Genomic DNA, 57349 nt, shown 5'->3' with positions numbered 1-57349 from the left:
CACGCGCTGAACCTGATGGAACTGGCCCAGTTCGACACCATCTATCACGAACACTTCCAGTACTACACGGTGCTCTCGGCCCAGCGTGCACTGGCAACGGCCGGATTGACCGTGGTGGATGTCGAACTGCTTGCCACACACGGCGGTTCGATCCGCCTGTGGGCCCGCCCGGAGGCGGTCGCGGATGCGCCGAGCCCCCGGGTGCACGAGGTGCTGCGGCGCGAGCAGGCCGCGGGCCTGCACCGGGTCGAGGGCTACCAGCATTTGGAGTCCAGCGCCCGGCATGTGCGTCAGGAGCTGCTGCGTTTTCTGCTCGACGCACAGGCCCAGGGCAAACGGGTGGTCGGCTACGGCGCGCCCGGCAAGGGCAACACACTGCTCAACTATTGCGGGATCCGTACGGACTTACTGCACTACGTGGTAGATAGAAATCCCTATAAGCACGGGCGATTCACCCCGGGCACCCGGATCCCGATCTATCCGACCGCACGCATCGATCTCGATCGACCCGATGTGGTGCTGGTCCTGCCGTGGAACCTCGAAGCCGAGATCTCCGCACAACTGCGCCATATCGCCGAGTGGGGCGGCGAACTGGTCTATCCACTACCAACTCTGCACAGCGCGGTGCTCGGGGAATCGAATAACGCTGAAACGAGGGGAAGGCACGCACGATGAAGGTTGTGCTGTTCTGCGGCGGCTATGGGATGCGCATGCGCGACGGCTCCGACATGCTCCCGAAACCGATGCAACTGGTCGGTCCGCGGCCACTGCTCTGGCATGTGATGCGCTACTACGCGCACTACGGCCACAAGGATTTCATCCTGTGCCTCGGCTACGGCGCCGAGCACATCAAAGACTTCTTCCTGACCTATCAGGAGTCGGTCTCCAACGACTTCGTCATCCGCGATGGCTCGGTGGAGCTGCTGCGCACCGATATCAGCGACTGGTCGATCACCTTCGTCGACACCGGCCTGGACTCGGCCATCGGCGAGCGGCTGCGCCGGGTGCGCCCGCATCTCGAGGGCGAGCAGACCTTCCTGGCCAACTACGCCGACGTGCTCACCGACGCACCGCTGGACGAGATGATCGAGCGCTTCACCGCCTCCGGCGCGGCCGCCTCGATGATGGTGGTACCGCCGCAGCAGTCGTTCCACTGCGTCGATATCAAGCCCAATGGCGAGGTCAAGGAGATCCGCCCGGTCTCGTCGATGCCGCTGTGGGAGAACGGCGGATACTTCGTGCTCAGCCATGAGGTGCTCGATCTGCTGCCGCCCAGCGGCGATCTGGTGGCCGACGCGTGCGGCAGGCTCGCCGGGCAGGGACGGCTCTACGGCTATCAGCATCTCGGCTTCTGGAAGCCCGCCGACACCTTCAAGGAACGCGCCGAACTCGACGCCGCGTACCGGTCCGGCATCCGGCCGTGGATGGTCTGGGAGAAGCAGTTCGCATGATCGCCCTGACCACCGGGCCATTGCACGAAATCGCGATACTCGGCGCGCACTGCGACGATATCGCGATCGGAATGGGCGCGACGCTGCGCACGCTGACGCACCGGTACCGCGGACTTCGGGTGCGCGCGCTGGTGCTCTCCGGCGCGGGCACGGTGCGTGAGGACGAGGAACGCGCCGCACTGGCCGCCTTCTGTCCCGGCGCCGAACTCGAGGTGACGGTGCTCGATCTGCCCGATGGTCGCGCCCCGGCGCACTGGGATCGGATCAAACAGGCGCTGTCCACCTTTCGCGCGGGTACCGAGCCGGATCTGGTCTTCGCACCGCAGCGCGGTGACGCGCATCAGGACCATCGGCTCCTCGCCGAACTCGTGCCCACCGAATTCCGCGACCATCTGGTGCTCGGCTACGAGATCCTCAAATGGGAGACCGATACGCCACACCCGACCGTATTCGTTCCGATATCAACGGAATTCGCCGAGGAAAAGGCGCGGCTGCTACAGAAGCACTACCCTTCACAAGTGGGGCGGGACTGGTTCGACGGGCAGTCGTTCACCGGTCTGTCCCGGCTGCGTGGGGTGCAATGCCGGGCTCAGCATGCCGAAGCATTCATTGTCGACAAAGTTGTCGTCGGTTTCGAGCTGTCATGAAAACTGGAGACACGGCATGCGCGTTCTGCTCACCGGACATCAGGGTTATCTCGGCACGGTCATGGCTCCGGTGCTACGCGCCGCGGGGCATGAGGTGGTCGGACTCGATACGGGATTCTTCGCCGACTGCGTACTCGGTCGACTGCCGGATGATCCGCCCGGGCTCGCGGTCGATCTGCGCGATGTGACCGTCGAGCAGCTCACCGGATTCGATGCGGTGATCCATCTCGCGGCGCTGTCCAATGATCCGCTCGGCGCAGTCGATCCCGAAATCACCTATGCCATCAATCATCACGCGTCGGTCCGACTGGCCCGACTCGCGAAAGACGCTGGGGTGCAGCGGTTTCTGTACGCCTCGACCTGTTCGGTGTACGGCGCGGCGGGCGACGAACTCGTCACCGAGGACGCACCGCTGCGCCCGATCACGCCCTATGCCGAGAGCAAGGTGCGCGTCGAGGACAATGTCGCCGCACTCGCGGATGACGACTTCACACCGGTATTCCTGCGCAACGCAACGGCATTCGGCTTCTCGCCGCGGCTGCGCGCGGATATCGTGCTCAATAATCTGGTCGGGTACGCGGTACTCACCGGCGAGGTCAAGGTGCTCTCCGATGGGACACCGTGGCGGCCGCTGGTGCATGCCGCCGATATCGCCGACGCCTTCGCGGCCTGTCTGACCGCGCCGGTGGCCGCGATCAACTGTCGGGCATTCAATATCGGCACCGAGGCGAACAATCTCACCGTCGCCGATATCGCCAAGGCCGTGGTGGACGCGGTGCCGGGTTCCCGGCTGTCCATCACCGGTGAAAGCGGCGCGGACCCGAGGTCCTACCGCGTCGATTTCTCCGCTGCCCGTTCGGCTCTCGGCTACCACGCGACATGGACGGTGGCCGCCGGAGCCGAGCAGCTGTCTCGCGAATACACCGCCAGGGGACTGACCAGTGACGACTTCTTCCGCCGGTTCACCCGGCTGCCGCATCTGGAGAAATTGCGACAGACCGGGGTGCTCGATGCGTCGATGCGTCGGATCAGCGCCCCTCCGGCAGAGCTGCCCGCACCTTCGTGAACAACTGTCGCCAGCTGCCCGCGGCCCGGTCGCGGGCGGAGACGACGGTGACCGGCAGCGGCCATGCGATGGCCAGATCCGGATCGTCGTAGGCGACGCCGATATCCTCGGCCGGATCGTGCGGGCGATCGATGCGGTAGCAGACGTCGGCGGTGGCGGTCAGCGCCTGGAAGCCGTGCAGGAAGCCCGGCGGCACATACAGGTGCCGGAATTCGGTGTCGTCCAGCCGAAACGCCTGCTGGCGTCCGAAGGTCGGCGAGGTGGGCCGGATATCGACGAGGACGTCGTGCACCGCGCCATGCGCGCAGCGCACCAGCTTCGCCTCACCCCGCCCCGATCGCCCGTGCATGCCCCGGATCACCCCGCGCGCCGAACGGGATTGCGAATCCTGCACGAACGCGGCCGCGATTCCGGGTGCGCCGAGGTGGACATCGAATTCGGTGGCGTCGAAGGTACGGGTGAACAGGCCGCGCTCGTCCCGGAACGGTTCGGGCACCAGCACCAGGACATCGGCGAGATCGGTCTGTTCGATGCGCACCAGGCCATCGTGACATGAACGGCACGGTCATGGGTCGCGGTTGCCGGGGCTGCCGCGGTACCGAACTCACCCCGGTGCTCGATCTCGGCAAGGTCCCCGCCGCCGACCACTTCCCGCTCGCCGGGAGCGCGATCGACGCCGCGGAGATCGCACATCCGCTGCGCATGGATGTGTGCGGTGCCTGCGGGCTGGCGCAATTGGCCGAGGACGACACCCGCACCGAGGAGCCGCGCGGTATCGAACCGCAGGCGCTGCGCGATCAGGCCGCCGACGCCGTGGCGCGGGTCGCGCGCGCCGGATTGTTGCGCGGGCACACCGTGCGCGAATTCGGCAGTCCGCACGGTGGGACCTGGCTGCCATTACTCGTCGAACGCGGATTCGCGGACGTCGACGGCGTCGCCGATGTGGTGCTGGACTGCTTCGGCATCATGCACGAACCCGATCAGCGGGCCGCCTTCGCGCAGCGGGCCGCCGCCACCGCGCCGACCGGCGTGCTGCTGCTCCAGTACCACTCGCTGGCCACCATTGTCGCGGCCGGTCAGTGGAATGCGTTGCGGCACGGGCATTTCGCGTACTACTCGCTGGAGGCGCTGCAGCGGCTACTGAAGGCCGTGGGAATGAGCGTGGCGATGGCGTGGCAGTTCGATCTGTACGGCGGCACGGTGCTCATCGGCGCGGTGCACGGTGCGGCGGAACCGGATGATGCTGTGCGCGCCGTTCGCGCCGCGGAGTCGGAGCACACCGATCTCGGTGCGCTGCAGGGCCTGCAGCGCACGACCGACCAGCATGCCCGGCTCTTGCGACACTGGCTCGACGCGATGGCGGCGCGTCGCAGGCGGGTCTACGCCTATGGCGCGGCCTCTCGTGCGGTCGCGCTCTTCAGCCTCGCCGGGGTACACCGCGGGCTCATCGCCGCGGTCGCCGATGCCTCGCCTGCGAAACAGGGCCGCCGGATGCCCGGTACCGATATACCGATCATCTCCCCCGCCGAACTCGTCCGCGCCCAACCGGATTTCGTGCTGTTGACCTTGCGCGATCTGCTCCCGGAGGTCGGTGCCAGGTTTCCCGAACTCGACGGCCGCTGGGTCGTCGATGACCCGGCTGGTCCTTCGGAAGGGCGGTGACAAATGCTGTGAATTCGCTGCGCCGCAGTGGGGTTCGTCGTCGGCGCCGCGCGTTTTGCTGTCAAGACATCTGTTATTGGGGAACAAGGGGAAATACCTGATGAGGGAGAACACGCTCCGTAGTCGGAGTCTGCGCGCGTTCGTTTCGGCCTCGGTAATGGCCTTGTTGCTGGCCTTTACCACGGGCGCCGCATCCGCGGCAATCGACAGCAGCAGTCAGATAGTCGACCGGCAGGATCGCACGGTCGAGGCGATCCAATCCGATACCCGGATCGATTTCGTGCCACCGTTGGACGGCAACCCGCTGACCCGCGAGTGGTTTCACAACGGCGAGGCCGCCTACCGCGTCACCGGGGCGAACGCCCAGGACTGGTCGGGCCACATCACCATAGGCTATCAGGTCGGATATCCGGCCACGGTGAACGGGCGGATCAGATTCCAGTGGTACACACCGGATGTCGGCGTCGATCTCGGCGGCGCCGACGGCGCGGTGCTCAAGCTGGGCGGTCTGATCCCGCGCGCGGGCGTCGAACTCGAGGTCGGCTTCGGTCCGGGAATCCAGACCTTCGAGTGCACGGGCGGTGATGTCTTCGGCGCGGAAGGCTTCATTCGGATGTCGGGCTTCCACGGCACCATTTCCGGCGTCCTCGGGCAAACCACGATTCGTCCGTTCGTGCGGGTGATCAGCGCCAATGGTGATGCGATCTACACCTACGGCAGGCTCTGGACGATCTGATCAGGCGACGAAACGCGTTGTGGCGCCTGAGGTTCGGGCGCCACAATGCCTTTGCCGACCATCGATCAGCGGAACTCGTCGCCGATTTCGGCGAACAGCACGCGGGCATCGGCGCCGAAGGTGATGGCGGCGGAATACAGTGTTGCAATCGCCGCGGCCAATGGGTCGGGATCGGTGGCGTGTTCAATGGCGCCGAGCGCGAAGGAAGGTCGATGCACGGGCCCGATATCGAAGGGATTCGACTCCGACCGCACCGGTTGACCGATCGTCGCGACGAACTGGCGCGATTCGTCCTCGACCGCGCCGAACTCCTCGTCGTGCAGTCGGTCGAAGGCGGTCTGCATGTCATCGAACGGCGCGGGTAGCGGCCGTCCGTCCCGCAATGCCGCCAATGCCGGTGCCACCCAGGATCTTTCGGCGATCGCGGCCAGTTCGCAGGCCTTGACGGCGCACCTATGAGCCAGCCGCCGCAAGGTCGGCTCGTCCATGGCGGCGATCGCCTCGACCAGCGGGCGATCGAAACCAGCCAGCTCTGGAGCCGAAAAGTATTCGCGCAGTTTTGGTATCGGATCGCCACCCCATTCCGCGCGCTCGGCCGCCACCCGCTCCGCCGCCAGCTCACCGACGGTCAGATATCGCGTGCCTTCGGAGTCCATAACGGCGACCCATTGCGACTCCGGGTCCTCCTCGGTATCGGTTCGCTCCGGTATCGGCACATTTTCGGGAATGCCATACCCGGGCATATCCCACTGTTGGTGCGGCAGGAGGTCGCCACCGTCATCGGGCCATAGCCGAATCCGCCAGACATCGCCGGGCGTGGTCGAACCCGGCCATCCGTAATTCACGAATCCGCGACCACTGACCTCGATCAGATAGTCCCCCGGCGGAACCGGACACTGGTCCGCCCAACCATCGGGCGGTGACGAGATATTCAGTGCCCCATCGGAATCCACCCGCAACCGACCTTCACATACCTGTTGCCACTGCTCGCGATCATCCGGCGGCCTGCCGGTCCACACCTGCACCGCGATGGACATCTCGAAATTGTTCTGATGCGGGCTCAATACCACCAGCATGGCGCCGTCCCCTGCGCACGGTTGCGCGGCTTGCGCCTGCTCGAGCAGGGGCAGTTCGGAATCCGGATCACCGAAGCCACCGTCCAGGCAGAACTGGCCGTAATCCATCATCAGCTCGACCGTATGCTCGGCAATCCGGCTCACCCCGTTGGTCATTCGGCCATCCTGGCATACGGCGGCCGATCCGCGAACCGCCTATCCGGCCAACCGTTCCGCCGCGATCGCGAGATCCTTATCGCCACGCCCGGACAGGCCGAGCACAACGATCGAGTCGGCCGGAAGCTCGCCCTGTTCGGCCAGTTCGAGCAGATAGCCGACAGCGTGGGCGGATTCGAGGGCGGGAATGATGCCTTCGGTGCGGGTAAGGGCATGCAGGCCGCGCAGGGCCACGGCATCGGTGGCCGCGCGGTAGGCGACGCGACCGGTGTGCTTGAGGTAGCTGAGTTCGGGGCCGACGCCGGGATAGTCCAAGCCCGCCGCGATGCTGTGCGTCGGCGTGACCTGGCCGTCGTCGTCCTGGAGGAGATAGCTGTAGGCGCCGTCCATCTCGCCCGGACTGCCCATATTGAGCGTGGCGGCATGCTGACCCGTTTCGACACCGAGGCCCGCGGCCTCGACGCCGATCAACCGGACCGCCGGATCGTCGACAAAGGGGTGGAACAGGCCGATGGCATTGCTGCCGCCGCCGACACAGGCCACCAGGTAATCCGGCAGTCGGCCTTCGGATTTCAGGATCTGGGTCCTGGTTTCCTTGCCGATCACCGTTTGCAGATCGCGCACGATCATCGGATAGGGCGCGGGTCCGGCCGATGTGCCGAACAGGTAGTGGGTGGTACCGAGGTTCGAAACCCAGTCGCGCACCGATTCGCTGATCGCTTCCTTGAGTCTGCGGCTGCCGGTCTCCACGGGACGCACTTCGGCGCCGAGCAGGGTCATTCGCATGACATTGGAGGCCTGTCGCCGCATATCGTGGGCGCCCATATAGATGACGCACGTCAGTCCGAGCATCGCGCATACGGTCGCGACCGCCACACCGTGCTGACCGGCACCGGTCTCGGCGATGATCCGTGTCTTACCCATCCGCTTGGCCAGCAAACCCTGTCCCAGCGCGTTATTGATCTTGTGCGCACCGGTATGCGTCATATCCTCGCGCTTCAGATACACCCGCACCCCCGGCACCGCCAGCGATCGCGCAAAGCGCGGTACCTGGTGCAGCAGCGTCGGACGACCCACCCGGGTGCGCAGCAATTCGCCGAGCTCATCACGGAATCCGGAATCGGTGCGCGCCAGCGCATACGCCTCTTCCAGCTCCAGCAGCGCGACCATCAGGCCTTCGGGCACATATCTGCCGCCGAATTCACCGAAACGCCCCCGCTCATCCGGGAGTCGGCCCGATAGCAGGGTGCCATGCGATACATGATCAATAACCATCCACATCAACGCTTCCTGCCGCGAGACCCCGCCCCTTGTTCTACTTCGTCTCGCCGGATCGCGCGCAGCCGCAACGGATTAGTTAACGGTTTCTTTAGGTAGTGGATACGTCATACACCGCGCCGCCACGCGAAGTTCGATATCAGACCAGCAGGTCCGGGCGCTTGCGGACGGTGGCCACCGTGCGGACCCGCAGGCGGTGCAGCGCCGCCCTGGCCAGCCGGGCGTCACCGGCCAGTACGTCGCCGCGGTGGACCAGATCCGGATAGTCGTTGGCGATGCGGTGGTGGAAGCGGTACATATCGGTCAGCTTGCTGACCGTGGAGGTTTGGCTGCACAGGTTGAAGGATGAGTTGCGCCAGGCCGCCAGGATTTCGGTCATGCCGAAGAAGACGCCGAAGGACGAGACCCGCGCGAACAGGTCGACGTCCATGGGAAACACCAGATCACCGCGCAACCCGCCGACACGGTCGTAGTGCTCGCGATAGAACATGGCCGCGGCGGTCGGGCCGAAATCCGCGGGACCGCGGCGGACGATGGTCCGGGCCAATGTGCGCGGGGTCTGCCTGCCGAGCAGACCGGCCAAGCCGAGGCCGGTCTCCAGCACGGCCCCCGCCTCGTCGATCACCTCGAAGCGACTGGAGGAGATGGCGATCGATGGATCCGCCATCACCGCGAGCTGTGTGGTGACGGCATCCGGTCGCAGCACATCGTCCGCGCAGACGACCTTGACCAGTTCGCCGGTACAGGCGCGGATCGCCTTATCCCAGTTGTCGCCGATATTCAGCACGATGTCATTGCGCAATAACCGGATTCGTGGATCGTCGAAGGACTTCGCTACCTCCGAGGTGTCATCGGAGCTCGCATTGTCCAGGACGACCAGTTCGAATTCCGCGTCCTGATCGAGAATCGAACGCAGGGTAGTCGCGAGCGTCCGGCCGGAGTTGTAGGCGGGCACACATACCGACAGCGTTGTCACGACAGTCTATCCCCCTGATCGTTGCACCGGCCGGACCGGTCCGTTTTCCACCAATCCGAAAACTCGTTCCAATCCGCTCCGGCCCGCATCGATCTGGTCGACGGCCCGCTGTTGCAGCGGATCCCGGAGCGCAGGTGCATCGTCCCACAGCTCGTCCAGCGCCATGGTCAGTTCTTGTTCCAGTTTGGGATCATTCAGGTGCACCACCCGCAGACCGGTCCCGAACATCTGCGCCAGCCCGTGGAATTTATCGTCGTAATACTCCGAGGCCGTGATGCCGACGGCCGGAATGCCCTGCGCCAGTGCGAAGACCGCCAGATGGTAGGCGCTGGTCACCAGCACCCGACACCGCCCGACCTGCCGGGCCACATCGGCTGGGGTGCCGCCGCGACCGACCGGCGGCAGCGGCTTGGCCGCGCCCACCAGCAGCGGCAGCGTCGAGAGCCGATCCTCGGAGGCGTATTCGGAGATGATCAGCGGCACCAGTCCGGCATCCAATTCCGCGGCGCGGGTGCGCACCACCTGCCCGACAATTCCCTGCGCCTCCAGGCTGACCTGCGCGTAGTCCGCGACGCGCAGACATACTCCGATATCGGCGCCGATCCTGGCATCGCGGCTGCGATAGGCGAATTCCACCGCGTCATCGCCGGTGACCAATATCCGGTCCGACGCGACACCGAATTTGCCGAGCAGTTCCGGGCCGCGCCGCCCCTCACGCAAGGCCACGAAGTCGACCTTCGGCAGCACCTCGGCAGCTCGCCGTACCAGATATGGGTCACGCACGGGCCCCATGCCCTGCCCGATCAGCGCCGTCGGAATGCCGAGCGCAGATGCGTATTCCAGCAGATTCAGGGTGCGATGGGCCTGGTAGCGGTCGACATCGGTCAGATAGCCGCCGCCGTTCGCGAGCACCAGCGACGCCTGTTCGACCGCCGCGGGGATCTCCACCGGAAATTCGAGTTCCGGTGCCACCGAATCCTCCTGCGGGTCCGCGGTGTCGCCGCGTCCGCGCGCGCGGATCGCCCGCAGTCGGTCCTTGGGTCCGTCGGTGTTCGCCCGCCACCACAGCGCCGCCGGTCCGACCAATTTCGTTCCGGCCGTGCGATTCAACAATCCGTGCCAGCCGTCGGAACCCCAACTCCACTCGGGGCCGCAGATCGGCTCGGCCTCCGGTACCAAAGCCCGCAATACGCCGGGCTGATGGGTCAGCACGCCGATGCGCGCCCGCGGCCACCGCGCGCGGATGCGCTCGACGGTGATGACCATCATCGCGATATCGCCGCGATTGCGTAGCCAGTATTCGCCGTTCTCGACCAGCACCCGTATCTCGCGCTCGGCGATATCATTGCGCTCAGCCACAGACCCCGTGGTCCCCACTGTCCTAGTCCCTCCCGCTGGTCCCCCGCGGGTCGGTCCGTGCCGGGCACGAACTCGATGTGGAATCTACCGCACCCGAGAGATGTCGGCCACTCGCTAATCCGTTGGGCGCTTGGATATCTGGCCCTGGTAGACCGCACGCAAAGATGCCGCGGCGAAGTCGGCGCAATAGTCGATGAGATCGTCGATCGGCACGTCGAGGCGACCCCCCTGTTTCTCGACGATCACCCGCTCCAACATGCCGACCACCGAGAGCGCAAAGATATCGATGATCTCCGCGGGCGGCCGATCATCCGGACGCGCCTGGGTGGCCGTGGCCGCGACCAAACGGGCGAAGCGCCACAACGCTTCTCGCATCCGAGGTTCGGCCCCGGCCGCGGCCGGTTCGACGAAGACGATGCGCAGCTTGCGCGGATCCTGTACCAGCGCAGTGAGATACGTGCCGATACCGGCGCGCAGCTTGCGGCTGCCGCGTGCCGGTGTGGCCTCGACCGCGGCGGCCACCGCCGCGAACAACTCGTCGATGACCTGGTCGAAGACCGCGGCGAACAGTTCCTTATTTCCGGCGAACGATTCATAGAAGTACCGGTCGGTCAGCCCGGCCGCCCGGCACAGATCCTTCACCCCGGTCGCCGCGTACCCGCGCGTGCCGAACAGTTCCAGTCCGGCTTCGAGGAGTTTGCCGCGCCGCGCCGCGACTCGATCCTCGGCACCCACACCGCCGTAGGTCCGCACCGGGCGTCGCTGCATTGTCATCTTCGCATTGTCTCCCATGCGGAACCGCTGATCTGATAAATATGACGATCGAGATCGTCAGTTTTAGGGGGCGCGCAGTGCCAACTCGAGATCGGGACAACCAGGTCAGCAGGCGCACACTGCTGCGCGGCGCGGCCATGGCGGCGGGCACCGCGGGATGGGCGGCATCGACCGCGAGCGCGCCGGCACAATCAGCGCCGCGCCGCCGAAACGGCCCGGCGCGCAATACCGTCGCGGTGCTCGGCGCTGGCATCGGCGGTCTGACCGCGGCTCACGAACTGGTCGAGCGCGGCTTCGCGGTGACTGTCTTCGATCGCAAGGAACTCGGGGGCAAATCCCGCACGATCCCGCTGCCCGGCACCGGCGTCGGCGGTCGGGCGCCGCTACCGGGCGAACACGGTGCACGCGGATTCACCTCGTTCTACCACCACGTGCACGATACGATGCGCCGCATTCCACTGCCGGGAACCCGGAAGTCGGTGTACGACAACCTGATTCCGTTCTCGGTGAGCGATCCGCGCTATCCGCGCTCGGGCGATCTGCCCGATGGCTTCCCGCTCATGTTCGGGTTCTATTTCGATCCCGCGCAGGCACTTACACCGGAGGGATTGCAGCGCATCCTGGTCGAGGTGTTCATGAAGAACGATCTCGTTCCACTGCCCGAGGCGATATATATGGCCGGGCGCGTCGTCACTTATCTGACCTCTAGTGAGGAGCGCCGCTTCGGCCAGTGGGAGCACGTCAGCTGGTGGGACTATGTGGGCGCGGCACAGCGATCCGCACAGTTCCAGGCATTGGCCGCCACCGGTCTGACCCGCGCGCTGGTGGCCGCCAAGGAGTACGTGGCCAGCACCAGGACCATGGGCAACATGATGGAGGGCTTCTTCATCGCACTGCTGCAAGAACTGACCGGTGGCCCGAAGGTCTACGAGGTGCTCAACGGCCCGACCAATGCGGCCTGGCTCGATCCGTGGATCGCGCTACTGGAAAGCCTTGGCGTGCAATTCCGGCCCGGACACGCACTCGAGGAATTCGTGGTGTCCGACGGCCGCATCGGCGGCGCGCGCATCCGCCGCCCGAATGGTGCGACCGAGCTGTTCGACGCGGATTGGTATGTGTGCGCGGTGCCGACCGATCGGGCGCGGCGGCTGTGGTCACCGGAGATCCGCGCCTTGGATCCGGGACTCGGCCGCATGGACGCGCTCACCGTCGACTGGATGAACGGCCTGCAGATGTTCGTCACCGAGAAGCTGGACCTCGGCAAGGGCTACAACATCTACCTCGACGCACCGTGGCGGCTGACCTCCTATACCCAGCGCGCGTTCTGGAATGTCGATTACGCGGCGAAATACGGCGACGGTTCGATCGTCGACGGCCTCACCATCGATATCGCCGACTGGGATACTCCGGGCATCCTGTTCGGCAAGACGGCCAAACAGTGCACCCGGGCGGAGATCTACCAGGAAACCTGGGCCCAAATGACCGCGGCGCTCAACGACGACGGCAGAATTCAGCTGCCGGAGGGAATCGTTCGCGAGTGGATGCTCGATCCCGGTATCACCTGGGCGGACGGCCGGAATGTCAATGATGAACCGCTGCTGGTGAATACGATCGGCTCCTGGGCCGATCGGCCGACCGCGCAGACGCGGATCCCGAACCTCTTCCTGGCCGCCGATTACGTTCGGACCAACTTCGATCTGGCCACTATGGAGGGCGCCAACGAGGCGGGCCGGACCGCGGTGAACGCACTGCTGGACGCATCCGGCTCCGGCGCGGCCCACGCCCAGTTATTCACCCGCGATTCGATTCCGGCCTTCGAACCGTTCCGGCAACAGGATGCCGCGCGCTACCGGGCCGGGCAGCCGAATCTATTCGATCTCGGCCAGTGACTGCGGCCGGTCGGTCGGAGGGCGGCCGACCGGCAGCAAACTGGTCATTCGCCCTGATCGCAGATGATCTCTACGCCCGACCGGGCGCACCGAACTCCCCTACACTGTTGCGCGGGAAGCGAGTTCAGGTGGCGGACTCGCCCCAGCATCGCCAGGAGTAGGGGGCCGCGGTGACGGCAGCAACCGGGGCACTGCGTGTGCATATGACGGGTTCAGAATGGTTCTCAACGGCCCCCGGCGGACTCAATCGATACTTCACCGAACTGTTCCATGCACTCGCGCGGCAACCGGAAGTAGCGATGTCGGCGTCCGCGTTCGGTGCGGTCGGCCCCGACGATCCGCCCGGCGCGCGGTCATGGGGGTCAACCGGCGGTTCGACCATCGCCCGGGCCCGCACCGCATTTCTGGAGCGGGCCGAACTGCACCGCGCGGATGTGCTGGATCGACACTTCGCGCTCTACGGTCCCGCGGCCCGCACCCGCGCCGGGCGGGTGCCGCTGGTGGTGCACTTCCACGGACCATGGGCCGCCGAGAGCAGACTCACCGGACAAGGTGAACTCGGCGCACGAGCGAAGTATCTGCTCGAGCGGATCCGCTACGCGGGCGCGGACCGATTCGTGGTGCTGTCCAACCATTTTCGCGACGTACTCGGCCTCGACTATCGCGTGCCCGCCGATCGGATCCGGGTCATCCCGCCCGGTGTCGATCTGCTGCGTTTCCGCGCCTCGCCGATACCGGCCGGCCCCCACCGGACCGTCCTGTGTGTGCGCAGACTCGAGCACCGCATGGGCATCGATACCCTTTTGCGCTGCTGGCCGGGCGTGGTCGCCGAACATCCGGATGCCCGCCTGGTCCTGGTCGGAACCGGTGGCGCCGAAGCCGAATTGCGTGCCCAGGCCGCGGGCACCGGACTGGGCGAATCGATCACCTTCGCGGGCAATGTCGATGACCAACAGCTCACCGAGCACTACGAACAGGCCGAATTCACCGTTGTCCCGACCACCGCCCTGGAAGGATTCGGGCTCATCGCCCTGGAATCCCTGGCCGCGGGGCGGGCCCCGATCGTCACCGACTGTGGCGGACTGCCGGATTCGGTACGCGGACTGGATTCTTCACTGATCGTGCCCGCCCGCGACGCCGACGCACTCGGCGCGCGAATTGTGGCCGCACTCAACGGCACGCTGCCCACACCCGAGCAATGTCGCTCGCACGCAGAAACTTTCTCATGGGATGTCACAGCGCAGCGCCATCTCACGATGTATGAGGAATTAAGGCGATGACCCCATCGAGGACGACCAAGGCCCTCTTCCTAGCGCATACCGCGGCGCCTTCCGGTGCGGAACTGGCGACGCTGCGGTTGCTGGCCGCACTGCGCGCGATGCGGCTCATCGACGTGGCACAGATCTATACGGAGGACGGTCCGATGGTCGAACGCATGCGGGCACGCGGGGTCGATACCCGCGTGCTGCGTGGCGGATTCGACAGCCGCGCCATGACCATCGGGTCCGGTCCGCTGCGCCTGCTCGCCGGATTCGCGGCACTGCTGCGGCTGGGCTGGACCCTCGGCGCGACCGCCCGCGAACTCGGTGCCGATGTGCTCGTCGCCGAGAGCACCAAGGCGTTGGTGATGGGGTCGGTGGCGGCGCGGCGCGCGGGCATTCCGCTGGTATGGCAGGTACACGACCGGATCGCGGTGGACTACTTCGGCCGACTGCCGACCGTAGTTATCCAGCTGCTCGGCAGATTGATAGCGCGCGGATATATCGCCAATAGCCGAACCACATTGCGCACCTTGCGGATCGGGCGCCGCCCCGCCGTAGTGGCGTACCCGGGTCTGGAATTCGGCGACGACACCGAGCGCGCGCCACAACGCGCACCGACCGAAACGGTGCTCGCTGCCGTCGGGAGGCTGACGCCGTGGAAGGGCCAGGATGTGCTGCTGCGCGCGATCGCGGCAGCGAAAGTGCCACCGCGGCACGTTTTCATCATCGGCGGCACCTTCTTCGATGAGGAGCCCTACCGCGCCGAACTCGAACGGATGGCAACCGAACTCGGGCTACCGGTGACCTTCACCGGACACGTCGAGGACCCCGGCCGCCATCTGTGCGCCGCCGATATTCTGGTGCACTCCTCGGTGCTCGCCGAACCGTTCGGACAGGTCGTGGTCGAGGGCATGCACGCGGGCTGCGCGGTCATCGCCTCTGGTCCCGGCGGACCCGCTGAAATCGTCGAATCCGGCGTCAACGGATTGCTCGTCGACGGCGGCGACCAGCACCAACTCACCACCGCACTCGACACCCTCATCGGCGACCCGGCTCTGCGCACCCGCCTCGCCACGGCGGGCCGCATCCGAGCCAGAGATTTCGACATCGAGGAATCGGCGCGCACAGTCGCAGAATTTCTCGACACCGTCACCACTCAACGCAACGGCGCTGAATTGAATCGGCGGCGCTCGCGGGGCCCTACGTGGTTACGCTCCGCTACCGCCTCCGGAACCGTCGCTCCCGTCGCTGTGTCGAATCCGCGGCGCTCACGGGGCTCTACATGGTTACGCTCCGCTACCTCCTCCGGACCCGTCGCTCCCGCCGCAGAGGGCCAGCAGAATCCGCAGGAACGGACTCCGCATGTCTGAACACGAACACGTCGCGGACCAGCCGTCGCCCACCACTCCGCCGACACCGACCGCCACCGGCGGCGCCCACCGCAGGGCAGACCACGGCGCACCCGGCGGCGGCCTGCACCGATCGCACGGTTTCGCCGCGGTACTGCGCGATATCGGCTACGTCACCTTCGGCAAGTACGGGCAGTACGTCATCACCATCGTCACCGTTCCGCTGATCGCGCGGGTGCTCGGCGCCAACGGACTCGGCCTGCTGGCGATCGGCATGTCCTCGTATTTCATCGGCTCGCTGCTGGTGGATCTCGGCATCACCTCGTTTCTGGCCGCGCGCGTACACGATTCGCGGGAACGCGATGGCGACAGCGCGCGGCTGCGCGGCATCAATCAGCTGCGCGGCGACTATCTGGCCATCCGCACGACCACCCTCGGCGTCATCGGGATCGCGTTGCTGCTGAGCCTGGCCGCGAGCGCGCCGGTTCAGGTGGACATGATTCTGCTGGGTCTGTTCGCGGGCGGATTCTGGTCCGTCTCGGAGGATTGGCTGCTGATCGGGCAGGGCCGGTTCGGGGCCAGCACCGCTTACCAAGCGGTCGGACGAGTCGGTTATCTGATCTTGCTCGTCGGGCTGCTCCCCCGCATGCCGAGCGCTCAGCTCGCGCTGCTGTGCCTGCTGATCTCTTCGGTGCCGACCGTGGCGCTGACTTGGTGGGATTCGTTGCGCACCTTCGGGCTACCCGCCCGTCCGCGGCATTACAAGAGCGTATTGCGCACGGGCGCACCGGTTCTCGCCTCGCGAGTGCTGGTGACCACCTATGGTCAGGGCGCGGCGGCGGTGTACTCCGCTGTGCTGGACACGGTTTCGCTCGGCCTCTACTCGGCGGGCGATCGGCTCGTGCGCGCCATCCAATCCACCTTGGACCCCATCGGTTTCGCGCTGCTGCCCCGAATGGCGCGGCGCAGTACCGATCACCGGTTCTGGCGGCATGCGCTCATGGCGTTGGCCGCGTGCGTCTGTGTCGCGACGGTCGCGGCCGTGGCGGTGTGGCTGGCCGCGCCGCTGCTGATCCGACTGGTCTTCGGCGACGAATTCACCGGGGCCGTCGGGTTGTTGCGGGTCGAGATCTTCATGCTGCCCGCGACCACGATCACCTCGTTCGTCACCACGGCACTGCTGCCGGTGCGCCAGGACACCACCGGCGTGCTGATCGGCGCGGTTCTCGGCACCTGCGTGGCGGGAATCGCGCTGTTCATCGCGTTTCGCACGCATTCGGTGTGGACGCTGGTCTACGGGAGTGTGCTGGTCGAATTCAGCACGGCGATCTGGTATCTCGTCCGGGTTCGGACCCTCATCGTGCGCGAACGCACGGCATCGGTGTCCGTGGAACCGGCGGTGGTACTGATGCGCGAGGAGGGGACCTCTTGAAGATCCTGTTCATCGGGGACGACTGGGTCGGCAGCAATGCGCGCTCGCTCGCCGATGGCTTCCGGCAGGCGGGACACGAGGTGGTCGTGATCGACTCCACGTCGGTCACCCTGCCGACGCGGCTCTCGCCACCATGGGTCTACGCCAAGTTCGCGCGGCGCCGCGCACCCTGGACCGTCACCGAGCTGCACGGCGAAATCGACCGTGCCGCAACGCAATTTCGTCCGGATATGGTCTTCGCCTTCAAGGCCGTTCATCTGAACCAGCGCAGACTCTTGGATATTCCGGCACGGCTGCATGTGCACTACAGCCCGGACGATGTCGCCAATCCTGACAACATCAGCTCGGAATATCTTGCGCACGAACCGGATTGGGATCTGATCGTCACCACCAAGCGGCACAATGTGCCCGAACTGCTGGAACGCGGCGCAAAGGCGGTCGGTTTCGTCCGCAGTGCCTACGATCCGGCGTGGCATTACCCGGCGGCGCGCGGGCGGACGCCGCGATACCTGGTCGGCTTCATCGGCGTCTGCCGCGCCGATCGCCGCGCCGAAATGGTCGCACTGGCCCGCGATTACGGTGACCGAGCGCTGGTGCGTGGTCCGGGCTGGCGGCGGGTTCCGGAACTGCGCACCACCCGGGCGGCGGTGGGCGGTCCGGTGTACGGGTCGCGATATTCGGCGGTGGTCGCCGATATCACCGCGAATCTGGTGCTGCTCAACTCCGATAATCGCGACACCCATACCTGCCGCACCTTCGAAGTGCCCGCCGCGGGTGGACTTTTCGTCGGCGAGCGCACCGACGAGCACGCCGAACTGCTGCGCGATACCGTCGAATGCTTCCTGTTCACCGAGCCGGCCGAATTGCGCGAGATCCTGGACTGGTGCGCGCGGCATCCGGAGCAGGCGGATGCGATGGCCGAGGCCGGATACCGGCGGATCGCCGACGGCGGGCACCGCTATGTCGATCGTGCGCGCGAGATCATGGACGCGTTGGGGGCGGCGCGGTCATGACCGCCTACACCGAAATCATCGCCATCGCATGCGCGCTGGTCACCGTGGCAGTGGCCGCGGCGTGGGCGCCCAGTGTCGCACGGGTTTTCATCATCGCGCAGGCCGCGTTCTGGTCGCTGTCCTACCTCGCGCGTCCCCTGGTGCTGCTGGCGGTGCAACCCGAACCGCACTACGGCGACAATGTACCCGATCCGCGACTCGCCGAACTCGGCTACGACCGCGGCATCGCCCTCGTCCTGCACCATGTCGTCTTCGGGCTGTGGGTATACGCGATACTGATTGTGGGATATGCGATCTGGTCGCGACACCATCCGATCCCGGCGGCGCCCGCAATGAGCGTGAACCCGGACTTCGTGCCCGCGCTCGCCACCATCTATGCCATCGGCCTGCTCGGGCGCGGCGCGTCCTATGCCACCGGATCCATCGGTCACGCCGGTGATGTCGACAGTGCCAATCCGATACTCAACTTCGTCGGCATCCTCGCGACCGTCGCTGCGCTCGGGCTGATCATCTTCATCCGGCCGACCCGGCCGCGGACCACCGCACTGCTGATCGGCGCGCTGCTGGCCGGTGAGTTGATATGGACGGTGGTCGTCGAATCGAAGACCCCGATCCTCGGTGCCGCGCTCGCGGTGGCGGTCCGCTTCGCGATTCTGGGCTGGACCAAGGCCAAGGTCGTCGGTGTGCTGGCGATTGCGGTGCTCGGTATCGGCGGCTTCGGCTGGTTGCAGTCGTTCAAGACCACCGAATCCGGCAAGGCCGAGGCGGTCATGATCAGCTCGGCCTATCCGCCGACGGTGCGACCGTTCCTGAGCATTCTGCGGCGCTTCGATCTGCTCGAGGCCGCGACCGATGCCTACTACCACGGGACCGGATACTGGCTCACACCCGCCGAGGAGTTCCGGCACGCGGCGCTGAGTCTGATCCCCACGCAGTTGCTGGGCGCTCCGAAATTCCAATCCGGCACCGCATGGGCCAATGACATTCGGGGCGCGTCGGTGGATATGACCCGGGTGCAGGTGTCGCTGGCCGAGGGAAATGTCAACGAGGGCTACGTCGTCGGCGGCTACACCGGCATCGTCGTCAGCGTCGGATTCACTTTCCTGCTACTGCTCGCCTGGGCCAAAGCCCTCTATTCCCGCTACTTCCCGGTGGTGGTGCTGGCACTTGCGCTGACCGGAGCCTCCTCGCTGTTCGAGCGCGGAATTCTGGGCAGCATGGAGGCGCTCGGCAAATTCTTGCAGGCAGCCGTGCTGGCGACGCTGATCTATCTGGTGGTCGAGGAGTATCGGCGCCGCGCGAAACCTCGCGCGCCGAAGGCTCCGGCGCCGAATCCGCGAGCACCGGCGCAGCCGCCGCAACAGCCATTGGTCGTCATCGGGAAAAAAGGATCCGAATCATGGGATTGATCGATTACTGGCATATCGTGCGCCGCCGCTGGCTGCTGATCCTCGCTGTCATGGTGCTGTGCCTGGTCGCGGCGGTCGGCTATACCCGCAACCAGCCGAAAAACTATGTGGCCACGAGCAGTGTGTACGTCTCGATGGCGACCGGAACCTCGGTGAACGATTCGTATCAGGGTGGACTTGCCGCCCAGCAGCGCGTGCGTTCCTATCTCGATCTTGCCACCAGTGCCAATGTGGCCAAGCGCACCATCGATGACCTCAGCCTGAAGATGTCGGTGGACGAACTGCGCGGCAAGATCACCGCGGCCTCGCCGCCCGCCACCACACTGATCGTGTTCTCGGTCAAGGACAGTACCGCCGAACGCGCTCGTGATATCGCGAATACCGTTGTCGCGCAATTTCGTCAGTTGATCGCCGAACTCGAATCCATCGAGAAGGACGCCGCACCCGCGGCCAGGGCCGAGGTCGTCGACCGCGCCGAGCTGCCATCGGGTCCCAGCGGCCCGCAGTCGACCCGGCTGCTCGCACTCGGCCTGCTGGCCGGACTCGCACTCGGCGGGCTCGCCGCCTTCGTCCGCGATCGCACCGACCGCAAGTTGCGCACATCCAATGATCTGGAAGCGGTACTGGCCACCCCGATTCCGGGTTTGTCACGTTCCGGTGCGCCGGTGCCGATCCTCGGCATCATCGATATCGGCCGTCCCGGTGCCGTCAACGAAACTCGAAGGCTGCGAACGCGTTTGCAACGCAATGGCGAGGCAACCACGGTACTGCTGTCCAGTCTGTCGGCGCGATCGGAACCGGAGATCGCGATGGCACTGGCGAAATCGTTCGCCGATACCGGCCACCACGTCGTCTACATCGACGCCGACACCTCCGGTCACGGCGGATCGCAACAGGTCGTCGCCGGGGCGGTGCCCGGACTGGCTGGCGTGCTGCGCGGGTCGATACCGGTCACCGACGCACTGACCGGCTGGCCAGAGGCCGGAATGACGGTGCTGCCGCTGGGCGAGGTCGATCTACACACCGTGGATCTACTGGCCTCCGACCGCTTCGCGGCCGTGGTCGCCAAGCTGCGCACCGATTACGACCATGTGGTGATCCAGGCCGCGCCGGTCGCACATGCCGCCGACGCGATCGCACTGGCCCCGCTGTGCGAGCACACCGTAGCGGTGGTCGAACTCGGTACGAGCACGGCACCGCAAATACGTGGCGCGCTGGCCACATTCGGGGACAGCCCGCTCACCGGAGCGGTCGCGTACAGCAAACCGGGTACGGGATTACAGCGGCTGGTGGGGAGGCTGCGCATATGAGTTCTGCATCGCGAAGCGATTCGGTGGGGGGTGGCGGTCGGGTGACGGGTGGGCGTTCTGCATCGCGAAGCGATTCGGTGGGGGGTGGCGGCCGCGAGACGGATGGACGTTCGGCATTGTCAATCGGTTCGATGGGGGGTGGCGGTCGGGCGGCGAGTGGGCGTTACGAGGCCGTGGGTCGACGACGACTGCTGGCCGCATCGCTCGGTGCCGCGGCCGCGCTACCACTGGCGGCGGCCTGTACCTCCGACGACTCCCCCGGCATCGAATTCCGGTCACCGCATGTCACCGACGCCCCCGCGGCGCGCAATGTCCGTGACTTCGGTGCCGTTGGGGACGGCGTCGCCGATGACACCGCGGCGATCCGCTCGGCGGCCGCCGTCGGGGACGCGCCGCTCGTGCTGTATCTGCCCGCGGGCCGATACCGGGTGAGTTCCTGGCCCGACTTGCCCGACTACGCAACGGTTCTCGGCGACGGCGGCGATGTCACGCTGGTCACCTGCGATGCCGACGTCACGCTCATCACCCTGCGCAAGCGCAACCGCGTGCGGTTCTCCCGCATCGGCTTCTTCCTGACCGGCCCCCGCGCGACGGCCGTACAGCTGTCGGAGTCGTTCCGCTGCTCCTTCGACGGGGTGGTGATCCGCGGCAACCACCTCAGCGAGAATCATCCCCGCTTTCTGCAGCAGCGCGGCGTCGTACTCGATAACAACACCGGCGGAACGGCCTTCGTCAACTGCGATATCAACAACTTCGGCTACGGGATCATCACCTCCTGCATCCAGAACTACGTCACCTCGTCCAAACTCACCAGCAACTACGTCGGGGTGCTCGGCACCGGCAACGACCACAATGCCGGACTGTCGCTGACCAATGTCGAATTCGTCTCCGACGAGAATCCGCGCACCACCGACCGACACATCACCATCGACGGCGCGGCCAATGACTGGTGGCTGACCAATGTCTGGTTCGAGGGCGCCGATACCGCACTGTCGGTTGGTCAGCGCGATCGCGGCGGACCCGCCCAGTTCGGGATGATCAACTGCAAGGTCGCCGCCCGCACCGTCGGCCTCGACCTCATCTACTGTCGTCAGCCGTATCTGGCCAATGTGCAGTTCGACAAGGATTCCGAACAGCCGCCGATCGAACTGCGCATCGATGCGAAGGGCTGTCCGGAGGGCACCGCGATCAATCTGATATCCAGTGCCGCAGACGATCTCGCGCCCGGCATGTTCCCGGAAAAGTGGCAGGTGATGGGCCGCGAGGGCATGCACGCGCCGCAGTACAGCGGCACCATGGTCGGACGTGCCGGACACAGCGATGCCGATATCTTCCAGGCCCAGGCCGCCGACGGCACCGTGCGATCGGCCATATTGTCCAGCGGCGCATGGCTTTCCGATCGTCCAGAGAGCGGAATGGTGCTGAAGGACGCGGCGGGTGGCTATTGGCGCCTGTCGGTCGGCACGGACGGCGCGGTCAAAACGACCTCGCTCGGTCGCCAGCGGCCCCGGGAGTGAACATGTCGAGCGGTTCGCTATCCGGTATCCAGCTCGGGCCGATGACGCTGCACACCACGACGGTCCTGTTGCGCCCGCCGCGGGTCGACGATTACGCGCAATGGCGGCGGATCCGGTTGCGCGATCAGCGCTGTATCGAACCGTTCTGGTCCAGTTCGCCGCTGGACTGGACGGCGCGGCACACCGGGAAACTGTGGGTCCGGGAATGTCTCGGCGTGCGCGCCGAGGCGCGGGCGGGCCGCATGCTGTCATTGGTCATCGAGGTTGATGGGCGATTCGCTGGCCAGATCGAACTCGTCTCCATCGAGGCCGAAACCGGTTCCGCCGAAATGGGAGTCTGGGTGGACGCGGAGGTGGCGCGCCACGGTATCGGCGGCCTGGCCTCCTCGCTGATGCTGGACTTCGGATTCGGACCGGCCGGACTGCAGCGCATCACCGCCCCGATCTCACCGGCCAATATCGCCACCGCCCGGGGCGCCGCCCTGATCGGCTTCCAGCGCGAAGCAATGATGACAAGGTATTTCGACGTCGGCGGGGCCCGGCGCGACCACGAGCTGTGGGCGATCACCAAGGCGGCGATTCCGCCGGACGGTTTCGCGCGGGCCTGGATCGACAACCACTCGACCCAGCATCCGGATACCGCCCGGCCCGCCAAAGCCGACACCAGATCCGACACCGCGCTGCGCCGGGCCACGGTACTGGTCGCCACGGCCAGGTACTACGCGGGCCGGGCACTGCATCTGATCGATCCGCTGCGCTCGCCGCCCACCGTCCGGCTCACCGATCCGGACGATCCGGCGGTGATGCTGCGCAGTCGGCGACTGCTGGACTGGTCGCGGTGGCGCGCGGCCCGCGTCCGGACGCGCGACGCGCTGGATCCGAATCCGAACGCACCCGCCGCGACGTGGCAGCGCAAGCACGGGCGATTGCCCTGGTTGCGCGAATTCCTGTGCGCCCGTCCGGGCTTGCGCTCGGCGCACGGGCTGACGCTGGCCATCGAGGTGGACGGCCACTACGCGGGTGAATGCCGATTATTCGATCTGGACATGTTCGATCGCAATGCGCGGATGTTCGTGTGGACCGATCCCGCCATCGGCGGTGAGCGCGTCCGGATCACGGCCACCCGACTGCTGCTCGACCACGCGTTCAGCATGCTCGGCCTGTGCCGGGTGGCGACCGCCATCGAACCCGGCGATATCGATTCCGCCGATATCGCCGCGCGCGTCGGCATGGTGCGCGAGGGGCGGATGCGCTGCTTCGTCGGCGCCACCGGACGTAGGGCCGATCACGACCTGTGGGCGGTTACTGCCCCTATCGACCGGGCGTGACGGAGTTGCGCGGACACGACGGCCCACCCGACGTACAGTGAACCGGAGAACCCATCGCGCGCAAGCAGATTCGTGCCGGGGGCGCTGTGTGTGCATGCCTCATCACTGCCCAGGAACTCATGATGGACCACATTGATCGCGACGGCCCGGTGGCCCGCCGCAACCGTTTCGCCCGCAGTAATGAACTGCAAGCACGGCTGCACGATCTGGTACCCGGTGGCGCGCATACCTATGCCCGCGGCCCCGACCAATATCCGGAGTTCATGGCCCCGATCCTGGTGCGCGGGGAGGGTTGCCGGGTCTGGGACGCCGACGGCAATTGCTATATCGAGTACGGCATGGGGCTGCGTTCGGTCACCCTCGGCCACGGGTACCGCCCGGTCTTGGAGGCGGTGACCAGGGCCATGGCCGACGGCGTCAGCTTCAGTCGGCCGACCGAACTGGAATTGCTCGCCGCACAGGATTTCCTGTCGCTGGTGCCCGGCGCCGATATGGTCAAATTCGCCAAAAACGGCTCCGATGCGACCACCGCCGCGGTGCGGCTGGCCAGGGCCGTCACCGGGCGCACCGTCGTCGCGGTCTGCGACCAACCGTTCTTCTCGGTGGACGACTGGTTCATCGGCACCACCCCGATGGCCAGTGGCATCCCGGCCGAGGCCACCGCGGGCACCATGAAGTTCCGCTACAACGATCTGCCCGCACTGGCGGCCGTGCTGAGCACCGGCGCGGTCGCCGCCGTCGTCATGGAGGCGGCCACCGCACTGCACGAACCCGAACCCGGCTTTCTGCAGGGTGTGCGCGAGCTCTGCGACCGGCACCGCAGCCTGCTCATCTTCGATGAGATGATCACCGGATTCCGCTGGTCGGTCGGCGGGGCGCAGGCCGTCTACGAGGTCACCCCGGACCTGTCGTGCTGGGGCAAGGCCATGGGCAATGGCTTTCCGATCTCGGCACTGGCTGGCAAGCGCGAATTCATGGAACTCGGCGGGTTGCGCACCGACCGCGATCGCGTCTTCCTGCTCTCCACCACGCACGGCCCGGAGTCCGCCTCGCTGGCCGCATTTCGCGCCGTCGCGCACGAGTACACCACCGGCGATCCGATCGCGCGGATGGAGCAGGCCGGTCGTCTGCTCGCCGATGGGGTGAACGCGCTCGCCGCCGATCTCGGCATCGCCGACTACCTCGAGGTCCTCGGCCGCCCCTCCTGCCTGATCTTCGTGACCCGCGATCCGAACGGCCAGCCCTCCCAAGAGTTCCGCACCCTGTTCCTGCAGGAACTGCTGGACCGCGGCGTCCTCGGTCAGTCCTTTGTCACCTCGGCCGCGCATACCGAATCCGATATCGCGCAGACCATTGCTGCCTGTCGCGAGGCGGCGAGCGTGTACCGCAAGGCAATTGAGCAGGGCAGCGTGGACGGACTGCTCGAGGGCCGCCCGGTGGCACCGGCCATCCGACGCACGGCAGCGCCGCGCCGCATCGACTCGGTGCCCGAATGACCCTGTCACACAACGGGACCAGATCGCCACGGATCGGCATCGTGCACGAACGGTTCACCGAATTCGGCGGCTCCGAGGCCGTAGTCGGCGAATTCCTCGAAACCTGGCCCGAAGCAACGATATTCGCGCCCATTGTCGACCCGGGCGGCATTCGGCCACCGCTGACCACGGTGCACGACACCTGGCTCAGCCGCGCGCACGCCGCGACCGGTCATCGATCGCATGCCCCGCTGCTGCCCTTGGTGCCTCGTGCGCTGCGCCGACTCCCGCTGCGCGGGCGATTCGACGCGGTGCTGATCAGTCATCACGCCTTCGCCACCCAGGCCGTATTCGCCACGGACGCACCGACAATCGTGTACGTGCACAGTCCGGCACGCTGGGCGTGGGATCCCGAGTTCCGCGCCCAGGAGGCGGGCGGGCGCGCGGGACAACTCGCACTCACCGCCCTCGGCCGCCTGGCCCGTCGGTCCGAATTGCGCGCCGCACCGAGGCTGACCCATATCGTCGCCAACTCCCATGCGGTTGCCGATCGCATCCGCGACTGGTGGGGACTCCCGTCGACAGTCATCAACCCACCCGTCCAGGTCGACGACTTCACCCCCGACCCGGCCATTGCCCGCGAGGACTTCTTCCTGGTCGCGGGCCGCCTGGTCCCCTACAAGCGCCCGGACCTGGCCATTCGTGCCGCCCAGCGCGCTGGCGTGCGCCTGGTCGTCCTCGGCGACGGCCGCTTCCGCGCCCAACTCGACGCGATTGCGGGCACCGAGACCACCTTCCTCGGCGCGACCCCGTTCGACGTCCTGCTCGATATGTACCGCCGCTGCCGGGCCCTGCTGATGCCGGGGATCGAGGATTTCGGCATCGTCCCGGTCGAGGCAATGGCCTGCGGCACACCGATTCTCGCGGTCGACCAGGGTGGCGCCCTGGATACCGTGCATGCGGGTATCACCGGCGAGTACGTCGCACACGGCAGCGATGAACAGGTCATCGACGGCCTCGCCGAGGCAATGCGCCGCTTCGATCCAACGGCCTACGACCCGGCCGCCATCCGCGCCCACGCCATGACCTTCTCCCCCAAGGCCTTTCGCGCGAATATCGCCGACACCGTCGCCACGACACTGGACAACGCCTAACCGATTCGCGTGAACGCTCGACCTCGGCTCAGCATGTCGAAGGCCTGATACCCCGGGACAACTTCACAGATGAGTAGGTCGTCGAATTCATCGAGCCAGGTCATGACTCCGGCCAAACCGCCTGTGTCACCGGGGATGCGGCCTACCTTGGACAGCAATAGCGCGACACCGGACCGAGACGCTGGCGCCGTTCGATATCGCGAGTCTCGAAGGACCGGCAGCCTCTGGAAGTCACTTATGGCGTGACCGGGTCCTGCGGTTCCTCCAGATCGGTCTTCAGGTGTTCGATCCCCGCGCGGATCCGGGATTTGACCGTGGGGAGGCCGACGCCGAGGCGTGCGGCCACCTGCGGGTAGGTGAGGCCGGAATAGTAAGCGAGGGAGATGGATTCGTGTTGCAGTGCGGTCAGACTGGTGAGACTTTTGCGCAACGCCTCCCTTTCATCTCGGCGCAGCGCCTCCTCGGCGACCACATCGGTGGGCGGCTGATAGTCCCGGCTGCCCCAGGAGTGGTTGTGGTCGATGGCGGCGCGCTCACGGCGGACCCGGTCCACGGCCTGGCGGTGGGCCAGCATGCGCAACCAGGTCAGCACCGAGCCGCGGTGCTCGTCGAAGCCGACCGCGCACCGCCACACCTCCAGATAGACGTCGTGACAGGTCTCTTCGGCGTACCCACGATCACGGACGATCGACAGCACGCGCCGGTAGACCAGACCGTGGGTACAGCGGTACAGCTGCGCGAACGCGTCCCGATCGCCGCCGCCGATGCGGTGCACCAATTCGGGATCGAGCTCACCGGATCCGGCATCGACCGGTCCGCGAACCGGGTGGGCGATGGGTCGCACAGTGGTTGGAATTCGTTCGGACCGTTGCGATACGAGAAAGATCACGATTGCCCCCAGACGAACAGATGATGCGACAAGCGATGGATTCGACGGTTGAGTGATGCGTCGAAGCAGACCGTCGAGGGCATGGACGGACCTGTCGGAGAAGGGGATCCGGCCGGGGGCTGGGGCCGGGAATCCGCCGTCAGCCAGGATACCGTGCCGCGCGCGTGCGCCAATGCGGTTTCGCCATCGATCGGATCAAATGCGCAGTCCGAGTTCGACGATGCCCTTCGCCACCGCCTGCACCGCGATCCGATTCTTGCGGGCATGGGTCCGGATCAGCTCGAAGGCGGCCTCCGGGGTGGTCCGCCTGGCATTGGCGATCACGCCCTTGGCCTGCTCGATGACGATCCGCGAATCCAATGCTTGCTGTAGCTGAGCGGTCAAACGCTGTTGGCGGCGCAGGACATTCGCATTCAGAATGTGCCCGGTCGCCATGCTGGCCAGCAGGGCGCCCACCGAGAGGTCGCGAGCGGTCCAGACCCGCGGCGTCGGACCGTACAGGCCGAGCGTGCCGACGGTTGTTCCGCCGACCCGCATCGGAATCTCGGCCAGCGACACCACCCCGTGCCGGACCGCCTCGGCGGAGAACTCCGGCCAGCGCGCCCGGCGCCGACCGATATCGTCGACCGCGATCGGTGCGCCGGTCCGGAACGCGTCCACACTCGGGCCGCGTTCGCTGCTGTGCTGGCAGAGTTCGATTTCCACGAAGTCTTCCGGCGCGGCGGCCGCGAAGCGGGTTTGTTCATCGGCGGTCAGCGTCTCGTCGGGCATCAGCATGACGGTGCAGCCCGCCAGATCCAGTGCGGCGGTGGCACTGTGCATCAGCTGTCGCACCATCTCCGCCGTATCGCCGATCGCGGGGAGTAGTTCGGCGAGCCGCGCCGCAACCAGCACCTCATTGTCAGCCACCCGAATCACCCCGCGCATGCGAAAGCCGATCGTCCCCGTCAAGTCCCGCGCCGCACTTGCTGACATTTCCATGGTATGGCTATGCGAACTCGCACACCAGCAATTCGGCGTTCCGGCCCGGTCATGAAATGTCCAGCTACCCTGTGGATTCCGCGGACGGGAGCGGCGCACGGTGGTCGAAGGTCGCGTCGACCTGCACCCCGACGCGACGGACTGATTCAGGTATCGAAGCGAATCCGGTTGTCCACCACCAATTGCGCGACCTCGGCCAGCGACAACCCGCGCGCGAACGCGTGCGCACGCAGCCGTGCATAGGCATCCGGCGCGCCGATACCCAACTGCGCGATCACGATTCCGGCGGCCTGGTGGATGATGCGGCTGGTCAGCGGCCGATCCCACCACAGCGCGGCGGGTGCGGATCGCTCCGATCCGGCGATCAACTGGGCGATGACGAGATCGGCGATATGCAGCCCCGCCGAGATCACCGCCGGTTCCGGCCGCCCCGGATGCGCCCGATACAGATCGAGCACACCGAAACGCACCACACCCATCTGCAATGGCACCGCGACCATCGATCCGGCCGCCGCCACCCGGTTCAACTCATCAGCGAAGCCCGGCCACCGTTCGGCGGTCGCGCCCAGATCGTCGACCAGCACCGGCACCCCGGTGGCGACGGCGTCCACGGCCGGACCCTGCCCCGCGGTGGCCTGCACCGCCGCCACCCGCGCCGCGACCGAATCGCTGGCACACCACGGCTGGAGTCCGGCATCGCGCTCTTGAATCAGGATGGCCGCACGCTGCACCGGCAGCACCCGGACACAGGCGCCGCACAGGGCGGCCATCCCGCCGTCATCGGCCGACAGCTTCGTCAGAAACTCGAGGGCCGAGAAGAACTCATCGGTCAACTGATCGAACTGCCCCACGCTAATCCTAGGAACTCTCACGACCGCTACCCCTGCCACGAGTTCGACGGTCCCCCCTGTCCCGGGATTCGTCACCGTTGCGGCACCGGACCGCCACTGCGCCACGGGAATACGGTGGGTCGGCCCCGCCAGAATACGAAACACCCCTCCTCCACACCAGGGCCGAACGTCCCACGCCCCAGGGCGAATGAACTCAGACCTTCCGGACCCACGTTGCCCGGTACCGGAAGCTGTCCTGCTGTGCCTGCTCGTACCTGAACTCGACCCGGTCGCCTTCGGTCAGCGTCCGAAACCCGTCGCCATCGATGCAGCTGAAGGAGACCCAGGCATCGCATCCCGCTGGCAGGTCGGGTGAGGAGATCGCCCCCCACCCCTTCTCCGCCTTGTAGAACTTGACGGTGCCGGTGCTATATGCCTTGGCCACCAGGCCATTATGACGTCATCACCAATGCAGGCCGGGGATCACGCGGGTGACCCGGGCGGCCGGACTCGGCAGCGCCATCAGGGGCAGCACGACCGGTGCGAGGTAGGACAGAGCGCCGCGGCCCGATTCCGCTTCCTGCTCCGCTGCTTCGGCGGCGGGCACCTCCGTCGGCTTGCCCTGTGCCGCATGCGATTCGCCGAACCACCGGAATCCCTGGTGCATGATCGTCCGCTTGACCGAGGGCATCAGCAGTTCGACCGCCTGGGCGAAGGTGCCGACCGGGGTGTCGATCCGATGCGGGCGATCCTCGATGGCACGCACCACGATTTCGGCGGCGCGGTCCGGATCCGGCACCGGCAGTGAACGGTAGAGGTCGGTAGGCGCGATCATCGGGGTGCGCACCAGCGGCATGCGGACCGAGGTGAAAGTGATTCCCGCATCCCGGTTTTCGACGGCGGCGATTTCGCTGAAGTTGTCCAGCGCCGATTTACTCGCCACATACGCGGCAAATCGCGGCACCTTCGTCTGCACGGCAATCGACGAGATATTGACGATGTGTCCGAAACGCCGCGCCCGCATGGATGGCAACAACGCCAGGATGAGCCGTACCGCGCCGAAGTAATTCACCGCCATGGTCCGCTCGAAATCGTGCATGCGGTCGGTGGAATTCACCACCGAGCGGCGGATCGAGCGGCCCGCATTGTTCACCAGATAATCGACATGACCGTGATCGGCGAGCACCGCGGCGACCAAATCCTCGACACCGTCGGAATCGGTGATATCGCACGGATAGGCGTGTGCGACACCGCCTTCGGCGCGCACCGACTCCGCGGCGGCCACCAGATCATCGACACCGCGCGCAACCATGATGACGGTTGCACCGCGCTGCGCCACGGCATGCGCGGTGGCCAGGCCGATGCCGGAGGACGCACCGGTGATCAGAATGACGCGCCCGTCCAGCGGGTCACCGCTGTCGCCGGGCCGATCCCGGTTCGGGTCGAGATTCTCGGCCCAGTATCGCCACAGTCGCTCGGCGTAACTGTCGAAGGACGGCACCGCCAAACCCGTTCCGCGCAACTGCGACCGGGTGGAGTCGGCGACGAACTCCGCCGAGAACGAGGCGTGCGGCGCGACAGCGGCGGGAATTCCCAACTGCTCCAACAGGAAATCGCGAACCGTCGCGACACCCGGGATATGCGAGAGCCCGCTCAGCGCGAGCCCGCTGCCGGGCACCGTGCCGATGCCGGTCGGGGCGCCCGCCGCGGCGGCAAGTGCGCCGTAGATCTCGCCGAACGGCTGCGGCTCCGGGTTGACCAGATGGAAGGTGCGCCCGTCCAGTCCGGCGCGACGCACCAGTTCGACCATCGCGCCCGCCACATAGTCGACCGGCACGATATTGGTCGCGCCCAGTTCGGGCAGCAGCATCGGCAGTTCGGCCGGAAGTGCGCCGAGGCGGGAAATGGCCGGGAAGAAGTAGTACGGACCGTCGATCTTGTCCATCTCGCCGGTGCGGGAATCGCCGACCACGATCGCGGGCCGGTAAACCCGCCAGCGCACGCCCTCGGACTCGCGGACCATCTTCTCCGCGGCGAATTTGGTGCGGTGATACGGCGAGGTCAGCCGCTGGCCGAGGTCGAAGTCCTCCTCGAAGAATTTGCCCCTGTGGTCACCGGCCACGGCCACCGACGAGACGTGGTGCAGCACCGCGCCCAGTTCGCGGGCCAGTTCGAGCACCGAGCGGGTGCCGGCGACATTGGCCGCATGTGCGGTCTCCTCATCGGCGGTCATGTCGTAGACCGCGCCGAGGTGGATCACATGATCGGCCTTCGGTGCGTCCTCGATCAGTCCGAGGCCATCGGCGGTCAGATCACCGAGCATCGGAAAGGCGCGTTCGCCGCCGGTCCAGCCCGCGGCGAGTTCGCTGAATTTCGCCACCGACGCGGTACGAACCAGCACATGCACAATGGCCTCGGAATCGGCCTCCAGGAGTTCCTGCACGACCCGTCGGCCCAAAAACCCGGTTCCGCCCGTCACGATGAAAGTCGTCATCGCACATCCTCCTGCTGTCGCACTCGAATTGAGTTGTCACACATGCGCGCCCGGCATGCAGCAGTGAATGCGGACATCATTGATTCGGCCTCCGGACAACAATTGTCGGGCCGGAGTAGGAACGCTCCTACTGATCGGTAACTTTAATCGGCCCGGCTAGCCCCCGGCAAGCAAATGACGGCCGACTTCGCTGTGTGACTGGTCACCAACCAGAGTCGCGAATATTATGTGTTACAACAGTATTCAGATAATTCTCGGGCGCGAATCCCCAATCAGGACAGCGTGTTTGCCCACACGATCAACCAGACGATGCCAAAGGTCACGGCGATCGTGATACCGGCGATCGCGGTCGCCGGACGCGGATCCGGGTTCTTCCGCTCCTCGGTCAGCCCGATGATGCCGAGAATGAGCGCGAGCGGCGCCGAGAGTCCGCAGCACACGCCGAGCAGACCGAGTACCAGCGATGCGATGGCCAGCGGATTGGCCCGATTGACCGCACGCGGGTAGGGCCGGTAGACCGGCTGCGGCACAGCGCGCTGGATCGGCGGCAAGCCCGCCATCGCCACGCCCAGATCACCGAAGGTCCTGGCGCACAGGGCTTGTCCGATCCGATCGCTCAGTTCGTCGGCATCGAGACGACCTAGTTGAAAGTTGTGTTTCAGCGCGTCGACGACCTCTTCCCGATCGGCGTCGGCCGCGCGCAGATTCGGGGTGGCAGTGAAGGGATCCATCTGGTGCCCCCTGGTGATCGGAGGAACGTCGTCGTCTCCGATCGTATCCCCGTGCGCGATGGCCGTCGCCGTCTCGAGACCGCCGCGACCGGCTCAGCGCTTCTCGGTGCGGGCTGGCGGCGAATCGAGCGGTGGACGGCCCCGCAGATAGGACTCGAAGGCGTCGAGATCGATGGGGCCGACCGTCTTGTCGGCGCCCTCGGTGAAGACGGTGAAGCCATCGCCGCCGGAGGCCAGGAAACTGTTGGTGGTGATGCGGTAGGTGGCGACCGGATTGAGCGGCTGGCCGCCGATGCGCACGCTGTCGGCCACCACCTTGCCGCCCTTCGGGCCGGATTCGACATAGGTGTAGGTGAGCCCGGCGGGTGAGAGGACGGTCGGCTTGCCCGAGATATTCCATTGCTGTTCGAGCAGGCGCAGGATCTGACTGCCGGTCAGTGTGATGGTGACCACCTGATTGCCGAACGGCTGGACCGTATAGATATCGCCGTAGGTGATCTCACCGGACTTCAGGTCGGTGCGCACCCCGCCCGGATTCATGAACGCGGCCACCGCCGCGGCGGGCGCGGCCGCGGTCACCGAGAGCATCGAGTCGGCGATCACATCACCCAGCGGTGATTCGCCGGAACCCGCCGGTTCGTGCGGCAGCGAGGCGGCCGCGATGCCGACCGGCCGATCCGCGCGCGGCTTGGCCTGTTCGGCATAGAAGTCGATCAGGGCGGTGGTGGCCGCATCCGGGGTGACATCGCGGGTCACCACCCGGTTCACCGCCGAGGCCTGCACGCCCTCGGCACCGAAGCGCAGGGTGATATCGGTGATCAGCCGACCATAGGAGGCGGCCTGGGTGACCACCTTGCCATCGATGGTGCAGACATACGGCTGATGCGAATGCCCGGTGAGCAGCACCCGCACCGCCGGATCAACGCCGGTGGCCAAGGCGGTGACCTCGGGGGAGATATTCGCGCATCCGTTGTAGTCGATCGCGACATTCTGGGCCGGTTTCTGCACTCCACCGTCGTGCAGCAGCGCCACCACGGTCTGCGCGCCCGCCGCCGTCACCTCGGGAACGTACCGATTGATGGCCGCGACCTCATCGCCGAAGGTGTAGCCCCGAATGCCTTCGGGGAGAACGATACTCGCAGTCTCCGGGGTCACCGTGCCGATGACACCGATCTTGTGTCCGCCGACCTCGAGCATCGTCCACGGGCGCAGCGTCGGCGGCAGCTTGCCCTCGGCGTCGGTGACATTGGCGGCCAGATACAGGAACTTCGCACCGGTGAACGGCGCACCTGGCGAGCAGCCCGCGAGCGCGCAACCACCCTCGCGCAGCCGGGCCAATTCGATGACGCCGCTGTCGAATTCGTGATTGCCCACCGCGGAGGCGGCCAATCCGATGGAGTTCAGAAAGGTAATGGTCGGCTCGTCGTGGAACAGTCCGGAGACCAGCGGGCTCGCGCCGATATTGTCACCCGCCGCCACCACGGCACTGGCCGGATAGGCCTGTTTCAGCCGTGCCAGATGGGTGGCCAGATACGCGGCGCCGCCCGCATCGTATCCGGCGATCTTGCCGGTGGAACCGGCAGGCGGCTGGAGATTGCCGTGTAAATCGTTGAGCCCGAACAGATGTACCTCGTTCGACTGCGCCCCGCGCAGATCGTTGGTCGAGATCAGGGGGATCACCCCGGGCACCGACGAAGTGACCGGGCCGCTGCCCTCCGATGCGGTACCGCACCCCGCCACCAGGGCGATGCTCACGAGTCCCGCGACGATCATGCCGATGCGATGGTGCACAGTCATGCTTCCGACTTTCCCATGCCCGGGTGCCATCGGTATGAATCCCGCGCGAACACACCGGCGGCGGGGCCGATCTGCGACCCCGCCGCGCGGATTTCCCGGCCTACACCCGGCCCGCCGCGAACTCCGCGGCCGGCCAGAATGCCCAGCCGTAGTTCCCGTGCTGGCTCGGGTCGAGGCCGCCACCGCAGACCGGATCACCGGCGGTGCAGTAGTCGGCGGTCTTCCAGGCGTAGTTGCCGGGGACGCCCCAGCCGATCAGGCGCAGGGGGTCGCCGAACAACAGAACCGCGGACACCTTCCATTCGAGATCGCCGGGGAGCACGTAGATCCCGGGCAATGCGGTCACGATGCCAGTGCCGACCACGCCGTGTACGACGGCCGCACCCTGCGAGTAGCCGACCAGGATGAACTGCTGATCCGGGCACATCTGCGACTGCCGGATGACATGGTCGGTCATATCCTGGGTGCCGCGGCTGAGCGAGGTGGGGTCGAGCAGATCCGCCGGATAGTCCACCCGGTAGGCGCTGCTACTGACCGGAAGTGCCTGCAGCAGTGTGCCGTACAGCGGATCGCCGACAACGGAGCCGAGCCACCCGGGTTCCCCGGTGCCCCTGGCCACGACCACATCGACGTCGGCACAGTCCGCCCGTGCCTGCGCGCCCGTACTGGTCACCGCCCCGGCTCCGGCCACGAGCAATAGCACAGCCAATACTCGTGCCAGCCGCCGCTTGTCGAATACTTTTACCTTCCGGATTTCCATCGTGATCACCTCTCACGCCGTTGTGAGAAGCCGGTTGACTCTTGTCAGTGACAAGAGTCAACCGGCTATATCCGCCAAGGTAAGGACGATGGAGAGTTGCTTCAAGCAACTCAGCTGAAGCGAGATCTAATCAACGCTGAATCGTGTCCTGGTAATCCCGTCCGCCCATGGAAGTTTCGGCGCTCAGGGGATGAGAACCGCTGCGCCGGTGAAACGTCCGTGTGCGAGATCCGCGAGAGCTCGATCTGCCGTACCGAGGGAGTACCCAGTTGTCGTCACATGTATCCGGTGTTCGCCAGCCAGCGTGAGGAATTCGCGCGCGTCGGCGCGGGTGTTGGCAGTCACCGAGCGAATCTCGCGCTCCTGGAACAGGTGCCGCTGATAGTTCAGCGACGGGATATCACTGAGATGAATGCCCGCGATGGCGAGCACGCCGCCGCGATCGAGCGCTTCGAGCGCGGGCGGCACCAGCTCGCCGATCGGTGCGAACAAGATCGCCGAATCCAGTTGGACCGGAGGCGGATCCGCCGCGCCCTGTACCGAGGCGGCCCCGAGGTCGCTGGCCAACTCGCGCGCGGCCGCATCCCTGGTCATCACGTGCACCTCGGCGCCGCGCGCCAGCGCGACCTGCGCGGCGATATGCGCACTGCCGCCGAAGCCGTAGATCCCGAGTCGTCCACCCTGGGGCAGATCCGCGCGCTGTAGCGCCCGGTAGCCGATGATGCCAGCGCACAGCAGCGGCGCGGTCTCCACATCGGTGTAGCCGGCGGGCAGCCGATGGGCGTAAGCCGCTGGGACAGTGGCATATTCGGCGTATCCGCCGTCGGAGTCCCAGCCGGTGTACTCCGAATACGGGCAGAGATTCTCCGCGCCGCGCAGGCAGTATCGGCAGCTGCCGCAGGTGTGGCGCAACCAGGCGATACCGACGCGATCACCGATGGCGAACTCCGACACCGTCGGCCCGAGCGCCACCACCTCCCCGACGACCTCGTGCCCCGGCACCACACCGGGCCGATGCACCGGCAGATCCCCCTCGGCCACATGCAGGTCGGTCCGGCAGACCCCGCACGCCAGCACCCCGACCAGCAGTTCACCGGGCCCGGGCGCCGGCAGCGGTTCCCGGACCGCGTCCAGCGGTCCGCCATCGATCGGCCCCGGCCGCCGCACCCGCCAGCCGGTCATCTGCGTGCCCGCACTCGCATTCATACCGATCACTCCTCACCGACAGGGGGACGGTCCTTTCGGATTATCCACGCCGACCGCACCGGTCCAGCCGTTTCGCCGACGGTGAGTCGAGCTTCTGATACATTTCTGTATTGAATACATTCCTGTATCGAACTGGCCGCCCGAGGAGGTGCGCAGTGGCATCGACAACCGATGCGGCCACCCCGGCGCGCCGGGTGACCCGCCGCCGCACCGAGACCCGTAGGCGCCTGCTCACCGCCGCCTACGAGGTCTTCGCCGAGGAGGGTTTCGGCCGGGCTTCGGTGGAGCGCGTATGCGATCGGGCCGGTTTCACCCGCGGCGCGTTCTACTCCAACTTCACCTCCCTTGACGAGTTGTTCCTGGCCATGTGGGAGCAGCGTTCGGCCGCCATGATCGCCGGTGTCCGGGCGACGCTGGACGACTTCTCGGTCGATGGTGTCGTCGATGTCCGTACCGCGGTCGAGCGCCTGGACCGCGCCGTGCCGATCGATGAGGATTGGTACCGCATCACCGCGGAGTTCACCACGCACGCGCTGCGCACGCCCGGGCTGCGGCAGGTCATGGCCGAACGCGAGGAGGCGATCGTCGCGGCACTGATGCCGACCATCGTCACCGCACTCTCGCGCATCGGCCGGACCGTTCCCGATCCCGTCGCACTCGGTCAGGCCCTGGTCGCGGTGCACGACGGCACCGCCGTACAGGTGCTGATGGAACCCCGCAGCCGCAAAGTGCGCACGCGGCGCACCGATCTGTTCTGCCACATCGTGCTGGCCTACAGCACCGAAACCGAAGGATGACCATGTCCAACCCGAGTCCTGAATCCGCGCACGAGGCGGATGTCATCGTTGTCGGTGCTGGCCTGGCCGGTCTCGTGGCGACCCACGAACTGGTCAAGGCGGGCCGCAAGGTGCATGTGCTGGATCAGGAGAATCGCAATAACCTCGGCGGCCAGGCGTTCTGGTCGCTCGGTGGGCTGTTCTTCGTGGACAGTCCGGAGCAGCGCCGCCTCGGCATCAAGGATTCCTACGAACTGGCCATGCAGGATTGGCTCGGCTCGGCGGGTTTCGATCGCGACGACCAGGACCACTGGGCCCGCCAGTGGGCGCAGGCCTATGTGCGCTTCGCGGCCACCGAGAAGCGGGACTATCTGCACGAGTTGGGTTTGCGGGTGACCCCCTTGGTCGGCTGGGCCGAGCGTGGCGGTGCGTTCGCCGACGGGCACGGCAATTCCGTACCGCGCTTCCACCTCACCTGGGGCACCGGCCCCGAGGTGGTGCGGGTCTTCCAGGAGCCGGTGCTCGAGGGCGAGCAGCGCGGCCTGGTCGGCTTCAGCTTCCGGCATCGGGTCGACGAGTTGATCGTCGAGGACGGCGCGGTGGTCGGTGTGCGCGGCAGTGTGCTGGAGCCGACCGAGCTGGAACGCGGCCGGGCCTCCTCCCGAAATGTGGTCGGCGACTTCGAATTCCGCGCCAAAGCGGTCATCGTGACCTCCGGCGGCATCGGCCACAATCACGAACTCATCCGCCGCAACTGGCCCACCGAACGGCTCGGTCCCGCGCCGGAGACCATGATCTCCGGTGTCCCCGCACATGTGGACGGACGGATGCTCGGCATTTCCGAGGCCGCGGGCGGCGCGATCGTCAATCGGGATCGCATGTGGCACTACACCGAGGGCATTATCAATTGGAATCCGATCTGGCCCGACCACGCCATTCGGATCATCCCGGGCCCGTCCTCGCTGTGGTTCGATGCCAATGGAAAGCGTTTGCCTGCACCGTGTTTCCCAGGGTTCGATACCAACTCCACGATGAAGGAGATTCTGGCCACCGGCTACGACTACTCCTGGTTCGTGCTCACCCAGTCGATCATCGAGAAGGAGTTCGCGCTCTCGGGCTCCGAGCAGAATCCGGATATCACCGGCAAGGATCTCAAGCTGACGCTCAAGAGCCGGGTGGCCAAGGGCGCGCCCGGCCCGGTCGAGGCATTCAAACAGCACGGGGTCGACTTCGTCGTCGCGAATACCCTGCGCGAGTTGGTCGATGGCATGAACAAGATCGCGCGCGGTCCGCAATTGGACTTCGACGATCTGGAGCGCCAGATCATCGCTCGTGACCGTGACGTCGCCAATAAGTATTCCAAGGACGCCCAGTTGATGGCGATCAGCAACGCGCGCCAGTACTTCGGCGATAAGGCGGGCCGGGTGGCCAAACCACACCGCATCCTGGATCCGGCGCACGGTCCGCTGATCGCGGTGCGGCTCAATATCCTGACCCGCAAGACCCTCGGCGGACTGCAGACCAATCTGGACTCCCAGGTCATGCGTCCGGACGGGACACCGCTGCCCGGGCTCTACGCCGCGGGCGAGGTGGCCGGATTCGGCGGCGGCGGTGTGCACGGATACAACGCACTGGAGGGCACCTTCCTCGGCGGTTGCATCTTCTCCGGCCGAGCCGCCGGTCGAGCCATCGCGAAACTCGGCTGACCGCTACCCCTTACAGCCGGTCGCGGCGAGGCCCAATGGTGCCTGCGGCGCGATGATGGGGACCGCCGTCGTCGGTGCGGACGGCGGTTCCGGGATCGGCTCGGTGTAGAGGCTCAGGCCGGTTTCGCGTGGACCCTGCTCCAGGAAGATCCCGGATATCTCCACCTGATGTCCGCGGACATCGGTTACCCGGGCCGAGAACGGTCCGGGTCCCGCACCGCTGATCGTCCAGTAGTTGTCCACGCCGCGGTCGAGCTCGAGCCACGGGCCGTTGTCCGGTACGGACCGTAATGCCACCCGCTGGATGGGATTTCCCGATCCGGTGACCAGCATGGCCAGCCAATTCGCTGACGAGTCCGGCTTCAGCTCGTAGCTCAGTTCGGGTGCGGGAAAGGGATCGCGGACCACGGCATAGCGGACCTGCGCGACGCCATCGGACCGGTCCGCGATCTGTTCGAAGGCGGCGGTGGACAAATCCAGTTGTCCCGGAGCACATCCCGGACAGCGATCGGCGATGAGCACCCGGACGTCACCGAGCGGGCCGTGCACATCGAGATAGGCGCCACACAAATCGGCGTGGGCGTACTCCGCGGTGGAGATTCCCACATAGAAGCCACTGGTCGGCAGCCCAGTGAACGAACAGGCAACGCCGGGACCGAAGGCGTAGTAGCGCGCCTCCCCCCGCCGTGCGGGTATCGACGCCTCCGCGGTATGCCAGTTCACGACGCCGGTACTGCCGGTGGCCACCATCATTCGCGATGTGGTCCCGATATCGGGAACCGACCGCGTGGCAGCGCAGGACGGCTGCGGCTGGGGTCTGGCGATCCAGAGCGCCATGGCCACCGCGCCGAGCAGCGCGCCAACGGACGTCCACAACCACCTCGAACGGAAACGCTGCTGTCTGATCGGTATTCGGTGCACCGCTGTCCCCGACTTCCGGCTCACCCAACTCGCGGACTCTCGATCCTGACCCGATCAGGAAAGCAAACCGACCAGCAGCGTATGACTCGAACGAAAAATCTCCGTAGTGAAACACTCACATGTCGGCAATCTCACGGCAAATAGCCAGCATTCGGCTCGGCGCCGTCGCCGAAGATCGGAAAAGATCCGTCCTTACGAGCTAACTCTTGCCGGTTCCGCGTCGACGCCCGAGAGTTGATGATCCATCCGATCGCGCTTGGCGCGCAGGTAGCGGATGTTGTGTTCGGTCGGCGTCGCCTGCAGCGACAGCCGCCGCACCACCGTGACCCCATAGTCTTCCAAACCCTGCTGTTTGGCCGGATTGTTGCTCAGCAGCCGCACCGAGCGGATACCGAGATCGGCGAGCACCTGCGCACCCGCCGCATACCTGCGGGCATCGACCGGCAACCCGAGCGCCAGATTCGCTTCGACGGTATCGGCCCCGCGGTCCTGTAATTCATACGCCCGCAATTTGTTCAACAACCCGATGCCACGGCCCTCCTGGCCACGCAGGTAGATCACCACACCACTGCCCTCCTCGGCGACCGCCCGCAGCGCGGCGTCGAGCTGATCGCCGCAATCGCAGCGCAGCGAGCCGAGGGCATCACCGGTGAGGCATTCCGAATGCAGCCGGGTCAATACCGATTCCCGGCCCGGATCACCGAAAACCAATGCGAGCGTTTCGGTTCCGGACACCTCGTCGCGATATCCGACGACGCGGAACTCGCCGAATCGGGTCGGCAGGCGGGTCTCGACCACCCGGGTCAGGGTGTGCTCGACGCGGCGGCGGTACTCGATCAGATCGGCGATCGAAATAATCGGCAGTGCATGGGTTTCGGCGAACGCGAGCAGTTGCGGAAGGCGCGCCATCGATCCGTCGTCGTTCACGATTTCGGCGATCACACCGGCCGGCCGGAGTCCGGCCAAGCGGGTCAGGTCGACAGCGGCCTCGGTATGTCCGGCACGGCCGAGCACACCGCTGGGATGCGCGCGCAGCGGGAAGACGTGGCCCGGTCTGGTCAGATCGTCCGGTCCGGTGCGCGGATCGGCCAGCGCGCGCACCGTATGCGCGCGGTCGGCGGCCGATATCCCGGTCGTCACACCGGACGCCGCATCCACCGACACCGTATACGCCGTACCCTTGGGATCCTCGTTGACCGGCGTCATCGGTGGCAGCCGGAGCCGGTCCAGATCCGCACCGGCGAGCGGCGCGCACAGCACGCCGCTGGTGTGCCGAACCATGAAGGCGATCGATTCCGGCGTCGCCAAGGCGGCGGCCAACACCAGATCGCCCTCGTTCTCCCGATTCTCATCGTCGACCACGACGACCATGCCGCCCGCCGCGAGCGCGGCCAGAGCAGTCTCAATGGGATCCAGCGCCGACCCGATCGTGCGACGCTGATCTGCGAACTCGGTACGCATGACCACCTCCTCCTATATGACTAGTAGAAGTATTTCGACTAGTCATAGGAAGCGCGCGTCCCGGTGAGTGGACGAATTCAGGAAGCGCGGCGACCTTTACCCTTCGCCGTCTTCTTCTGCGGGGCTCGATCGGCGAGTTTGTCCACGTCGGCGAGCAGTTCCTTGGCGAAATCGCGCTCGGCCTCGTAATGGCGCACACACCAGCGCAATACCGCCCCCGGATAGGCCCAGTCCGGGTTCTCATCGGCGCCCTCGGCGTCGACCTCGGCCAGTTTGCGCATCTTCTCCGCATATCCGATGTGCTCGGTCAGGATTTCGCGCAGTCGGTCCGGTTCGGCGAGATGACCCAGCCACGCGCGCAGCATGACGCTGTGCTTGAGCACCGGCGCTTCCACCGGCGCGTGGTTCACCCAGTGCGCCGCGGCGGCGCGGCCGCTCTCGGTGATCGCGTACATCCGCTTGCCGCGCACGCCGTCGTCCTGCAGCACCGTGCGCGAGGTGGCGTAGCCATACTTCTCGAGGCGTTTGAGCTCGGCGTAGATCTGACTGAACGATGGGCTCCAATAGAAGAATTGCAGGCTCCAGTCGGCCCATTTCTTCAGGTCGTAGCCGGAGAGCTCATCGGCGTGCGAGAGCATGCCGAGCACGGCCCAACTGGTCGTCGGCAGATCCGGGACCCGGGCGTCCACCGGGGACTTCGCTTCGGTCACGGTAGGACTATATCGCTTAGGCATATTCCGGGTGAAACATCCCGTTCAGTGGGATTCGAAAGATACGACCGACAACGCTTTGTGACAGGTTTCACAAATCATCACCATCGAACACCACCAGGTCGTTCCCGAACTGCGGAGCACGATTCATGTCCACCATTTCCAAAGATACCGCCGCCGAAAGACCCAGCGGCGCAATCGAATCCGCTGATACCGGCCGACTCGACGGCGTATCGCCCGCCAGGATATTCGCCGTTCTCGCGGTCATCGTGGCGTTCACCGAGGTCGCCCCGATGCAGTACACGATCGTCGCGGCCGCACTACAGAAGATCGCACCGACCTTCCCCGGCGTCGGCGCCAATATCAACTGGGCCATTATCGTCTTCGGCCTCATCGGCGCCGCCGCGTCCCCGCTCATCGGCAAGATGAGCGATGTCTGGGGCAAGAAGCGGATGTTCCTGGTCTGCGGTGTGCTCTTCATGATCGGATGCGCGATCGACGCGGTCACCAGCTCCTGGGGGCTGTTCCTGATCGGGCGCGGATTGCAGGCGACCGCGATCGCCACCGCGGTCATCGCCTATGGATTGATCCGAGATCTACTGCCGCGCAAATATGTTCCGCTCGGCCTCGGTGTCACGGCGACCGGGCTCGGACTGTCCGCGGTCGGCGGGCCGCTGCTCGGCGGATACCTCGTCGACAACTACAGCTGGCGCGCGATCTTCTGGGTGCTGGCCGGATTCACACTGCTGATGCTGCCGCTGGTGTGGATCGTGGTGCCCGAATCGAAGTTGCGGGTCAGCGAGCGCATCGATGTGTTCGGTGCGGTACTGCTGTCCGCCGGGGCCGCGTTGACGCTGATCTACCTCGACAAGGGCCAGGACTGGGGTTGGCGCGAACCGCTCACGCTGGCCTGGCTGTTCGGCGGCATCGCGTTGCTGGTGTTGTTCGTCGTGGTCGAGTTGCGCGTCACCCGGCCGATCATGGATATGAAACTGCTGTTCCATCCGCGGGTGGCGCTGGTCCTCGGTGGTGCGCTGTTCGCGTCGTTCCTCATCGGCGTCCAGTCCTACGCGCTGGGCTATATGACCCAGACCCCGGACTCCGATACCGTTGCCGCCGGTGTCCAGCAGGCCACCCTCGCGCAGATCCAGCAGCAGACCGGTCAGTCGATGCCGCCCGCGATGGTCCAGGTGCTACTGGATCCCGGATACAGCTACGGAAATGGCTTCACCCTTTTGCAATTCGCCGTCCGAGTCGCACTGCTGCAGTCCGTACTCGCCATGATCTGCGGCGCCCTGGCCGGTGCGCTGGCCCGTAAGATCGGAGCCCGGCTGCCATTGGTCTTCGCGCTCATGCTGTTCGTCGGCGCGGGCGTCGGCTACGCCGTCCTGCCCCACACCTGGGTCGTATTCCTGTGGGTGAGTGCCGCATTCGGCATCGGATTCGGTTTCTACTACGCGTCCATGCCCATTCTCATGGTCGAGGCCGTGCCACAGGAACAGCAGGGCATCAGCCTCGGCATGCTCGGCGTCATGCAATCCATGGGCGTCGCCATCGGCTTGGCCATTGTCACCGCCTACCTCAACGCCAGTCCGATCACCGCGCAGGTGAGCGTCGCCGGTCAGCCCGCACAAGGATCTGTCATCCCGCAGGTCTTCGCCGACCACGGCTACGAAATGGGCTTCTGGTTCGCGGCGGGTGCCTCGGTGATCGCCCTGCTGATCGCCCTCGTCATGCGCCACGGCCGCACCCCCGCCACCGGCGGCACCGCCCACTGACACGACGCGGACAGCGGGCCGGGACCATCGGGTTCCGGCCCGTTTTCGTGCGCCGGTCAGTCGGTGAAGCCGTCCATCATGGACAGCACGCGGAGCATCACCTCGTCGGCACCGCCGCCGATGCTGAGCAGGCGGCTGTCACGGAAGGCGCGCGAGGTCCAGGTTTCCTCCATATACCCCATGCCACCGTGGATCTGCAGGCACCAGTCCGCCACCCGGCGGCCGAGGCGGGCGGCTTCCAGTTTGCAGATCGTGGCCATGCGGGTGACATCGGTGCCCGCCATATAGGACTGGGCGGTGGTCTCGGTATAGGCGCGCAGCATATCGACGCGGGCGGCGAGTTCGGCGTAGGTGTATTGCAGATACTGGTTCGCGGTCAGCGGGTGGCCGAACACTTTGCGCTGTCGGGCATAGTCGCGGGTGAGTTCCAGTTCGAGTGCGCAGGTGATGGGCACGCTGTAGGAGGCGAACATTCGCTCCATCACGAACTGCGACATCTGCTGCTGGAAGCCGCGCCCGATCTCACCGACGGTGTTGCGCACGGGAACTCGGACATTGTCGAGGGTGAGCAGACCGGTATCGGAGGCACGCATACCGAGCTTGTCGAGTTTGCGGTCGACCCGGAATCCAGGAGTTCTGGTGGGAATGATGATCTGGCTGATGCCGCGGTAGCCGCCCTCGTCGGAGGTGCGCACCAAGGTGCACAGCCAGTCGGCCTGAAGGGCGTTGGTAATGAACATCTTCGAGCCATTGATCACCCAGTCGGCACCGTCGCGACGGGCGTGCGTCCGGATCCCCGCCACATCCGAACCGGCCTCCGGTTCGGTGACCGCGACACCGCAGACCAGCTCGCCGCGCATGGCGGGCGCGAGAAACTCCTGTTTGAGTTCCGCACTGCCGTGCGCATGCAATGACGGCGTCGCCATCGCGACGTGCACGCCGAGCGCCATCGGGAACGATCCGTGCGCGACCCGGCCGAGTTCCTGACACAGCACCACCGTGAACAGGTGGTCCGCGCCCTGGCCACCGTAGGCCGGATCGTATTCCAGCCCGAGCATCCCGAGTTTCGCCATATCCGCGAAGATCTCGTGCAACGGCATCCACTCGGCGCGTTCCCACTCATCGACATGCGGATTGATCTTCTGCTCGACATACCGCCGTACCAGCGCCCGGAATTCCTGATGCTCATCGCTGTAGATCACGTCGCCCTCCTCACCGAGGCCCCCACTCCGACGCTAGCCGAGCCCGCCGCCTAAGACGGCCGAATGATCACCGCCAGCGCGCGTGGCGCGGAAACAGTGCACGTCCCGCCTCATGCGCCACCTCGACCAGGACGCGCGCCAACCGGGCGGTATCCAGAGCCGTTCGCTCCCCGCCGATTTGGCCGGACAGCGACAGCGCCCCCACGGCGGCCCCCCGACCCCGAATCGGCACGGCCACGCAGGCGATCCCGGTAAGCGACTCCTCGTTGTCCAGGGCAACACCCTGCCGGTGCCGGATCCTGGTCAGCTCACGATGCAGTTCCGCCTTGTCGCAGATGGTGCGCGGCGTCAATTGCGGCAACCGGTCCCGGAAGGATGTCTCGACAATGCTCGGCTCCAGCGAGGCCAGCAGCGCCTTGCCGAGAGCCGTGGTGTGCGCGGGCATCCGCCCGCCGAGGCGGGTCGGGATGCTGGCGGTAAGCCGGCCACCGGCCTTGTCCAGGTACAGCACCTCGCGCCCGTCGAGCACGCCGAGATGGCCGACCATGCCGGTCCGCTGACACAGATCGTGCAGCAGTGGACTCACCACATCGCGAATCTCGTTGTGGTCGGCGGCGAGTCCGCCCAGTTCGAGCGGACGCATGCCGAGTCGGTAACCGCCGGGCGCGTGTGCCAGCCAGCGCAGCCGGATCATCTGGTCCAGAATCCGGTGCACGGTGGACCGGGGCAGGCCGGTGCGTTCGGCGAGGCCGAGTAGCGTCAGGGTCGGTGTCGAACCGTCGAAAGCGTCTAGGATCAGCGTCATCCGCTCGATCATGGATACCGGCGTCTGCGCGGGCCGGGTGGTCGGTCGACCCGAACCCGACAACAGCTGTTCGGACTGCGGGCCGGTCAGCACCTCGACCGTCATGGCGCACCTCCAATGTGTAGCGCATCTAGCTTAGATTATTTCGATTAGGCATGTCCGTTTTCGGCACACCTGTTCGTGTCCCCCATCACAGTGCCGGCGCGCGGACAACCCGGAATCCCGAAAACTACGGAGATCGCTACGGATCTTCTCGGTAGCCGGAATCCGTTATTGACAGCCCACCGAGCGCGCCGCTTACCTTCATGGCGAAACGGAATATTTCTAGTCGAAACTAGGAGCGCCATGGCCGTCGTGCTCGACTTCAAGGCCGTCCTCGGCCGGTTCGCCACCGGAGTCACCGCGATCACCGCCCTGGACGGCGCCGAACCCATCGGGTTCGCCTGCCAGTCCTTCTCCGCACTGTCCCTCGATCCGCCCGCGGTGGCCCTGTTCCCGGCCAGGACCTCCACCACCTGGCCGCGCATCCGGACCGCCAGCAAGTTCTGCGTGAACGTGCTCGCCGCGGATCAGGAGGATGTGTGCAGACAGCTCGGCCGCAGCGGTGCCGATAAATTCGACGGCCTCGATTGGCGGCCGTCCCCCAATGGCTCACCGCTACTGGCCGGATCGATCGCGTGGATCGATTGCGAACTCGGCGGCGAACTCGACGGCGGCGATCACACCATCGTCATCGGCAATGTCACCGCGCTCGGGGCGGACCGTGAGGCCGACCCGCTGCTGTTCTACCGCTCCGGATTCGAGCGCCTTACCAGCGTTTGAGCTTGCTCCCGACCAGTGGGACGCCGCCTTTCGGCAACGGCGGACACCGCCGAACCATCGAAGCACAACGACACGGACGACGAACGTGGAGGACCAATGAGCCCGGCGAACACCGACGACCAGGTGCGCGTGATCGACACCGGCGCCCCGCCGACCCGATACGCCCGCGGCTGGCACTGCATCGGCCTTGCCGACAGCTTCCGCGACGGTAAACCGCACACCATCGAAATCTTCGGCACCGAACTGGTGGTGTTCGCGGGCGAGGACGGCACGCCGCATGTGCTCGACGCCTACTGCAGGCATATGGGTGGCAACCTCGGCGACGGCACCATCAAGGGCGACACCATCGCCTGCCCGTTCCACGACTGGCGCTGGAAGGGCAATGGCCGCTGCGCCGCGATCCCCTACGCCCGCCGGGTGCCCCCGCTGGCCCGCACCAAGTCCTGGGTCACGATGGAGCAGAACAAGCAGCTGTTCGTCTGGAACGATCCGGAGGGCAATCCACCGCCCGCGGATGTCGCGATTCCCCGGATCGAGGGCGCGTTCAGCGACGAGTGGAGCGACTGGACCTGGAATCAGATCACCATCGAGGGTGCGAACTGTCGCGAGGTTATCGACAACGTCGTGGATATGGCGCATTTCTTCTATGTGCACTACGCCTTCCCGACCTACTTCAAGAACGTCTTCGAGGGGCACATCGCCAGTCAGTACATGACCTCGATAGGCCGCGAGGATATGCAGGGTGAACTGGCCAAGGAAGCGGGCGGCCAGAACACGCTGCATTCGGAGGCGCACTATTACGGCCCTTCCTACATGATCGATTACCTCGTCAACGAATCCAATGGGCAGACAGTCGAATCCGTGCTGATCAACTGCCACTACCCGGTCTCGCCCACCAAGTTCGTGCTGCAGTACGGCGCGATCGTGAAGAAGCTGCCCGGACTCTCGGCCGATGAGGCCGAGGCGATGGCGGTGCGCTTCGCCAATGGACTCGGCCGCGGTTTCGAACAGGATGTGGCGATCTGGGAGCGCAAGACCCGCATCGACAATCCGCTGCTGTGTGAGGAGGACGGACCGGTCTATCAGCTGCGGCGCTGGTACGAGCAGTTCTATACCGATATCGCCGAGGTGGAGCCGAAGATGACCGACCGCTTCGAATTCGAGGTCGACACCACCCGCGCGATCACCGCGTGGGAGGCCGAGGTCGCCGAGAATCTGGCCGCCCAACGCGCGGACGCCTGAACGGACCAGTGATGGATTGCGTCACCTGCCACGCCTGTCGAAACCAGGTGTCCGTGGTCAAATTCAGCCCCGCGCATACGAGTGTGCAGTGGAGTTCCGCCGCTCGCGCGCACTGTGCCGAGTTCGCCCGCGATGGCGGCGGGCCGGTGCGCGGCTGCGCGGCCTTGCGCGACAGTATCGAAAAGGCCGTCACCTCGGGTGAAGTCGGGTTGACCACGCGTGATAGGGATCTGCTGTGAGCACGGCGGAAACGCTGCGGGTGGTTCGCGTAATCGCCGAAACCCACGACGCGGTATCGCTGGAACTGGTCGCCGAATCGGGTCGGCCACTGACCTATCGCCCCGGCCAGTTCCTGACACTGCGGATACCCAGTGCGCGAACCGGTTCGGTGGCCCGCTCGTACTCGCTGTCCAGCGCACCGCACGAGGACGGGCCGCTCAAGGTCACCGTCAAACGGACCGAGGGCGGCTACGGTTCGAACTGGCTGTGCGATAACGCCGTCGCGGGCATGACCATCGATAGTCTGGCGCCCGCGGGAGTCTTCACGCCCGACTCGCTCGACACCGATCTGCTGCTGCTCGCGGCGGGCAGCGGGATCACGCCGGTGCTGTCCATCCTGAAATCGGCGCTGGCGCAGGGGTCCGGACGCTGCACCCTGATCTATGCCAACCGCGACGATGACTCGGTGATCTTCGCCGACGAACTGCGGTCGCTGACCGCTGCCTATCCGGATCGCCTGGTCGCGCTGCATTGGCTCGAGTCCGTACAGGGCTTGCCGTCGGTGCGGACACTGACCACCCTGGTCGCGCCGTGGTCGGACCGCGAGGTATTCGTCTGCGGCCCGGTGCCCTTCATGGACGCCGTGGTCGAGGCGTCCGGCAATCTCGGCATGGACCGCACCCGCGTGCATGTCGAGAAGTTCGTTTCGCTATCGGGCGACCCCTTCGCCGAGGTCGACGACGATACCGGCGACGCCGCGCTCGTCGAGGTCGAACTCGACGGCACTACCAACGAATTCCCCTGGCCACGTAATACAGTGCTGCTCGATCTACTGCTCGCCCGCGGCGTCGAAGCACCGTACTCCTGCCGTGAGGGCGCCTGCAGCGCGTGCGTCTGCCGGGTCGTCGACGGCGAAGTGAAGCTGCTGCGCAACGAAGTACTGGAACGCGAGGACCTGGCCGACGGCTATGTGCTGGCCTGCCAGGCGGTGCCGGTAACCGACACGGTCCGGATCACCTATGAATGAGGAGAACACCCTATGGGCATTATCAGCTCGCTCGGCTATGTGAAGGTCGCGGTCGCCGATCCGGCGGCCTGGCGCACCTTCGCCTTCGATGTGATCGGCTTCGCCGAGGGTACCGGTCCGGATCCGGACGCGATCTACCTGCGCATGGACGAGCACGTCGCGCGCCTGGTCCTGGTGCCGGGCGAGACCGACAAGGTGCTCGCCATCGGCTGGGAGGTGCGCGACCACCGTGCGCTCGCCGAGGCGCGAGAGGCGGTGGAGCAGGCCGGAATCGAAGTTGCCGCGCTCACCGTGGCCGAGGCGGATGCCCGCAGCGTGGAGGAGGCGATCACCTTCCGCGATCCCTCCGGCACCACCATCGAGATCTTCCACGGCCCGGTCCTCGACCACAGCCCCGTCGTCGGCAAACACGGAAACCGTTTCGTCACCGAGGGTCTCGGTCTCGGCCACGTGGTGCTGCCGGTGCCCGACCTCGACGGCGCGTTCCGTTTCTACACCGACGTCCTCGGTTTCCTGCCGCGCGGCGCGTTCCGGCTGCCGACGCCGCCCGAGTACGGTCCGGTGCGCATCCGCTTCCTCGGTGTGAATCAGCGCCACCACAGCCTGGCGCTGATCCCCTCCGGCGGTAAGGAGGGCTCGGGCCTGGTGCACATCATGGTCGAGGTCGACCGTCTCGATGATGTCGGCCGTGCCCTGGATCGGGTGAACAAGGCCGGATACCACCTGTCCTCCACGCTGGGCCGCCACACCAACGACAAGATGATCTCCTTTTACGTCCGTACGCCGGGCGGCTGGGATCTCGAATTCGGCACCGAGGGTGTGCTGGTGGACGAAACCACCTACACCGCAGAGGAAATGACGGCCGACAGCTATTGGGGTCACGACTGGGACCGCAGCTGAACCACCGCACGTAAGGACAATTGAATGAGCGACAACCAGTTCGGCCCAACCAGGTTCGGATTCTTCATCGCCCCCTACCATCCGCTCACCGGCAACCCGACCCTGCAACTCCAGCGCGACCTCGCACTGGTGGAGCTGGCCGACCGACTCGGCTTCGCCGAGGCCTGGGTCGGCGAACATCATTCGGCCGGACTGGAGATCATCGCCGCACCCGAGGTATTCCTCGCCGCCGCGGCCCAGCGGACCAGCCGCATCCGTCTGGGCACCGGTGTGAACTCCCTGCCCTACCACCAGCCGATGATGCTCGCCGACCGCATCTGCCTGCTGGATCACCTGACCATGGGCCGCACCATGATGGGCGTCGGCCCCGGTCAGCTGGCCACCGATGCCGCCATGATGGGCATCGATCCGGTCCGCCAGCGCGACATGATGCACGAATCCATGGACGTACTGGTCCGCCTGCTGCGCGGTGAGACGGTGACCGCCGAAAGCGACTGGTATCACCTGAGCGAGGCCCGCCTGCAACTGCTGCCCTATCAGGTCGACGGTCTGGAAATGGCGGTGGCCTCGACGATTTCACCGTCCGGCGCGGTGCTGGCCGGACGGCACGGTGCCGGTCTGCTGTCCCTGGCGGCCTCCGATCCCAGCGGATACGATGCGCTGCTGCCGAATTGGCAGGTCTATGAGAAGACCATGGCCGAACACGGCCATACTGTCGAACGCGCCAAATGGCGGCTGGTCGCGCCGATGCACATCGCCGAAACCCGCGAACAGGCGATGCGCGAAGCCGAATGGGGCGTCGGACATCTCGTCGACTACATCGAAAAACTCAGCGGCCGCAGCGCGCCGTGGAATACCTCGGCCCGCGCCGCCGTCGAACAGTGGACCGGTGCAGGGTTCCCGGCCTTCGGCCGCGCCACCATCGGTACCCCCGACGATGCCATCGCGACCATCGAGAAACTCGCCGAACAGTCCGGCGGCTTCGGCACCTTCCTGCTGCTCGGACTGAATATCGCGGACTGGGACGCCACCCAGCGTTCGGCCCGACTCTTCGCCGAACAGGTGATCCCGCATTTCACCCGGGCCAACCGCAATCGCACCGCCTCGCTGGAGTGGGCGCATGCCAATAGCGAACGCATGATCGGCGGCCTGACCGCTGGCATTCAGAGTGCCTTCGAAAAGTACGGCCAGACCTTGGCTTCCGCACTGGGCACCGAGGAGGCCAACTGATGCGCGCGGTGGTGATGCGGGCCGGTGCGCTGGTCGTCGACGAGGTGCCGGAGCCCGTGCCCGGACCCGGCCAGGTCCTGGTCGAGACGATTTCCTGCGGTATCTGCGGATCCGATAAGCAGGCCCTGGACTACACCGACGAATTCCTGCAGGCCTCCCGCGACAGCGGTGTCCCCACTTTCCAATTCGATCCCGATCGCGATGTCGTCATGGGTCACGAAATCGCGGCACGAGTGGTCTCGGCCGGACCGGATACCCCGCATACCGAGGGACAGCTGGTGGTGGCCCTGCCATGGGCCATCGATCATGTCGGCCAGATCCACGGTGTCGGGTTCTCCAATGAATTCCCGGGCGGCTACGGCGAACGCATGGTGTTGCAGGCCATGGCGTTGGAGCCGATTCCGGATTCGGTCGCACCGCACGTCGCGGCGCTTACCGAACCGCTCGCCGTCGGCTTCGGCAATGTCGCGCGCACCGGGATCGGGCCCGGCGGCTCCGGCATCGTGATCGGTTGCGGCCCGGTGGGTTTGGGTGCGGTCGCCGCGCTAGCCGAGCGCGGGGTCGCCCCGATTGTCGCCTCCGATCCGTCGAAGCTGCGGCGCGATACGGCATTGCGGCTCGGTGCGCATCGCGTTGTCGACCCCGCTGTCGCAGATCCGATCGAGGTCTGGCGGGAGGCCGCCTCCCCCGGCCAGCTCCTGCACGTCTGGGTCTGTGCCGCGGTCCCCGGCATGATCAACGAGCTGATGTACAAGGTCCCGCGCCAGACCACGATTCTCCAGGTCGGCGCGGTGATGACCGATGATGTCATCCGCCCGATCGTCGGCATCTACAAGGACATCTCGCTGCAGATGTGCATGGTCTACCCGCATGAGGAGTACGCGAAGACCCTGCACCGCATTGCCGACGGCATCATCGATGCCGCCTCGCTCATTACCGATCAGGTCGGGCTGAGCGGCGTCGCCGGTGCCATCGACGCACTGCGCAATCCGGACGATCACATTCAGATCCTGGTGCGACCGGATCTCTGACCACCCCAGGGACGTATCGTCGAGGACGGCAGTCGAGGGCGACGAAGGGGCTGGTCATGGCATTGCGTACCGATCTCACCGAGATGTTCGGCATCGAGCACCCGGTCATGCTGGCCCCGATGGGCGGGGTGGCGGGCGGCGAGTTGGCCGCCGCGGTTTCCGAGGGCGGCGGATTCGGCCTGATCGGCGCCGGTGGCGGCGATCCGGACCTGCTCGATCGGGAATGCGGGGTACTCGCGGCCCGCACCGAAAAGCCCTGGGGCGTTGGGTTATTGAGCTGGGCAACCGATCTCGATGCCGTACTGCGAGTAGTAGAGCGCCGCCCGGCGGCGATCATGTTGTCCTTCGGCGATCCCACACCGTACGCGGATGCCGTACTGGCGGCCGATATTCGCCTGCTCGTCCAGGTGACCACCACGGATGAGGCCGCCCGCGCCCTCGACGCGGGCGCGCATGTCCTGGTCGCACAGGGCGGCGAGGCGGGCGGACACGGCGGCGCGCGCGGCACGCTGCCGTTCGTACCAGCGGTCGTGGATCTGGCGGGGACGGTGCCGGTACTCGCCGCGGGCGGCATAGCCGACGGTCGCGGGCTGGCCGCCGCACTCGTGCTGGGTGCGGCCGGCGCGCTGATCGGGACGCGCTTCGAGGCCACACCAGAAGCCCTGATATCCGCCGAACAGGCAAAGGCCATCGTCGAGGCCGATGCGGGTGACACCGAACGCAACCGGATCATCGATATCGCGCGCGAATCCCCGTGGCCCGCCGAATACACCGCCCGCACGCTGCGCAATAGCTTCCTCGACGAGTGGCACGGCCGCGAAGCCGAACTCGCGGCCGATTCGGTTGCGCGACAACGGTATCGAGACGCGGCCGAGCGGGGCGATCTGGACTGTGTGCCGACCTGGGCGGGCGAGGCGGTCGGCCTGATCGACGGCCTGGAGTCGGCCGCCGATCTGGTGGGCCGGATCAGCGGCGACGCCGAGCAGGTGATTCGGCGTGCCGCGGGGCGCTGCGGTTAGTCGGCTCATCCTCGGTCATCGCGTGTAGCCATTCGCGGGTGTAACGCTCGGCCAGCAACGGCAGGAAGTTGTCGATGGTGGCGTGGTTCGCGACGTGGTCATAGGCGGAGCGCAAGCACTGGTCGACGGTTTCGTCGGGGACCTCGTCGAATTCGCGCTCCAATCGGCGCGCGGCGGTACGCAGTGCCAGCTGCTGGTCAATGGACGGGTCATGCTGTTCGTGTGGGGTGCGACCTTCGGTCATGGCGGACTCCTGGCCAAGATGAACTTGCGATGCGGTGGGCGCAGCGGGGCGCGCCGACTACTGCGTCCACCAACTGGATACCCGCTGTGCCCGCGCGAACACCCGCAATTGCGGGGCGGATCCGATGCTTTTCCCGGCGCGGATTCCGCGCTACCGTTTTGGCAGATATCAATAGCCTCGTGGAGGTGGCCGGAATGCTCGGCGAGAATCCGATGTGGGTGGCACCGGAGGCGTGCACGTTGCCCACCGAACAACAGCCATTGCGCGTAGGTGAGTTCGCGCTTCTGTTCGCCACGGCACTGCGCAAGATCGAGCGCCCGGCGCCGACCCTGCTCCGACTCGAACTCGACGCCGCGGCCACGGCGAGCGCGCAAGATCTCGCGGCCCGCGAATCGAGCTGCTGCGCCTTCTTCAGCTTCGCGTTCACCCCCGCCGAGCCGGGCGCGGTATTCATGGATATCCAGGTGCCATCCGCCCACATCGCGGTCCTGGACGGCCTTGCCGCACAGGCCGCGGCCGCACAGCCGACAGCTCCGTCGGACGGCTAGAACAAGTTCTTGTTTTGCCGCTTCGTGAGTGCCAAGCTGAACGGATGGATCTCGACGCCATCGAAGCCGTCCGCCAGCTCAAGTACCGCTACTTCCGAACCCTGGATCTCAAGCAATGGGACGACTTCGCGGACACCCTCGCCGTCGACGTCGCCGGTCGCTACGGCACCCACGCCATGGGCGCACCGCTGACCCTGGACGGCCGTGACGCCGTCACCGCGTTCATGCGCGAGAACCTCGGGCCCGCCATCGTCACGTCCCATATCGCCAACCATCCGGAGATCACCGTGGACGGCGATACCGCAACGGGCTCTTGGGCTTTCGAGGACACCGTGATCGCCACCGAATACGGCGTACTGATCCGCGGCGCGGGCTACTACACCGACAGCTACCGCCACGACAGCGACGGCCGCTGGCGCATCACCGCGACGAGCTATCAGCGGATCTACGAGTCGATGCAATCCCTCGCCGACACCCCCAGCTACCAACTCCTGTCCAACATGTGGGCGGCCGGGACCCCGAAATAGGACGGCCGATAAGGTGGATCCGTTATGGCCACCATCCGGCATGAAATTTCGATCGACGTCGACCCGAAGCACGTATGGGCGGCCCTGCGCGATATCGGCGCCGTGCACGAACGCCTGCTGCCCGAATATGTCGTCGATACCCGAATCGATGGCGACGTCAGATTTTTGACCATGCCCGGCGGCAATGTGATCCGCGAACTGATCGTCACCATCGATGACGAGGCACGCAGACTGGCCTACTCGGCCGTCGAGGGCTTCCAATTGCCACTCACCCACCACCACGCCTCCTTCCAGGTCCTCGCAACCGACAACGGTCGCAGCACCCTGGTTTGGGTCACCGACGTGCTGCCCCACGACGCCGCCGACCAGGTGCGTCCCCGAGTCGAACGCGGCGCCCAGGTAATCAAAACAACCATCGAACAACACCATCCAGCCTAAAAAACACCCCCACCCCACCTACCGTGCGCCCCACCAAAAAACGACCGTCATGAGCCGAGAATGCGCTGGTGCAGGTGCGCTCTCGACGTTTGCCTGCGTGAGCGCATGGTGATCGCTTGTCCGAGGGCTACCCGGCATGCTGGGTGAGGATTGGATTTGGGTCCACTATTTTGTGGGTGGCACTCGACTCGGGCGGGGCGTGCGCGGAGTGTGTCAGGTATGTCTTCGCTTGCGCCCGATGAGTTCACGACCGAGACCGCCTATCTGAACACCGCTTCGCACGGATTGCCGTCCGCGCGCTCATTGGCGGCGGTGCAGGAGATGAACGCGTTCTGGGCGGCGGGTCGTGGTGCACCGGCGACGCGGGATGATCTGGTACCCGAATTGCGGGCCGGGTTCGCGCGATTGCTGGCGGGCGCTTCGGTCGACGATATCGCGCTCGGCGCAACCGTGGCCGGGCTGATCGCGCCGGTGGTCGCCGCATTGCCGCCGGGAGCGGAAGTATTGCTCGCTGAAGGCGAATTCTCTTCCGTCTCCATGCCTTTCGTGCATCGCGGCGATCTCGCTGTGCGGTTCGTGCCATTGGAGCGCCTTGCCGAAGAGGTGCGGCCCGAAACGGCATTGGTCGCGGTCAGCGTCGTGCAGTCCAAGGACGGCCGGACCACGGATATGCCGCTGTTGCGCGCGGCCACCCGGGCGCACAATGCCCGACTGCTGGCCGATGCCACCCAGGCCGCCGGATGGTTGCCGCTGCGTTTCGACGATGCCGACTATTGGGTGTGTGCGACATTCAAGTGGCTGATCGGCGCGCGCAGCGTCACATTCTTCGCCGCCGCGCCGGAAGCCGCCGCCGAGTTGCGCCCGATCAGCCCCGGCTGGTACGCGGCGGCCGACCGCTGGGCCGAACTCTACGATCCGATCGCACTATCGAGCACCGCCCAGCGATTCGACTCCACTCCGGACTGGCTCGGCGTCATTGCAGCGCTGGCAGGTCTGTCGTTGCTCGAGGAGCTGACCATCGACAAGATCGGCGCCCACAACCGCGAACTCGCCACCCGGTTCCGAACCGGGTTGGCAGAGTTGGGTTTCCAGTCGGTACCCGCCGATTCAGCCATCATCTCGGTGCCCGGCGCGGGCGATGCGGCAGCTCACCTGGAAGCCGCGGGCATCATCACATCCGCCCGCGGCGGCGGCCTGCGCTTCTCCTTCCATCTCTACAACAGCACCGACGATGTGGACCGAGCACTGACCGCCCTCGCCGAGCGCTGACAACCGCACCTGCTATTGGCCTCCGCACCCTGTTGGGGCGCGTTCGTCGTCGCCGTGCTCATCGAGGCGCATCGGAAAATGACATGACCGACCTGGATCATGCACCGGACACTTGAGCATGGAGGATTTCCTCACTAGTCCGAACTGGATGGAGCAGCCGGTTCTGCTGCAAGACGATGTCGGCAGCATCTGGCAGCTCCACAAGAGGCGCATCGACCTGCGCGTGGTGCGAAGGCTCTTAAAGGATCCCCGTGCCACGGTCATACTCGGCGAATGCGGTGGCACACACCCGCGCCTCCTCGCGGACTCCGAACGATCTGGGTTTTGGAGCAAGGTCAAAAACAACTACCAGGGTCCTGGCGGAGACTGGTCAACCGGCCGTTTCCTGGCGCACGAGTTCCGTACTCACGATGATCGGCGGATGCTGTTCATAGAGGAGCACTGCTGACCGCGTGCGCGGCCGGGCGGGGAAACCCTCCCGGCCGCGTCTGCACCAGATCCCCGCGCGACCAGCACATCCAGGCCATCGAGCACCCGCTTGCGAGCCTCCACAGCTCCGCAACCCCCGACCAGTCGGCGCCTACTTCACCTGCCCGGGATCACGGCTGGCCGGTGGCCCACGCCTGTACGGCGTCGAAGAACTCCGGGCCGCCCACGACGTATCCGCCGACGGTTGCACCGATCAGCGCACCCACGGGAATGCTGATCCCCCATATCAGGGGCAGACACGCCCCGAGGATGCCGCCCACGATGGCACCGCCGACGACGCCGGGCAGGTTCTTGTTGATCTGCTCCTTGAGTCGGTCGTAGGAGCTGATGTCCTGCAGTTGCGCAATATCTTCCGCCGTCGGGGTCGGTGTCAGCGTCAGGGTGCGGCCGTCCGCACCGATGTGCTGTGCAATCGCGATCGAACGCCCGTCGACGGCGTACCACTGCGGCATTTCGGTCACCGCCGCTCCGTCGCCGGACTCGAGCACCACCGCACCGTCCTCCGCGATCTCGAACTCGCCATTCTCGACGGTGGTGATAATGCCCCTATCGACTGGCGAAACGGTGATCTGGTAGTTGATTCCGTGATCCACACCGGACGTCGTGCCCCCCGCAGTCACCGCAGTCGGCTGCTCTGTTACGGCCAGCTCTGCATGGGCGGTTGCCGCAGTGACACCCACGGCCGAGATGGCCACGAAAACGGCAGCAGTGATTTTCTCGAACTTCATCCTTCGAATCCCTCCACTCAACTGCCCCTGATGGGCGGACCGAGTCAGACCTTAAGCGGTGTCGAATTCAATGGCGTGCAGCACGCCACACGCAGTTCGAAGTCGCTGCATTCCGGTTTTCCATTTCTCCGGTGCAGCCCTCGCGGGTGTCGCAGCTAGTGCCTCTGCAAGGAAGGTTGGCTCGGTAATCGGGTCAGCGGGGTGGCGAGTTGATCGCTGGCGCTGCAGTGGTGATGCTGCCTGGGGAGGT

54 protein-coding genes and 2 pseudogenes (1 of these 56 cut by a window edge) are annotated in these 57349 nt (G+C 66.1%); 33 read left to right on the top strand and 23 right to left on the bottom strand.

Annotated features, from left to right (window positions below; all coding sequences use genetic code 11):
* The 4 genes in view from ABZ293_RS08660 to ABZ293_RS08645 are tightly spaced (at most 16 nt apart) and all read left to right on the top strand, a layout consistent with a single transcriptional unit that may run on beyond the window.
* Window positions 1–675 carry the 3' portion of a class I SAM-dependent methyltransferase gene (locus ABZ293_RS08660; RefSeq protein WP_355178668.1) on the top strand. The gene continues 594 nt to the left of window position 1, outside the view, so the window shows 675 of its 1269 coding nt (coding positions 595–1269); its start codon lies beyond the left edge, outside the window; its stop codon occupies window positions 673–675.
* The gene (locus tag ABZ293_RS08655) at window positions 672–1451 is read left to right on the top strand and encodes a glucose-1-phosphate cytidylyltransferase (RefSeq protein ID WP_355178666.1); all 780 of its coding nucleotides are present in this window, start codon (window positions 672–674) and stop codon (window positions 1449–1451) included. Before ABZ293_RS08660 ends, ABZ293_RS08655 begins: the two co-directional genes overlap by 4 nt.
* Window positions 1448–2098 (top strand): PIG-L family deacetylase, encoded by a 651-nt coding sequence (locus ABZ293_RS08650; RefSeq protein WP_355178664.1) that lies wholly within the window; start codon window positions 1448–1450, stop codon window positions 2096–2098. Before ABZ293_RS08655 ends, ABZ293_RS08650 begins: the two co-directional genes overlap by 4 nt.
* Window positions 2099–2114: 16 nt before the next feature.
* The gene (locus ABZ293_RS08645) at window positions 2115–3164 is read left to right on the top strand and encodes an SDR family oxidoreductase (RefSeq protein ID WP_355178662.1); all 1050 of its coding nucleotides are present in this window, start codon (window positions 2115–2117) and stop codon (window positions 3162–3164) included.
* Here ABZ293_RS08645 and rfbC read toward each other — a convergent pair.
* A complete protein-coding gene (rfbC, locus tag ABZ293_RS08640) occupies window positions 3127–3702 on the bottom strand; it encodes a dTDP-4-dehydrorhamnose 3,5-epimerase (RefSeq protein ID WP_355178660.1) in 576 nt (191 codons plus the stop codon). The genes ABZ293_RS08645 and rfbC overlap by 38 nt on opposite strands.
* Window positions 3703–3716: 14 nt before the next feature.
* Between rfbC and ABZ293_RS08635 the strand changes: the two genes are divergently transcribed.
* Entirely contained in the window at window positions 3717–4826 is a 1110-nt protein-coding gene (locus ABZ293_RS08635) for a methyltransferase domain-containing protein (RefSeq protein ID WP_355178658.1), read from the top strand.
* A gap of 100 nt (window positions 4827–4926) precedes the next feature.
* A complete protein-coding gene (locus ABZ293_RS08630) occupies window positions 4927–5562 on the top strand; it encodes an MspA family porin (protein ID WP_355178656.1) in 636 nt (211 codons plus the stop codon).
* Window positions 5563–5627: 65 nt separating this feature from the next.
* Here ABZ293_RS08630 and ABZ293_RS08625 read toward each other — a convergent pair whose 3' ends face one another.
* From ABZ293_RS08625 to ABZ293_RS08600, 6 genes and pseudogenes are all read right to left on the bottom strand, one after another.
* Entirely contained in the window at window positions 5628–6794 is a 1167-nt protein-coding gene (locus ABZ293_RS08625; RefSeq protein ID WP_355178654.1) for a hypothetical protein, read from the bottom strand.
* A 39-nt stretch (window positions 6795–6833) separates the two neighbouring features.
* Window positions 6834–8069, bottom strand: coding sequence for a tryptophan synthase subunit beta (gene trpB / locus ABZ293_RS08620; RefSeq protein WP_355178652.1), 1236 nt, complete (start codon window positions 8067–8069; stop codon window positions 6834–6836).
* Window positions 8070–8147: 78 nt separating this feature from the next.
* A pseudogene (locus ABZ293_RS08615) lies at window positions 8148–8249 on the bottom strand (hypothetical protein); the annotation flags it as partial.
* Complete coding sequence (locus ABZ293_RS08610; protein WP_355178650.1) at window positions 8212–9048, bottom strand: glycosyltransferase family 2 protein; 837 nt, start codon at window positions 9046–9048, stop codon at window positions 8212–8214. The pseudogene ABZ293_RS08615 and the gene ABZ293_RS08610, both read right to left, overlap by 38 nt.
* Before the next feature lie 6 nt (window positions 9049–9054).
* Window positions 9055–10407: a polysaccharide pyruvyl transferase family protein gene (locus ABZ293_RS08605; RefSeq protein ID WP_355178648.1), complete on the bottom strand. Its 1353-nt coding sequence runs from the start codon at window positions 10405–10407 to the stop codon at window positions 9055–9057.
* A 114-nt stretch (window positions 10408–10521) separates the two neighbouring features.
* Complete coding sequence (locus ABZ293_RS08600) at window positions 10522–11181, bottom strand: TetR/AcrR family transcriptional regulator (RefSeq protein WP_355178646.1); 660 nt, start codon at window positions 11179–11181, stop codon at window positions 10522–10524.
* A 77-nt stretch (window positions 11182–11258) separates the two neighbouring features.
* Here ABZ293_RS08600 and ABZ293_RS08595 point away from each other — a divergent pair, with 77 nt between their 5' ends.
* From ABZ293_RS08595 to ABZ293_RS08545, 11 genes and pseudogenes are all read left to right on the top strand, one after another.
* Entirely contained in the window at window positions 11259–13070 is a 1812-nt protein-coding gene (locus ABZ293_RS08595; protein WP_355178644.1) for an FAD-dependent oxidoreductase, read from the top strand.
* 203 nt (window positions 13071–13273) lie between these two features.
* Window positions 13274–14350, top strand: a complete 1077-nt coding sequence (locus ABZ293_RS08590) for a glycosyltransferase family 4 protein (RefSeq protein ID WP_355178642.1) — start codon at window positions 13274–13276, stop codon at window positions 14348–14350.
* A pseudogene (locus ABZ293_RS08585) lies at window positions 14347–15498 on the top strand (glycosyltransferase family 4 protein); the annotation flags it as partial. The gene ABZ293_RS08590 and the pseudogene ABZ293_RS08585, both read left to right, overlap by 4 nt.
* A 196-nt stretch (window positions 15499–15694) precedes the next feature.
* Window positions 15695–17113, top strand: a complete 1419-nt coding sequence (locus ABZ293_RS08580; RefSeq protein WP_355178640.1) for a lipopolysaccharide biosynthesis protein — start codon at window positions 15695–15697, stop codon at window positions 17111–17113.
* On the top strand, window positions 17110–18126 hold the full coding sequence (locus tag ABZ293_RS08575; RefSeq protein WP_355178638.1) for a glycosyltransferase: 1017 nt from the start codon (window positions 17110–17112) through the stop codon (window positions 18124–18126). The genes ABZ293_RS08580 and ABZ293_RS08575 overlap by 4 nt, the downstream gene beginning before the upstream one ends.
* A complete protein-coding gene (locus ABZ293_RS08570; protein ID WP_355178636.1) occupies window positions 18123–19535 on the top strand; it encodes a hypothetical protein in 1413 nt (470 codons plus the stop codon). Before ABZ293_RS08575 ends, ABZ293_RS08570 begins: the two co-directional genes overlap by 4 nt.
* The gene (locus tag ABZ293_RS08565; RefSeq protein WP_355178634.1) at window positions 19526–20845 is read left to right on the top strand and encodes a Wzz/FepE/Etk N-terminal domain-containing protein; all 1320 of its coding nucleotides are present in this window, start codon (window positions 19526–19528) and stop codon (window positions 20843–20845) included. The genes ABZ293_RS08570 and ABZ293_RS08565 overlap by 10 nt, the downstream gene beginning before the upstream one ends.
* A 131-nt stretch (window positions 20846–20976) precedes the next feature.
* Complete coding sequence (locus tag ABZ293_RS08560; protein WP_355178632.1) at window positions 20977–22362, top strand: glycosyl hydrolase family 28-related protein; 1386 nt, start codon at window positions 20977–20979, stop codon at window positions 22360–22362.
* A gap of 2 nt (window positions 22363–22364) precedes the next feature.
* Complete coding sequence (locus ABZ293_RS08555) at window positions 22365–23690, top strand: GNAT family protein (protein WP_355178630.1); 1326 nt, start codon at window positions 22365–22367, stop codon at window positions 23688–23690.
* A gap of 122 nt (window positions 23691–23812) precedes the next feature.
* The gene (locus ABZ293_RS08550) at window positions 23813–25186 is read left to right on the top strand and encodes a glutamate-1-semialdehyde 2,1-aminomutase (protein ID WP_355178628.1); all 1374 of its coding nucleotides are present in this window, start codon (window positions 23813–23815) and stop codon (window positions 25184–25186) included.
* Window positions 25183–26319 (top strand): glycosyltransferase, encoded by a 1137-nt coding sequence (locus ABZ293_RS08545; protein WP_355178626.1) that lies wholly within the window; start codon window positions 25183–25185, stop codon window positions 26317–26319. Before ABZ293_RS08550 ends, ABZ293_RS08545 begins: the two co-directional genes overlap by 4 nt.
* 235 nt (window positions 26320–26554) lie before the next feature.
* On the opposite strand, the gene ABZ293_RS08540 is transcribed toward ABZ293_RS08545, so the two are convergent.
* From ABZ293_RS08540 to ABZ293_RS08500, 9 genes are all read right to left on the bottom strand, one after another.
* On the bottom strand, window positions 26555–27163 hold the full coding sequence (locus ABZ293_RS08540; protein WP_355178624.1) for a sigma-70 family RNA polymerase sigma factor: 609 nt from the start codon (window positions 27161–27163) through the stop codon (window positions 26555–26557).
* Between the two features lie 240 nt (window positions 27164–27403).
* Window positions 27404–28117: a GAF and ANTAR domain-containing protein gene (locus ABZ293_RS08535; RefSeq protein ID WP_355178622.1), complete on the bottom strand. Its 714-nt coding sequence runs from the start codon at window positions 28115–28117 to the stop codon at window positions 27404–27406.
* Between the two features lie 218 nt (window positions 28118–28335).
* Window positions 28336–29040: a GAF and ANTAR domain-containing protein gene (locus ABZ293_RS08530; protein WP_355178620.1), complete on the bottom strand. Its 705-nt coding sequence runs from the start codon at window positions 29038–29040 to the stop codon at window positions 28336–28338.
* 193 nt (window positions 29041–29233) lie between these two features.
* Complete coding sequence (locus ABZ293_RS08525; RefSeq protein WP_354960837.1) at window positions 29234–29464, bottom strand: cold shock domain-containing protein; 231 nt, start codon at window positions 29462–29464, stop codon at window positions 29234–29236.
* An 18-nt stretch (window positions 29465–29482) separates the two neighbouring features.
* A complete protein-coding gene (locus ABZ293_RS08520) occupies window positions 29483–31513 on the bottom strand; it encodes an SDR family oxidoreductase (RefSeq protein WP_355178618.1) in 2031 nt (676 codons plus the stop codon).
* 272 nt (window positions 31514–31785) lie between these two features.
* Window positions 31786–32244, bottom strand: a complete 459-nt coding sequence (locus ABZ293_RS08515; protein ID WP_355178616.1) for a DUF1707 and DUF4190 domain-containing protein — start codon at window positions 32242–32244, stop codon at window positions 31786–31788.
* Between the two features lie 93 nt (window positions 32245–32337).
* Window positions 32338–34041, bottom strand: coding sequence for a 5'-nucleotidase C-terminal domain-containing protein (locus ABZ293_RS08510; protein WP_355178614.1), 1704 nt, complete (start codon window positions 34039–34041; stop codon window positions 32338–32340).
* A gap of 100 nt (window positions 34042–34141) precedes the next feature.
* Window positions 34142–34801, bottom strand: coding sequence for a cutinase family protein (locus ABZ293_RS08505; protein ID WP_355178612.1), 660 nt, complete (start codon window positions 34799–34801; stop codon window positions 34142–34144).
* 183 nt (window positions 34802–34984) lie between these two features.
* Entirely contained in the window at window positions 34985–35983 is a 999-nt protein-coding gene (locus ABZ293_RS08500; RefSeq protein ID WP_355179107.1) for a zinc-binding alcohol dehydrogenase family protein, read from the bottom strand.
* A 179-nt stretch (window positions 35984–36162) separates the two neighbouring features.
* Here ABZ293_RS08500 and ABZ293_RS08495 point away from each other — a divergent pair, with 179 nt between their 5' ends.
* The gene (locus ABZ293_RS08495) at window positions 36163–36804 is read left to right on the top strand and encodes a TetR/AcrR family transcriptional regulator (RefSeq protein WP_355178610.1); all 642 of its coding nucleotides are present in this window, start codon (window positions 36163–36165) and stop codon (window positions 36802–36804) included.
* Window positions 36801–38489, top strand: a complete 1689-nt coding sequence (locus ABZ293_RS08490; protein ID WP_355178608.1) for an FAD-binding dehydrogenase — start codon at window positions 36801–36803, stop codon at window positions 38487–38489. Before ABZ293_RS08495 ends, ABZ293_RS08490 begins: the two co-directional genes overlap by 4 nt.
* 3 nt (window positions 38490–38492) lie before the next feature.
* On the opposite strand, the gene ABZ293_RS08485 is transcribed toward ABZ293_RS08490, so the two are convergent.
* From ABZ293_RS08485 to ABZ293_RS08475, 3 genes are all read right to left on the bottom strand, one after another.
* Window positions 38493–39365 carry an expansin EXLX1 family cellulose-binding protein gene (locus ABZ293_RS08485; RefSeq protein ID WP_355178606.1) on the bottom strand — a complete coding sequence of 291 codons (873 nt, stop codon included), beginning with the start codon at window positions 39363–39365 and terminating at the stop codon, window positions 38493–38495.
* A gap of 237 nt (window positions 39366–39602) precedes the next feature.
* The gene (locus ABZ293_RS08480) at window positions 39603–40871 is read right to left on the bottom strand and encodes a bifunctional 3,4-dihydroxy-2-butanone-4-phosphate synthase/GTP cyclohydrolase II (RefSeq protein WP_355178604.1); all 1269 of its coding nucleotides are present in this window, start codon (window positions 40869–40871) and stop codon (window positions 39603–39605) included.
* A 77-nt stretch (window positions 40872–40948) separates the two neighbouring features.
* Window positions 40949–41581 (bottom strand): PadR family transcriptional regulator, encoded by a 633-nt coding sequence (locus tag ABZ293_RS08475; protein ID WP_355178602.1) that lies wholly within the window; start codon window positions 41579–41581, stop codon window positions 40949–40951.
* A gap of 149 nt (window positions 41582–41730) precedes the next feature.
* Between ABZ293_RS08475 and ABZ293_RS08470 the strand changes: the two genes are divergently transcribed.
* The gene (locus ABZ293_RS08470; RefSeq protein ID WP_355178600.1) at window positions 41731–43359 is read left to right on the top strand and encodes an MFS transporter; all 1629 of its coding nucleotides are present in this window, start codon (window positions 41731–41733) and stop codon (window positions 43357–43359) included.
* A 56-nt stretch (window positions 43360–43415) separates the two neighbouring features.
* Here ABZ293_RS08470 and ABZ293_RS08465 read toward each other — a convergent pair whose 3' ends face one another.
* Both ABZ293_RS08465 and ABZ293_RS08460 read right to left on the bottom strand, forming a co-directional pair.
* On the bottom strand, window positions 43416–44561 hold the full coding sequence (locus tag ABZ293_RS08465) for an acyl-CoA dehydrogenase family protein (RefSeq protein ID WP_355178598.1): 1146 nt from the start codon (window positions 44559–44561) through the stop codon (window positions 43416–43418).
* Between the two features lie 67 nt (window positions 44562–44628).
* Entirely contained in the window at window positions 44629–45471 is an 843-nt protein-coding gene (locus ABZ293_RS08460) for an IclR family transcriptional regulator (RefSeq protein WP_355178596.1), read from the bottom strand.
* Window positions 45472–45711: 240 nt separating this feature from the next.
* Between ABZ293_RS08460 and ABZ293_RS08455 the strand changes: the two genes are divergently transcribed.
* The 8 genes from ABZ293_RS08455 to ABZ293_RS08420 all read left to right on the top strand — a co-directional run bounded on the left by ABZ293_RS08455 (window position 45712) and on the right by ABZ293_RS08420 (window position 52856).
* Complete coding sequence (locus ABZ293_RS08455; RefSeq protein WP_355178594.1) at window positions 45712–46188, top strand: flavin reductase family protein; 477 nt, start codon at window positions 45712–45714, stop codon at window positions 46186–46188.
* A 96-nt stretch (window positions 46189–46284) separates the two neighbouring features.
* Window positions 46285–47430 carry a Rieske 2Fe-2S domain-containing protein gene (locus tag ABZ293_RS08450; protein ID WP_355178592.1) on the top strand — a complete coding sequence of 382 codons (1146 nt, stop codon included), beginning with the start codon at window positions 46285–46287 and terminating at the stop codon, window positions 47428–47430.
* Window positions 47431–47483: 53 nt separating this feature from the next.
* Entirely contained in the window at window positions 47484–47669 is a 186-nt protein-coding gene (locus tag ABZ293_RS08445) for a hypothetical protein (RefSeq protein WP_354956258.1), read from the top strand.
* Window positions 47666–48676: a ferredoxin--NADP reductase gene (locus ABZ293_RS08440; protein WP_355178590.1), complete on the top strand. Its 1011-nt coding sequence runs from the start codon at window positions 47666–47668 to the stop codon at window positions 48674–48676. The genes ABZ293_RS08445 and ABZ293_RS08440 overlap by 4 nt, the downstream gene beginning before the upstream one ends.
* Window positions 48677–48688: 12 nt before the next feature.
* On the top strand, window positions 48689–49576 hold the full coding sequence (locus ABZ293_RS08435; RefSeq protein ID WP_355178588.1) for a VOC family protein: 888 nt from the start codon (window positions 48689–48691) through the stop codon (window positions 49574–49576).
* Window positions 49577–49600: 24 nt separating this feature from the next.
* On the top strand, window positions 49601–50806 hold the full coding sequence (locus ABZ293_RS08430; RefSeq protein WP_355178587.1) for an LLM class flavin-dependent oxidoreductase: 1206 nt from the start codon (window positions 49601–49603) through the stop codon (window positions 50804–50806).
* Entirely contained in the window at window positions 50806–51837 is a 1032-nt protein-coding gene (locus ABZ293_RS08425) for a zinc-binding dehydrogenase (RefSeq protein WP_355178585.1), read from the top strand. Before ABZ293_RS08430 ends, ABZ293_RS08425 begins: the two co-directional genes overlap by 1 nt.
* Window positions 51838–51893: 56 nt before the next feature.
* Window positions 51894–52856 carry a nitronate monooxygenase gene (locus tag ABZ293_RS08420; protein ID WP_355178583.1) on the top strand — a complete coding sequence of 321 codons (963 nt, stop codon included), beginning with the start codon at window positions 51894–51896 and terminating at the stop codon, window positions 52854–52856.
* Here the strand turns inward: ABZ293_RS08420 and ABZ293_RS08415 are convergent.
* A complete protein-coding gene (locus tag ABZ293_RS08415; RefSeq protein WP_355178581.1) occupies window positions 52804–53100 on the bottom strand; it encodes a three-helix bundle dimerization domain-containing protein in 297 nt (98 codons plus the stop codon). The genes ABZ293_RS08420 and ABZ293_RS08415 overlap by 53 nt on opposite strands.
* A 158-nt stretch (window positions 53101–53258) precedes the next feature.
* On the opposite strand from ABZ293_RS08415, the gene ABZ293_RS08410 reads away from it, so the two are divergent.
* The 5 genes from ABZ293_RS08410 (at window position 53259) to ABZ293_RS08390 (ending at window position 56330) form a co-directional block, all read left to right on the top strand.
* Window positions 53259–53648 carry a hypothetical protein gene (locus tag ABZ293_RS08410; protein ID WP_355178579.1) on the top strand — a complete coding sequence of 130 codons (390 nt, stop codon included), beginning with the start codon at window positions 53259–53261 and terminating at the stop codon, window positions 53646–53648.
* A gap of 44 nt (window positions 53649–53692) precedes the next feature.
* Complete coding sequence (locus ABZ293_RS08405) at window positions 53693–54175, top strand: nuclear transport factor 2 family protein (protein WP_355178577.1); 483 nt, start codon at window positions 53693–53695, stop codon at window positions 54173–54175.
* A 24-nt stretch (window positions 54176–54199) separates the two neighbouring features.
* Window positions 54200–54613 (top strand): SRPBCC family protein, encoded by a 414-nt coding sequence (locus ABZ293_RS08400; protein ID WP_355178575.1) that lies wholly within the window; start codon window positions 54200–54202, stop codon window positions 54611–54613.
* Between the two features lie 219 nt (window positions 54614–54832).
* On the top strand, window positions 54833–55882 hold the full coding sequence (locus ABZ293_RS08395; protein WP_355178573.1) for an aminotransferase class V-fold PLP-dependent enzyme: 1050 nt from the start codon (window positions 54833–54835) through the stop codon (window positions 55880–55882).
* A 118-nt stretch (window positions 55883–56000) separates the two neighbouring features.
* On the top strand, window positions 56001–56330 hold the full coding sequence (locus ABZ293_RS08390; RefSeq protein ID WP_355178571.1) for a hypothetical protein: 330 nt from the start codon (window positions 56001–56003) through the stop codon (window positions 56328–56330).
* 151 nt (window positions 56331–56481) lie between these two features.
* Here ABZ293_RS08390 and ABZ293_RS08385 read toward each other — a convergent pair whose 3' ends face one another.
* Window positions 56482–57099 carry a hypothetical protein gene (locus ABZ293_RS08385; protein WP_355178569.1) on the bottom strand — a complete coding sequence of 206 codons (618 nt, stop codon included), beginning with the start codon at window positions 57097–57099 and terminating at the stop codon, window positions 56482–56484.
* Window positions 57100–57349: the final 250 nt, after the last annotated feature.

It is taken from the genome of Nocardia sp. NPDC005998, from assembly GCF_040614395.1.
Lineage (GTDB): Bacteria > Actinomycetota > Actinomycetes > Mycobacteriales > Mycobacteriaceae > Nocardia.
The sequence above is the reverse complement of the archived record's forward strand: the minus strand, read 5'-3'. Positions and strand labels throughout refer to the sequence as shown.

What these genes read in the sequence shown, in the direction of transcription:
- ABZ293_RS08655 (WP_355178666.1), top strand. Translation starts at nt 672, where the DNA reads ATGAAGGTTGTGCTGTTCTGCGGCGGCTATGGGATGCGCATGCGCGAC.
- ABZ293_RS08650 (WP_355178664.1), top strand. Translation starts at nt 1,448, where the DNA reads ATGATCGCCCTGACCACCGGGCCATTGCACGAAATCGCGATACTCGGC.
- ABZ293_RS08645 (WP_355178662.1), top strand. Translation starts at nt 2,115, where the DNA reads ATGCGCGTTCTGCTCACCGGACATCAGGGTTATCTCGGCACGGTCATG.
- ABZ293_RS08635 (WP_355178658.1), top strand. Translation starts at nt 3,717, where the DNA reads ATGAACGGCACGGTCATGGGTCGCGGTTGCCGGGGCTGCCGCGGTACC.
- ABZ293_RS08630 (WP_355178656.1), top strand. Translation starts at nt 4,927, where the DNA reads ATGAGGGAGAACACGCTCCGTAGTCGGAGTCTGCGCGCGTTCGTTTCG.
- ABZ293_RS08625 (WP_355178654.1), bottom strand. Translation starts at nt 6,794, where the DNA reads ATGACCAACGGGGTGAGCCGGATTGCCGAGCATACGGTCGAGCTGATG.
- trpB (WP_355178652.1), bottom strand. Translation starts at nt 8,069, where the DNA reads ATGGTTATTGATCATGTATCGCATGGCACCCTGCTATCGGGCCGACTC.
- ABZ293_RS08600 (WP_355178646.1), bottom strand. Translation starts at nt 11,181, where the DNA reads ATGACAATGCAGCGACGCCCGGTGCGGACCTACGGCGGTGTGGGTGCC.
- ABZ293_RS08590 (WP_355178642.1), top strand. Translation starts at nt 13,274, where the DNA reads ATGACGGGTTCAGAATGGTTCTCAACGGCCCCCGGCGGACTCAATCGA.
- ABZ293_RS08580 (WP_355178640.1), top strand. Translation starts at nt 15,695, where the DNA reads ATGTCTGAACACGAACACGTCGCGGACCAGCCGTCGCCCACCACTCCG.
- ABZ293_RS08570 (WP_355178636.1), top strand. Translation starts at nt 18,123, where the DNA reads ATGACCGCCTACACCGAAATCATCGCCATCGCATGCGCGCTGGTCACC.
- ABZ293_RS08565 (WP_355178634.1), top strand. Translation starts at nt 19,526, where the DNA reads ATGGGATTGATCGATTACTGGCATATCGTGCGCCGCCGCTGGCTGCTG.
- ABZ293_RS08560 (WP_355178632.1), top strand. Translation starts at nt 20,977, where the DNA reads ATGGGGGGTGGCGGTCGGGCGGCGAGTGGGCGTTACGAGGCCGTGGGT.
- ABZ293_RS08555 (WP_355178630.1), top strand. Translation starts at nt 22,365, where the DNA reads ATGTCGAGCGGTTCGCTATCCGGTATCCAGCTCGGGCCGATGACGCTG.
- ABZ293_RS08550 (WP_355178628.1), top strand. Translation starts at nt 23,813, where the DNA reads ATGGACCACATTGATCGCGACGGCCCGGTGGCCCGCCGCAACCGTTTC.
- ABZ293_RS08545 (WP_355178626.1), top strand. Translation starts at nt 25,183, where the DNA reads ATGACCCTGTCACACAACGGGACCAGATCGCCACGGATCGGCATCGTG.
- ABZ293_RS08520 (WP_355178618.1), bottom strand. Translation starts at nt 31,513, where the DNA reads ATGACGACTTTCATCGTGACGGGCGGAACCGGGTTTTTGGGCCGACGG.
- ABZ293_RS08515 (WP_355178616.1), bottom strand. Translation starts at nt 32,244, where the DNA reads ATGGATCCCTTCACTGCCACCCCGAATCTGCGCGCGGCCGACGCCGAT.
- ABZ293_RS08510 (WP_355178614.1), bottom strand. Translation starts at nt 34,041, where the DNA reads ATGACTGTGCACCATCGCATCGGCATGATCGTCGCGGGACTCGTGAGC.
- ABZ293_RS08505 (WP_355178612.1), bottom strand. Translation starts at nt 34,801, where the DNA reads ATGGAAATCCGGAAGGTAAAAGTATTCGACAAGCGGCGGCTGGCACGA.
- ABZ293_RS08500 (WP_355179107.1), bottom strand. Translation starts at nt 35,983, where the DNA reads ATGACCGGCTGGCGGGTGCGGCGGCCGGGGCCGATCGATGGCGGACCG.
- ABZ293_RS08490 (WP_355178608.1), top strand. Translation starts at nt 36,801, where the DNA reads ATGACCATGTCCAACCCGAGTCCTGAATCCGCGCACGAGGCGGATGTC.
- ABZ293_RS08480 (WP_355178604.1), bottom strand. Translation starts at nt 40,871, where the DNA reads ATGCGTACCGAGTTCGCAGATCAGCGTCGCACGATCGGGTCGGCGCTG.
- ABZ293_RS08470 (WP_355178600.1), top strand. Translation starts at nt 41,731, where the DNA reads ATGTCCACCATTTCCAAAGATACCGCCGCCGAAAGACCCAGCGGCGCA.
- ABZ293_RS08460 (WP_355178596.1), bottom strand. Translation starts at nt 45,471, where the DNA reads ATGACGGTCGAGGTGCTGACCGGCCCGCAGTCCGAACAGCTGTTGTCG.
- ABZ293_RS08455 (WP_355178594.1), top strand. Translation starts at nt 45,712, where the DNA reads ATGGCCGTCGTGCTCGACTTCAAGGCCGTCCTCGGCCGGTTCGCCACC.
- ABZ293_RS08450 (WP_355178592.1), top strand. Translation starts at nt 46,285, where the DNA reads ATGAGCCCGGCGAACACCGACGACCAGGTGCGCGTGATCGACACCGGC.
- ABZ293_RS08435 (WP_355178588.1), top strand. Translation starts at nt 48,689, where the DNA reads ATGGGCATTATCAGCTCGCTCGGCTATGTGAAGGTCGCGGTCGCCGAT.
- ABZ293_RS08430 (WP_355178587.1), top strand. Translation starts at nt 49,601, where the DNA reads ATGAGCGACAACCAGTTCGGCCCAACCAGGTTCGGATTCTTCATCGCC.
- ABZ293_RS08425 (WP_355178585.1), top strand. Translation starts at nt 50,806, where the DNA reads ATGCGCGCGGTGGTGATGCGGGCCGGTGCGCTGGTCGTCGACGAGGTG.
- ABZ293_RS08420 (WP_355178583.1), top strand. Translation starts at nt 51,894, where the DNA reads ATGGCATTGCGTACCGATCTCACCGAGATGTTCGGCATCGAGCACCCG.
- ABZ293_RS08415 (WP_355178581.1), bottom strand. Translation starts at nt 53,100, where the DNA reads ATGACCGAAGGTCGCACCCCACACGAACAGCATGACCCGTCCATTGAC.
- ABZ293_RS08405 (WP_355178577.1), top strand. Translation starts at nt 53,693, where the DNA reads ATGGATCTCGACGCCATCGAAGCCGTCCGCCAGCTCAAGTACCGCTAC.
- ABZ293_RS08400 (WP_355178575.1), top strand. Translation starts at nt 54,200, where the DNA reads ATGGCCACCATCCGGCATGAAATTTCGATCGACGTCGACCCGAAGCAC.
- ABZ293_RS08395 (WP_355178573.1), top strand. Translation starts at nt 54,833, where the DNA reads ATGTCTTCGCTTGCGCCCGATGAGTTCACGACCGAGACCGCCTATCTG.
- ABZ293_RS08390 (WP_355178571.1), top strand. Translation starts at nt 56,001, where the DNA reads ATGGAGGATTTCCTCACTAGTCCGAACTGGATGGAGCAGCCGGTTCTG.
- ABZ293_RS08385 (WP_355178569.1), bottom strand. Translation starts at nt 57,099, where the DNA reads ATGAAGTTCGAGAAAATCACTGCTGCCGTTTTCGTGGCCATCTCGGCC.